The sequence below is a fragment of the Bradyrhizobium sp. NBAIM18 genome (assembly GCF_020193825.1).
Lineage (GTDB): Bacteria > Pseudomonadota > Alphaproteobacteria > Rhizobiales > Xanthobacteraceae > Bradyrhizobium > Bradyrhizobium yuanmingense.
The window spans coordinates 1-56,823 of sequence record NZ_JADYVO010000027.1 but is presented as its reverse complement, the minus strand read 5'-3'; the positions used below and the strand labels follow the sequence as shown (position 1 = coordinate 56,823).

The window sequence follows — 56,823 nt, the reverse complement described above, 5'->3', positions numbered from 1 at the left end:
TGCTGTTTCCGTTCCTGAAGGAGAAGCTCGGCGTCGGCTATGTCGAGCTCGGCTTCGCCCTCACCGTGTTCGCGGTGGTATCGGGGTTAACCCAGGCGCCGACCGGCTACCTCGTCGACCATTTTGGCGCGCGGCGCATTCTCTTGGCCGGGCTCGCGCTCGGCGGCGCCGCGCTGATCCTGCTCGGTCTGCATCTCAGCTACGCCTCGCTGATCGCCTGCGCAGTGCTGCTGGGTCTTGCCAACAGCGTCTATCATCCCGCCGATTACGCGATTCTTGCGGAGCACATGGACGAGGGGCGGATGGGCCGCGCCTTCTCGATCCATACCTTTGCCGGCTTTCTCGGCGGCGCCGTCGCACCGGCGATCGTGGCCGCGCTCGTAACGCTGTCCGGCGGCACCGGCGCGCTGATCGCCTCGGGCGCGATCGGTATTGCGGTGGCGCTGCTGCTGATCATCATGAACATACCCGATGCCGGTGCGCACAAGAAGAAGCCCGGCAGCGAGAGCGCGCCAAAGCAGGCCATCATCACGCCGGCGCTGATCACGCTGACTGCGCTGTTCATGCTGCTGAGCCTGTCGGTTGCCGGCATCAACAATTTCGGCGTGGTGGCGCTGATGAGCGGCTACGGCACGTCCTATTCGATCGCCAATGTCGCGCTGACTGCGTTTCTCGCCGCAAGCGCCGCGGGCGTACTCGCCGGCGGCTTCCTCGCCGACCGCACCGAGCGCCACGGCTATGTCGCGGCGGCCTGCTTCGCCGCGAATGCGGCCATCGTGCTGCTGATCGCGCTGGTGACGCTGCCGGGCTGGGCCTTGACGGCGACGATGGCGACCGCAGGTTTCCTCTCCGGCGTGATCGCGCCTTCGCGCGACATGCTGGTGCGCAATGCCGCGCCTCCGGGTGCCGCGGGGCGCGCTTTCGGCATCGCCTCTACCGGCTTCAACCTCGGTGGCATCGTCTCACCGCTGCTGTTCGGCTGGATCATGGATCAAAGCGCGCCGCACTGGGTGTTCGGCGCGTCCGTGATCTTCATGGTGGCGACGGTGGTGCTGTCGCCGTTCACGGAGCGCCGGCCGGCGAAAGCAAATTGAGCCGTCGGCATCGACACAAATTCAACTGTCGTTCCTGCGAAGGCTAACGAGGCAGCCGCTTACCCTCCCCTGGAGGGGTCCGGGACGAGCGAAGCTCGCCCGTGGTCGATCGCGCGCAGCGCGAGCGGGGTGGGGTGATCTCTCCTCTCGGGCACTGCCGGATGGGAAACACCGTCACCCCACCCCGCTACGCATTCCGCTTCGCTACATGCGCAGCGAGCCTCCCCCTCCAGGGGAGGGTAAGAGAGAGCCGCGACTTACGTCGGCGACACTGCGCCCTTCAGCGCCGTGCCCTGCGCCGCCGCACCACGTGTCAGCCTGGCTTTCTCCGTGTTCGGCCACAACAGCAGCAGGCCAATGACGCCGGAGCCGATCATGACCACCGCGTTGATGGTGAAGCCCGTCAGGTAGCCGTCGAGCATGCTGCTGGCGCGCTGGATCACGGTGCCCATCACGCTCGGCGCGATGATGCCTGAAAGCGTGTAGAGCGCGCCGTAGATCGCGAGCACTGCACCGCGCTGCGAGGCCGGCGTGAACTCGCCGAGCATCGGCGGGCAGACCACGTAGATCGCGCCGCAGAGTCCGGAGCCGACGACGAGCAGCGCGATCTGCAGGCCGGCGCCCTCGACATGCGCCATCGCGGTGAGGATCAGGCCGCCGACGATGAGCGGCACCGAGCCGAGCACGCCGCGCGAGACGCGCGTGGTGTAGCCGCGGGCCATCATCACCTGCGAGATCCAGCCGGTGAGGAGAACGATGGTGGCGCCGAACACCCAGGGCAGGATCGAGATGAAGCCGGCCTGGCTCTGCGAGAAGCCGAGCCCCTTGACGATGAACGGCGTGAACCAGGTGAGGCCGAGCGACAGCGCCCAATAAGCGCCGAAGGTCGCGATCACGCAGCCGAGGAAGGTGCGTGAGGTCAGCAGCTGCACGTACGCAATCTTCGGCTCGGTGACGGCTAGGACCTCGGTATCCTCCAGCGGGCCTTCCTTGCCGAGGGCGAGCCAGGCTGCGACCCAGATCAGGCCGACGACGCCGAGCGCGCCGAAGGCGTAGTGCCAGGAATGGTTGACGATGATCCAGTTCAGCGCCGGCACCGCTAGAATGACGCCGAAGGCCGAGCCCTGTGACAGGATTGCAGTCGGCAGCGTGCGCTTCTCGTCGGGGAACCATTTGTAGATGGCGTGCGCGGCGACCGAGAAGGCCGGCCCTTCGCCCGCCCCCAGCACGATGCGGCAGATCAAGAGCGTGGTGAAGGAGACTGTGCCGACCATCGGGAACTGCGACACCGCCCAGATCACCGCCAGCGTCAACAACACCCAGCGCGTCGGCACCTTGTTGACGATGAAGCCGACCACGATGGCCGAGATCGAGAACAGGAAGAAGAACGAGGACCCGAGCAGGCCGAACTGCTCGGCGCTGAGCTTCATGTCGGTCATGATCGGCACGCCGGCGAGACCGACCACGATCTTGTCCGCGAAGTTCACCACCATGAAAAGAAAGAGGAGAAATGTAACAGTCCAGGCGCCCTTTGGCGTTTTGGTCGTCTTGGCCGCCACATTCGGCGTTTCCTGAGCGCTCATCATTCTCCCCGTATGTCTCTTTCGGCACTTTCTTGATTTGGCCGTTTTGAAAGCTAACAGCGGCTTCAGGGCCAACGCAACCCCGGCATTTCCGCATCAGGTGTGCTAGGCAGCAATTCCGTTAATTCCGTCCGGCGCCGTCATCGTGCTGAGCATCCGAAACCTCTCAAAGACCTTCTCTTCGGCCGGCGAGCCCGTCCATGTTCTGCGCGGCGTCGACCTCGACCTCGGGGCTGGCGAGCGCGTCGCGCTGACCGGTGAATCCGGCAGCGGCAAGAGCACCCTGCTGCACCTGATCGCCGGCCTCGACGCCGCCGATGGCGGCTCGATCCGGCTGGGTGACGCCGAGGTCACCACGCTATCGGATGCCGGACGCGCCAGCTTGCGGCGGAATCGCGTTGGCCTGGTCTTTCAGCAGTTCAACCTGATCCCGAGCCTCTCCGTCGCGGACAATCTCGCCTTCCAGGCGCGGATCGCCGGCCGGCATGATGCGGCCTGGACGAAAGAGCTTGTCGAGCGCCTCGGACTCGGCAGCCTGCTCAAACGGTATCCAGAGCAGATATCAGGCGGCCAGCAGCAGCGGGTCGCGATCGGCCGGGCGCTGGCGACAAAGCCCGCGCTGCTGCTGGCGGACGAGCCGACCGGCAATCTCGACGAAGCTACCGCCGAGGAGGTGCTGGCGCTGGCGCGCGACCTCGTCGCGCGCACCGGCTGCGGCTTCCTGATGGTGACGCACAGCCTGCATCTCGCCGCCACGCTCGACCGTCATCTCACGTTGCATGCGGGGCGCATTTCATGAAGCGCGCGCTCTGGGTTCTCGCCGTGCTGCTCAGCCATTGGCGGCGCCACAAGATGCAGTTCGCGACGCTCCTGATTGGCCTGATTGCGGCGACCGCGCTGTGGAGCGGGGTGCAGGCCATCAATCAGCAGGCCCGCAATGCCTATGACCGCGCTGCAGCGACGTTCGGCGGCGTGCGCACCGCGATGCTGGTCGCTCCCAATGCGGCGACTTTCCCGCAGGAGCTGTTCATAAAGCTCCGCCGCGCCGGCTGGCCGGTGTCGCCGGTGCTGGAGGGACGCGTCCAGGTGGGCGGGCATTCGGTGCGGCTGCTCGGCATCGAGCCGGTCACGCTGCCGGTCGATGTCGGCAACGCGCCACGCCTGGGTACCACGGATCTCAGCAGCTTCGTTGCTCCGCCCGGCCAGACGTTGGTGGCCCGGGAGACGCTGAGGGGCTTGCAGCAAGCAGAGGGCACGGCCCCGGCGATCAGCAGCGGCGCAAGGCTGCCGCCGCTGCGGGTCCAGCCGCAGCTCGCACCCGATGTGCTCGTGGTCGATATCGGCGTGGCACAGCGGCTGCTGAGCAAGCCCGACCAGGTCTCGCGGCTGCTGATCGGCAAGCCGAGGGGCAAGCCCGCACCGCTCGCGAGCGTGGTCGGCGAGCAGTTAGAGCGAGTCGAGCCCAATGCGGAGACGGAGCTCGAGCGTCTCACCGACAGTTTTCATCTCAACCTCACCGCCTTCGGCCTACTGTCGTTCTTCGTCGGCCTGTTCATCGTCAATTCGGCCGTCGGCCTTGCGTTCGAGCAGCGGCTGCCAATGCTGCGCACTTTTCGGGCCTGTGGCGCCTCGGCGCGGCTAGTCAATACGGTGCTGGTGGTCGAGCTGGTGGCGCTGGCGCTGGTCGCAGGCCTGATCGGGCTCGCGTGCGGCTATTTCATCGCAGCCGCCCTGCTGCCCGATGTCGCGGCCTCGCTGCGCGGACTCTATGGCGCGCAGATCCCTGGGCAGCTCAGCCTGCGGCCCGAATGGTGGCTCGCCGGCATCGGGATCAGCGTGGCGGGTGCGCTTGTGGCGGCGGCGACCAGCCTGATCAAGGCGATCAGGATGCCGGTGCTGGCGACGGCGCAGCCGGGCGCCTGGCAGCAGCGGCAACGCCGCTGGCTGATCCTGCAGAGCTGTGCGGCCTGCGGCGCGTTCGCCGTCGCGCTGCTGCTGCTCCATTACGGGCAATCACTGATCGCAGGGTTCGGCGTGCTGGCCGCGCTGATGTTCGGTGCGGCACTGATCCTGCCGGCCTTCCTCGACATCATCCTGCTCGTAGGCCAGCGCTTCGCGCGAGGCCCGCTCGTGCTGTGGTTCTGGGCGGACAGCCGGCAGCAGCTCTCCGGATTGTCGCTGGCGCTAATGGCGCTTTTGCTCGCGCTTGCCGTCAACGTCGGGGTCTCCACCATGGTGGAGACCTTCAGCCGCACCTTCATCGGCTGGCTCAACGGGCGGCTCGCCGCCGACGTCTACGTCAGCGCGTCCGACAATGCGCAAGGCGTCGCGATCCGGAACTGGCTGAAGGATCGCAGCGATGTTCAGGCGATCCTCTCGGGCGGGCGCGCGGAGGCGCAGTTTCAGGGCCAGCCGGTCGAGTTGCTCGGCCTGCCCGATCACGCGCTCTATCGTGAGCGCTGGCCGCTGATCGAGACCGCGCCGCGCGCCTGGACCCGGCTGGTGCCGGGCAATGCCGCTTTCATCAGCGAGCAATTGAGCCGGCGGCTGAACGTGCAGATCGGCGACGTCGTCGAGGTGCCGGCGCCGGGCGGGACCTGGGAGCTCGACATCGTCGGCATCTATGCCGATTACGGCAACCCCAAGGGGCAGCTCACTGTGAACGTCGCCGCATTGATCCGGCAGTTTCCGCAGACGCCGCAGACGCGGATCGGCCTGATCGTCGCGAGAGAGAATATCCCCGGCCTGATTGCGGCTTTGCAGAAGCAGTTTGGGCTCGACGACCGCAGAATCGCCGACCAGGCGACGGTGAAGGCGGAATCGATCCGCATCTTCAACCGCACCTTCGCGGTGACGTCGGCGCTGAACGCCTTCACGCTCGGCGTCGCCGGAATCGCATTGCTCACGAGCCTGCTGACCCTGGCGAACTCCCGACTGCCGCAGCTTGCGCCGCTGTGGGCGATCGGCCTGACCCGGCCACGCCTTGCCACAATCGAGCTGACCAAGACGCTCTCGGTCGCGCTGTTCACGGCACTGCTGGCCGTGCCGCTCGGACTGCTGGTCGCGTGGTGCCTGATTGCAATCGTGAACGTGAAAGCTTTCGGATGGCGGCTGCCGTTCCACGTCTTTCCGTTGCATCTGGTGGAGCTGGTCGCGGTGGCGCTCTTCGCCTCGCTGCTTGCGGCGCTGCTCCCGATGGTGCGGCTGGCGCGGATGCAGCCGGCGAATCTCGTCAAGGTGTTTGCCAATGAGCGCTGAAGCCATCACGCGGCGCGCCTTCGCCGGTGGAATCGTCGCCCTCGCCCTCCCGCGCCGCGCCGGCGCGCAGGGCTATGCCGGACTCGCCGAGACCGCCGATGGGTTTACAAAGGTAACGCCGGGAAAGACATTCACCTTCCCCGAAGATCACGGACCGCATCCGCAGTTTCGTATCGAGTGGTGGTATCTCACGGCAAACCTCGTCGACGCGCGCGGCGCGGCGTGCGGCCTGCAATGGACGCTGTTCCGCCAGGCGGCGCAGCCAGGTCCGCAAGGCGAGGGCTGGGCCAATCAACAGGTATGGATGGCGCATGCCGCGGTGACGCGCGCCGACACTCACCGCTTCTCTGAAACGTTTTCACGGGGTGGCGTCGGGCAAGCCGGCGTGACGGCAAAACCGTTCGATGCCTGGATTGACGATTGGGAGATGAAGAGTTTTGACCGCACCGATGACCGCGCTTTGGCGCCGCTGTCGCTGAAGGCAGCTGGCGCCGATTTCAGCTACGCACTGACGCTCGAGGCCGACCGGCCGGTCGTGCTGCAGGGCGATCGCGGCTTCAGCCGCAAGTCGGAGCGTGGGCAGGCCTCGTACTACTACAGTCAGCCGTTCTACCGCGCGCGCGGTACGCTCAGCATCGACGACAAGCCGGTCGATGTCTCGGGCCAGGCCTGGATGGACCGGGAATGGAGCAGCCAGCCGCTCGACGCCGACCAGACCGGCTGGGACTGGCTGTCGCTGCATCTGTCATCCGGAGACAAGCTGATGCTGTACCGGCTGCGGCAGAAGGACGGCAGAAATTATCCGTTCGGCAATTGGATCAGCGCGGCCGGCGAGACGCAGATGATTGCAGGCAGCGACATCCAGATGATGCCGAGGGCGACGGCTGAGATTGCGGGACGCAAGTTGCCGGTGCAATGGCAGATCGCGATCCCCGCGCGATCATTCTCGATCCTCTGCAAGCCGCTCAATCCGAACGCCTGGATGGGGACCGGCTTCTCGTACTGGGAAGGGCCGATCAGCTTTGCCGGCACACATGACGGCATTGGCTATCTCGAGCTGACCGGCTATTGAGGCGCGATTTCTATGAAGGAACCGACGATGTATCATCTCACCGCCCTCGTCACGCTGCTGGCGATCGCGTTTTATTTCTTCACCTCCATCAACGTCTCGCGCTCGCGCACCAAGACCGGCGTCAAGGTACCTGCGATGTCGGGGCATCCGGATTTCGAACGGGCCTTCCGCATCCAGATGAACACGTTGGAATGGATGCCGATCGTCCTGCCAGCCCTTTGGCTGTTCGCGATCTATATCAGCGACGCCATCGCGGCGGCGATTGGCGTGATCTGGATCATCGGCCGGATCGTCTATTTCATCGGCTATTCGCAAGCCGTGGCCAAGCGCGGCACCGGCTTTGCGATCCAGGCGCTCGCCGCAATGGCGCTGTGGGTCGGGGCGCTCGGGGCGGTGGTGCTGCGGTTGGTGTGAGGCAATCCGTCGCCACACATTCCGCTGTCGTCCCGGACAAGCGTAAGCGCCGATCCGGGACCCATAACCACAGGAAGATGTCGTGATGCGAGCTGATCACTCCGAGTCCCCGTAACCACGCGTGCCTGTGGTTATGGGTCCATGATCGGCGCGCGCTTGAGGCGCGCTTGTCCGGGACGACAGCGAGGGTGTGGCGCTCGCTGTGCCACTTCCCTACTTCGTCAGCGGACAGCCGCTCTCCTTGGCGGTGAAGAAGGCCTTGTCGCCGGGGACGGTGGCGAGCAGCTTGTAATAATCCCAGGGCTTCTTCGATTCCGAGGGCTTCTTGACCTCGAACAGATACATGTCGTGGATCATGCGGCCATTATCGAGCACCTTGCCGCCTTGCGCGAAGTCGTCGTCGACCGGCAGCTCCTTCAGCTTCTTGGCGACGGCATCCGGATCCTTGGTGCCGGCAGCCTTGACGGCCTTGAGATAGCTCAGCGTCGCCGAATAGGTACCGGCGTGGATCATGCTCGGCATCCGCCCGGTGCGCTTGAGGAAGCGCTCGCCGAGATTGCGCGTCCTGTCGTTGAGATCCCAGTAATAACCTTCGGTCAGCACCAGGCCTTGCGCGGCCTGCAAGCCGAGGCCGTTCACCTCGGCAAGCGTCATCAGGAGGCCCGCGAGCTTCTGGCCACTCGCGACGATGCCGAACTCGGACGCCTGCTTGATCGAATTGGTGGTGTCGAGGCCGGCGTTGGCGAGGCCGACGATCTTCGCCTTCGAGCTCTGCGCCTGCAGCAGGAAGGAGGAGAAGTCCGACGAATTGAGCGGAACGCGCACCGAGCCGAGCACCTTGCCGCCATTGGCGGTGACGATCTCGCTGGTGTCCTTCTCCAGCGCGTAGCCGAAGGCGTAGTCCGCGGTGAGGAAGAACCAGGTGTCGCCGCCGGCTTTGGTCAGCGCGCCGCCGGTGCCGACGCCGAGCGCGCGGGTGTCGTAGGCCCAGTGGAAGCCGTAGGGCTGACAGGCATCGCCGGTGAGGCGCGATGTCGCGGCGCCGACGACGATGTCGATCTTCTTCTTTTCCTTGGAGAGCTCGTGGATCGCGAGCGCGACTGAGGAGGTCGTCAGCTCCGTGATCATGTCGACGTTCTCGACGTCATACCAGCGCCGCGCGATCGAGCTTGCGAGGTCAGGCTTGTTCTGGTGGTCTGCAGTGACGAGCTCGATCTTCTGGCCGAGTACTTCGCCGCCGAAATCCTCGATCGCCATCCTGGCCGCTTCGACCGACCATTTGCCGCCGTAATCGGCATAGACGCCGGACTGGTCGTTGAGGATGCCGATCTTGACGCCTTGCGCGGAGGCGGGAACCGCAATCAAAAGGGCCGAGGCCGCTGCGGCCCAAAGTGCTGATTTCATATGTTTAACTCCCGGCATTCTTCTGTGAAATCGCGCGGATAGTAGTGAAGAACCCCGCGCGCGCCCATCCATTTCATGTTGGTCGTTAGTATGGGATTCTGCGTGCCACATTCTCCACCGTCGTCCCGGGGCGTGCGCAGCGCGAGCCCGGGACCCATAACCACAGGATGGTGTTTGGCGAAGACTCGCCGCTGTCGCGCTAAACTCCTCCCTGTGGTTATGGATCCCCGCGTTCGCGAGGATGACAGCGGAGGATGTGGCGGAGTCTTTGGCCATCGAGACAGACGTCAGGCCATCGCCTCCGGCTTCTTGTCGCGCCGCCCTTCCGCCAGGTTCCGCACCACGACGTAGAAGATCGGCGTGAACAGAAGGCCGAACAGGGTGACGCCGATCATGCCGAAGAACACGGCGACGCCGACGGCCTGGCGCATCTCCGAGCCAGAGCCGGTCGAGATCACCAGCGGCAAGACGCCGAGGATGAACGCGAACGAGGTCATCAGGATCGGCCGCAAGCGCAGGCGGCAGGCATCGATGACGGCCTCCAGCCGCGGCTTGCCTTCGTTCTCGATATCGCGCGCGAATTCGACGATTAGGATCGCGTTCTTCGCCGCCAGTCCCACCAGCACGACGAAGCCAATCTGGGTCAGAATGTTGACGTCCTGGCCCATGACGCGAACGCCGATGGTGGCGGCGAGCAGGCACATCGGCACGATCAGAATCACCGCGAACGGCAGCGTCCAGCTGCCATATTGCGCGGCGAGGACGAGATAGACGAACAGCACGCAGATGGGAAATACGTAGAGACCGGCATTGCCGCCGGTGACCTGCTGATAGGACAGGTCGGTCCATTCGAAGGTGAAGCCGCTCGGTAAAGTATCGTTCGCGAGCTGCTTGATGGCGTTGAGCGCGGTGGTCGAGCTCGTGCCCGGCGCCGGCTCGCCCTGGAGTTCGGACGCCGCATAGAGATTGTAGCGCGCGACGCGGTCGGGTCCCGAGACGTCCTTGAACTCGACCACGCTGCCGAGCATCACCATGTCGCCGGAAGCGTTGCGCGTGCGCAGGCGCGCAAGGTCGCTCGGTTCTTTCCGGAACGGGAAGTCGGCCTGCGCGGTGACGTGGTAGGTGCGGCCGAACAGGTTGAAGTCGTTGACATAGGTCGACCCGAAATAGGTCTGGATCGTCTCGTTGATGTTGGAGATGGGCACGCCCAGCTTCTGCGCCTTGGTGCGGTCGATGTCGACGAAGAGCTGCGGCGTGTTGGCCGTGAACGGCGAGAACACCGAGGGGGCGAGCAGCGAGGGCGATTTGCGCGCGGCGGCGACAAGCTCGTCGGTGGCGGCTGCGAGCATTTCAGGCCCGCGGCCCTGGCGGTCCTGGATGCGGATGGCAAAGCCGCCGCCGGTGCCGATGCCGGGCACGGCCGGCGGCGGAATCACAATGATGAAAGCGCCCTGGATCGCGGACAGGCGCTTGCGCAGCTCGGCGGTGATGGCATTCGCGGACAGGCCCTTCTTCAGCCGCGCCTCGGGCTCGTCGAACACCGGGAACAGCGCCGCCGCATTGCCGGCCTGCGTGCGGGTGGCGCCGGAGAAACCGGCAAAGGCGGCGACTCGAACGATGCCCGGCGTTTCCAGCGAGATCCGCTCGATCTCGCGAACGACCTCGGTGGTACGCGCCAGCGACGCCGCGCCCGGCAATTGCACGGATATGATGACGTAGCCGCGATCCTGCGCCGGGATGAAGCCCTGCGGCGTGGTCACGATCAACCAGCCGGCGCCGCCGATCAGCACGACGTAGATCAGCAGCATCACCACCGAATGGCGAATCGCGAAATTGGCGAGGCCGGCATAGCCATGCGCCAGCCGGTCGAACACGCGATTGAACACGCCGGTGAACGCATTCCAGCCGCGCGCGATGATGTTCCAGGCGGCCGGCGGCCGCTTTTCTTCGTGTGGCGTGAGGATCTGCGAGGCCAGCGCGGGCGAGAGCGTCAGCGAGCAGAAGCAGGAGATCGCCGTCGCAACGGCGATGGTGACGGCGAATTGCTGGAAGAACTGCCCGGAGATGCCGCCGAGGAACGCGGTCGGGACGAACACCGCGCATAGCACCAGGGCGATCGAGACCAGTGCGCCGCCGACCTCCTCCATCGTCTTCAGCGCGGCATCGCCACGACTGAGGCCGTGTTCGAGATGGCGTTCGACATTCTCGACCACGACGATGGCGTCGTCGACCACGATGCCGACCGCGAGGACGAGCCCGAACAGGGTGAGATTGTTGATGGAGAAGCCGAGCGCCGCCATCACCGCGAACGTGCCGACCAGCGAGACCGGAATCGCGATGATCGGAATGATCGCGGGCCGCCATCCCTGCAGGAACACCAGCACGACGACGACCACGAGCAGCATGGCCTCGTAAATGGTCTTGATCAGCTCGTGGACCGACTGGGCGATGAACTCGGTCGGGTTGTAGCCGATATTGAAGTCGAGCCCCCTGGGAAAGCTCTCCTTGAGCCTCGTCATGGTGTCGGAGATGTTCTTTGCGGTCGCGAGCGCGTTCGAGCCCGGCCGCTGCGTCACCAGCATCGCGACCGCCGACTTGCGCAGCAGAAAGCTGTTGGTGCTGTAAGCCAGCGCCCCGAGCTCGATGCGGGCGACGTCGCGCAGCCGCACCGTGCGGCCGTCAGGGCCGGCCTTGATCAGGATATCCTCGAACTGCTTCTGGTCCTTCAAACGTCCGGTGAAGGTGAGGTTGGGCTGGAAGGCGCGATCGGCGATCGGCGGCTCGGCGATCTGACCGCCCGCGATCTGCACGTTCTGGGCGCGGATAGCCGCGAGCACCTCGGCCGAGGTCAGGCCGAGATTGGCGATTCTGTCAGGGTCGAGCCACAGCCGCATCGAATAGTCGCGGGCGCCGAAGATCTGGATGTCGCCGACGCCGTCGATGCGCAAGAGCTGGTCGCGGACCTGGAGCAGCGCATAATTGGAGATGTAAAGCTGGTCGAACGTGTCGTCCGGCGACAGCATGAACACGACCATTAGGATGTCGGGCGAGTTCTTGCGGGTGGTGACGCCGTTGCGCTGCACTTCCTCTGGCAGGCGCGGCTGCGCGATGGCGACGCGATTCTGCACGAGCACCTGGGCCTTGTCGAGATCGGTGCCGAGCTTGAAGGTGACGGTGATGGTGAGCTGGCCGTTCGAGGTTGCCTGGCTGTAGAGATACAGCATGTCCTCGACGCCGTTGATCTCCTGCTCGATGGGAGCAGCGACCGTGTCGGACACGGTCTGGGCGGAGGCGCCGGGATATTGCGTCGTGACGACGACGGTCGGCGGCACCACTTGCGGATATTCGGAGACCGGCAGCGTGGTGTAGGCGAGCGCACCGACGATCAGGAGCACGATCGACAGCACCATCGCCAAAATGGGCTGGTTGATGGAGAGGCGGCCAAGATTCATGACTTGCCACCGGCCGGCGCTTGCGCGGTCTGGGGAGCGACCTTGGCGCCGACGCGGGCGCGCTGGATGCCGTTGACGATGACGCGATCGTCCGGCTTCAGCCCTTCACGGATCACGCGCAGGCCGTCGTCGAGCGGACCGAGCACGACGGGGCGTGCCTCGACCGTATCATCAGGCTTGACCACGAACACGATCTTGCGGGACTGGTCGGTTGCGATCGCAGCGTCCGGAATCAGCAGCGCCTCGTAAGGCGCGCTGCCGATCAGGCGGACGCGGCCGAACTGGCCGGGCAGGATCGAAAGATCCGTGTTCTTCACCACCGCGCGGCTGCGCAGCGTGCCGGTCGAGACGTCCAGCCGATTGTCGAGGAAATTGACGGCGCCCTCGTGCGAGGGCTTGGTCTCGCCGGCCAGCGTCACCTGCACCGGGTTTGCGGTATCGCGCGAGCTCGGGCGCCGGCCTTCGAACCACAGCTTGCTGTATTTGATGAAGGTCGCTTCATCCATGTCGAAATAGATGTAGATCGGATCGAGCGCGACGATCGAGGTGAGCAGCGTCGAGGTGCCGGTGTCGCTGCCCTGCACGAGATTGCCGGGGCTGACGAGATGGCGGCTGATGCGGCCGGTCAGCGGCGCTATCACGTGGGTGAACTCGATGTTGAGCTTGGCAGCCTTCAGCGCGCCTTCGGCCTGCATCTCTGCGGCATGCGCGGCCTGCAGCGCCTGGCGGCGTTGATCGACGACCTGCTCGGAGACGGCGCTGGTCTGCACCAGATTGAGACCACGATCGAGCTCGCGCCTGGCAAGCTCCACTCGCGCCCGTGCGTCGGACAGCTGGCCCTCCGCCTGAGTGGCCACCGCCTCGAACGGGCGCGGATCGATCACGTAGAGCAGGTCACCCTGACGCACGATGGCGCCGTCCTGGAATTCGACCGAGTTGACGAAGCCGCCGACCCGCGGCCGCACCTGGACCTCCTCCACCGCCTCGAAGCGGCCGGTGAACTCGTCCCAATCGGTGACCGTGCGCTTGACCGGCTGGGCGACCGTCACCGGCGGCGCTGGCGGAGCCGCAGCCTGCGATGCCGGCTTGTCGCAGCCGGACAGGGCCAACGCGGCGGCGAGAAGCCCGGCGATTGCGCTGACCTGAACGAAATCGTGCTTTTTGATCAACTGCCTGCTTCCGTCCGGTCCGCTCATCCCCAGGTCCTCGCATCAAAGCCGCAGAAGATGCAGGGTACGCCTTTACCTGCGGGCGCCACAAGATGTGTTGCAAAGATGAACTCTTCAAGACCAATGCGCGCGCAATGCTCCGAACGGCGCCCTGACCGGATGACGGGTTGACAGAGAGAGAGACGGTGCCGGGCAAGGCAGTTGCGGCAAGCCGAACCCTGCCGTGAACGACGGGCACTCGGAATTGCGAGCTTTTCCCGGCGGCTGTCCTTCGAGATGCCCGCTTCAGGCGGGCCCATCCTGACAAAGAGAGCTACTTACGCAGCCTGGCCTTGGCGCCGGCGACGATCTGCATGGCGACGCCGGCCATCCAGCCGACCAAGACGAGCCAGGTCCAGGCCATGTGCGGATCGAGCCGGAGCACGATCACGGCGACCGAGGCGAAGGCGGTGAGCGTGGCGGAGAGCGTGCCGGCGGCGCTCATGAGCTCGGCGGCGTCAATTTGGCTGTGCGCATCGTCGAAAGGCATCTGCGGCGTGTCGATGCCGAGATAGAAGCCGATGCCGCCGAGCAGCATCATCAGCAGCAGGAAGCCCTGCGTGGTGAGGGTGGGGATCGCCGAGCCGACATAGGCGCCGACGAACAATCCGCACGCGGCCCCCGCCATGGCAAGGCCAACGCGCTCGAACACATGGGCAGTTTTACGAAAACGAAAGCGCATGGCCAGCCTCCGCGAGGCGTTGAGTATGGAGAGGTTAGGCCAGTTTTGGGGGGCATGGAAGGTGAGGAGGTTTACGGATGCGTGAGGGGTCGCAGCGCGCGCACCTCACTCGCTCTCACCTCGCCCCGAACGTGGTCTTGCCGAACAGCGCCTTTTGCGTGGACGGCTGCGAGCGCCAGTATTGCGGCGGCGCCTCGACCACGCCGCCGAGCTCGGCGGCAGCGTGCCAGCCCCAGCGCGGATCGTAGAGCAGGCCGCGGGCGAGCGCGACCATGTCGGCCTTGCCCGACGCGACGATCTCCTCCGCGTGCTTCGACTCGGTGATCAGGCCGACGGCGATGGTGGGCAGGCCGGTCTGGCGCTTGATCGCCTCTGCAAACTGCACCTGATAGCCGGGGCCGAGCGGAATTTTTTGCAGCGGCGAGACGCCGCCGGAGGATGCATCGATCCAGTCGACGCCGCGCGCCTTCAGTGCGTTTGCGAATTCGATGGTCTGTGCCAGATCCCAGCCGCCCTCGACCCAATCGGTCGACGACACCCGCATGCCGACCGGCTTGTCGGCGGGGAACGCGGCGCGCACCGCGTCGAACACCTCCAGCGGAAAGCGCATGCGGTTCGCGAGGCTACCGCCATATTCGTCGGTGCGCTTGTTGGAGATCGGCGACAGGAATTGATGCAAGAGATAACCATGCGCGCCATGCACCTCGATGGCGTCGATGCCGAGCCGCGCGGCGCGCTTTGTGCTGTCGACGAAGGCCTCGCGGATGCGCTTCAAGCCCGCGGCATCGAGCGCGAGCGGCGCGGCCTCGCCCTCCTTGTGCGGCACCGCCGACGGCCCGACCGTCTGCCAGCCGCCCTGCTCGACCGGGATCAGCTGGCCGCCGTCCCAGGGGCGGGCGCTGGAGGCCTTGCGGCCGGCATGGGCGAGCTGCATTGCGATCGCGGTGGAGGAATGCTTGCGCACCGAATGCAGGATCGGCTTCAGCGCGGCCTCGCAGGCGTCGCTGTAGAGCCCGAGGCAGCCCGGCGTGATACGGCCGATCGCCTCGACATGCGTCGCCTCGATGCAGAACATCGCCGCGCCCGACAGGCTAAGATTGTTGATGTGGGTGAAGTGCCAGTCGGTGGCAACGCCGTCATCGGCCGAATATTGGCACATCGGCGACACCACGAGGCGGTTCTTCAACGTCAGGCCGCGCAGCTTGATCGGGGAAAACAGGACGGACATGCGGGGAGTTCCGGGGGATGGAGGGAGATGGGATCAGTGTAGTGGGCGCGCGGCGGATTGCTAGCGGGGCGCGGGAATGGCGGGTCGCCTGTTCGTGCATTCCGGCAATGGCTTGATGGTCAGCTGCGCCACGGACTCCGCCGTCATCCCGGGGCGCGCCTCGCGCGAGCCGGGATGACGGCGGAGTTTGCCGCAGGGCAGTGCCGGCTACTCCGCCAGCGTGAATTGCAGCAGCAGGGTTCGCTGCAGCATCGAGAAATTGTCGTCGGAGATCAGGGTCAGCACCGTCTCGCCGTCGGCGGTGACGTGGGCGTCGATGCCTTCCATGTTGTCGATCTCGTGGCCGAGATCGGCGGCGAACAGCGTCAGGCCGTCGACGACGGCGCCCGGCGCGATTCCCTTCAGCGGGATCGCGCGGATGCGGATGTTGACGCCGGTGAACCAGGAAAATTTACGTTCGAGGATGAGCAGATCGCCCGATGGCAGCAGCACCGCGTCGCTGATGTCGAAATTCTCCGAGCGCCGCACGCTGAATTGGCCGGGCGTCGAGCCGCCGATCAGGAAAGCGAGGAGGTTGCCGTCGGCATCGAGCCCGCGCTCGGAAAAGGCGATCAGCGTGCCCGCGAGCGGCTGGGCCTGGCTCTTGCCCGGTCCCTGCGCTTTGGGCACGACGACCATCGCCTCCAGCCCCTTGTTGTAGGGCAGCTTGCGCAAGGCCGGCGGGACGGCGATCACTTCGCCGCGGGCGCCGGTAGCACCCTTGGCGAAATCATAGCGCAGGATCTGGTTGACGCGTTCGAGCCCGACATAGACGAGGTTGCCGTCGCGCGCGAGCGACTCGGTATCGTACCAGAGCCGCTTCTCGGTGATCGGCCGCCCGTCGGCGCCCAGCACCGGCGCGGCCTCGACGTCGGCGAGCCCAATCATCTCGCGGCCGGAATAGCGGATGCTGCCGGTGAACCAGCCGCCCTGATCGGAGATCGCGAGAAAGCGCTCGCCCTTGCCGTCGAGGAAGCGGAGGCCCGACAGCCCGCCGAAGCCGCGATAGGGCGAGGTCAGCACCAGGCCGCTGCGAAAATCCAGCGAGCCGAAGCGCGTGCGCGAGCGGTCGCGCGGCTCGAAATTGGCAATGCTACGCGCGTTGACCTCGACGCTGACCGGCGCGGTGACGGCATGCTCGAGCTGGAGGGCGCGCGGCGGCGGCTCGGTCTTGGGCTGCAGCTGCGCCTGCGCCAAGCGCGGCAGCGCGAGAGTGGAAAATCCCGCCGCCGCGAGGCTGACGAAGCTGCGGCGGGATGGATGCGTGCTCACGAATGCAATTTGCGTCGCGGGCGACCGGCCGCTTGCGTTGGCGCCGTGTTGGTCTCGCTGAAGAGCTCGGCAAGCTTTTCGGTGATCGCGCCGCCGAGTTCTTCCGCGTCCACGATCGTTACCGCGCGGCGATAATAGCGCGTCACGTCATGGCCGATGCCGATCGCGATCAGCTCGACCGGCGAGCGGGTCTCGATCTCCTCGATGATGTGGCGCAGATGCCGTTCGAGGTAGTTGCCGGGATTGACCGACAGCGTGGAATCGTCGACCGGCGCGCCGTCCGAGATCATCATCAGGATCTTGCGCTGCTCGGGCCGGCCGAGCAGGCGCTTGTGCGCCCAGTCCAGCGCCTCGCCGTCGATGTTCTCCTTCAAGAGGCCCTCGCGCATCATCAGGCCGAGATTTTTTCGCGCACGGCGCCAGGGGGCGTCGGCGGACTTGTAGATGATGTGGCGGAGATCGTTGAGGCGACCGGGATTGGCCGGCTTGCCGGCGGCAAGCCACGCCTCGCGCGATTGCCCGCCCTTCCAGGCGCGCGTGGTGAAGCCGAGAATCTCGACCTTGACGCCGCAACGCTCCAGCGTGCGCGCGAGGATGTCGGCACAGGTCGCCGCGACCGTGATCGGGCGTCCGCGCATCGATCCGGAATTGTCGAGCAGCAGCGTCACCACGGTGTCGCGGAACGTCGCCTCCTTCTCGTGCATGAAGGACAGCGGGTGATAGGGATCGGTGACGACGCGTGACAGGCGCGCCGGGTCGAGAATGCCCTCTTCGAGATCGAACTCCCAGGCGCGGTTCTGCTGTGCCATCAGGCGGCGCTGCAACCGGTTGGCGAGACGGGCGACGATGCCCTGCAGATGTGCGAGCTGCTTGTCGAGATAGGCGCGCAGCCGCTCCAGCTCGTCATGGTCGCAGAGGTCCTCGGCGGCGATGACCTCGTCGAACTTGGGCGCGAAGGCGTGATATTCCGGCCCACGCGGCTCGTTCCTGCCGTGCTGGTTCGGGCGCGTCGCCTCGCCCGGCGTCTCGTCGTCACCGAGCTCGCCGTCGTCGAAGGTGTCGGAGGTCGAGGCCTGCGCGCTTTCCATCGCGCTCTCGCTCATCTCCTCCGATGTTGCCTGCGCCTGGTCGGCGCTCATTTCCTGCGCGGCGTCGGAATCGGGCGAGCCTTCGGCGCCGGACTGGTCGTTGTCGCCGTCCTGGTTCTCCTCGTTCTCGTCATTGTCTTCGCTGTCGGCGTTGCGCTCGTCGCCGAGCTCGAGTGCCGACAGCAGGTCATGCACGGCATCGCCGAACTTGGTCTGATCCTCGAGCACGCCGTCGAGCCGGTCGAGCCGCTTGCCGATCTTGTCTTCGAGGATCGGTCGCCAGAGATCGACCATCTTCTTGGCCGCCGTCGGCGGCGCCATGCCGGTGAGGCGCTCGCGCACCAGCATCGCCAGCGCGTCCGCCAGCGGCGCGTCGGCGCGGTCGGTGATCTCGTCGAACTTGCCGCGGTGGAAATGGTCGTCGAGCATCGCGGTGAGGTTCTTGGCAACGCCCGCCATGCGGCGCGCGCCGATCGCCTCGACGCGGGCCTGCTCCACCGCCTCGAACACGCCGCGCGCCTGCGGATTGCCGGGCATCAGCTTGCGGTGAACCTTGGGATCGTGACAGGCGAGCTTGAGCGCGATGGAATCGGCGTGGCCCCGCACGATCGCGGCGTCACGCTTCGTCATCTTGCGCGCGGGCTCGGGCAGCCGCGCTTTGCCGGGCGCAAGGCCCGGGCGCTCGGCAGCGAAGGAGACGTCGAGCTCGGGCGCCTTCGCGATCGCCTTCAGACAGGAGGCGACCGAGCGCTTGAACGGCTCGGTCGGTGCTTCCTTGTTGCTGCGGAATTTGGAGTTGGAGGTGGTCATCTGACCCTATCTGTCGTCCCGGCGAAGGCCGGGACCCATAACCACCGGCCGCTCTTGTGTCAGGAAACTATCAGCGTCGCTTCAATCGAGACATCACGCGGTATGGGTCCCGGCCTTCGCCGGGACGACACACCGTGAGAGATCAGCTCAGCGCGACGTTGACTGCCGATTCCGGCAGCTCCGCATTGAAGCAGCGCTGGTAGAACTCGGCGACCAAGGGCCGTTCGAGCTCGTCGCATTTGTTGAGGAAGGTGACGCGGAACGCAAAGCCGATATCGCCGAAGATGTCGGAGTTTTCCGCCCAGGTGATCACCGTGCGCGGGCTCATCACCGTCGACAGATCGCCATTGGCGAAGGCGTTGCGGGTGAGATCGGCGAGGCGCACCATCTTGTTGACGATGTCGCGGCCCTCCTGCGTGCGATAGTGCTTGGCCTTGGCCAGCACGATCTCGACTTCCTCGTCGTGGCTGAGATAGTTCAGCGTGGTGACGATCGACCAGCGGTCCATCTGGCCCTGGTTGATCTGCTGGGTGCCGTGATAGAGGCCCGAGGTGTCGCCGAGGCCGACGGTGTTGGCGGTGGCGAACAGCCGGAACGCCGGATGCGGCTTGATCACCTTGTTCTGGTCCAAGAGCGTCAGGCGGCCCGAAACCTCCAGCACGCGCTGGATCACGAACATCACGTCCGGGCGGCCGGCATCGTATTCGTCGAACACCAGCGCGACGTTGTTCTGCAGCGCCCAAGGCAGGATGCCGTCGCGAAATTCAGTGACCTGCTTGCCGTCGCGGACCACGATCGAGTCCTTGCCGACGAGGTCGATACGGCTGATGTGGCTGTCGAGGTTGACGCGCACGCAGGGCCAGTTCAGACGTGCCGCGACCTGCTCGATATGGGTGGATTTGCCGGTGCCGTGATAGCCGGTCACCATCACGCGGCGGTTCCTGGCAAAGCCCGCGAGAATGGCCAGCGTGGTGGCGCGGTCGAAGCGGTAATCGGAATCCACTTCGGGCACATGAGGATCGACTTCGGAATAGGCCGGGACTTCGAGATCACTGTCGATCCCGAACACCTGGCGCACCGACACCTTCATGTCGGGCAGGCCGGAAACTTCCTCAACTTTGGACAGGGCGGCGGTCGTCATCAATCCTCCGAGGTCCCGGGCGGTCCCGAAACCGGTTATTCGCACGTTGGCTGCGGCTGGGTGCTGAAAATCAACCTATCAGAGACAACGAGCCGGCAGAAGCCCGCCCACCAATCAAAGTTCCGTTGTCTTTTCATTTAGATAGGCAAGGAACGCAGTTTTTGGAGGGCTGCCTTGCGAATCACGCCGAAATTCGGGCGGGTGGGCCCCAATCCGTGCGAATGGTACTTTGGCCGTATGCAGTTACTTATGTAGGGTCCGAAGCCCTCATGCTCCAGCCCTTCAAGAGACGACGTGACGTCCTTTCTCGATCCCCTCATCGCCTTCGTTTCCGCCCATGCGTGGCTGGCCTATCTGACCCTGTTCCTGGCGGCGCTGCTCGAAGCCGTTCCGGTTGTGGGATCGGTGATCCCCGGCTCGACCATCATCCTGGCGCTGAGCGCCCTGGTCCCCGGCGGCGAATTGCAGCTGCCATGGGTGCTCTTGGCGGCCGCAACTGGTGCCGTACTCGGCGACGGGTCGGCCTATTGGATCGGGCACAGGCGGCAGCGCGAGATCCTCAACACCTGGCCGCTGACCAATTATCCGCGCGTCGTCGCCGAGAGCGAGAATTTCTTTCACCGCTTCGGCACCTGGGCCGTGTTCTTCGCCCGCTTCGTGCCGCCGATCCGCGCCTTCGTCCCGGTGACCGCCGGCGCGCTGGGCATGGCGCCCGCGACATTCTATGCCGTGAACATCCCGGCGATCCTGGCCTGGGCGCCGGCTCATGTGCTGCCGGGTGTGCTGGCTGTGTCGGCCCTGCATGAATATGCCGGGCTGCATCATCATGCGCATGTCGGCAAGCACATCTGGATGCTGACCGTTGCAGGGGTTGCGATCGTGCTGGGCGTGGGGATGTGGATCTATCGCCGACGGTATGGCGGCGCGACGGCCAAGCCGCAGGTTTAGGCAGACGCCACATCACAACCGTCGTCCCTGCGTTCGCAGGCACCGAGTTTGTGCGAGAGCATCGCACCCATGACATCCGTGTGATTGACCTGCTCGACCGCTAGCGGCACGTTGGCCCGGATCCTCGCGCCCGCCACCCCATGTTCACCATCGCCAGCCTCTGGATTCCCTTCACCATCGTTGCCGCGCTCGGGCAGGTCGCGCGCAATGCGATGCAGCGGTCGTTGACGAAGCCGCTGGGGACCTGGGGCGCGACCAATATCCGCTTCCTGTTCGGCTTTCCGTTCTCGCTGCTGTTCCTGGGGCTGGTGCTGCTCGCGACCGGCGATCATCTGAGCCCGCCGCCAGCCGTGTTCTGGCCATGGCTGCTGTTGGGCGCGCTCAGCCAGATCGTCGCCACCGGGCTGATGCTGCTCGCGATGAACGACCGCTCGTTTGTCGTGACGACGGCCTACCTGAAGACCGAGGCGATCCAGACCGCGATATTCGGCTTCGTCTTCCTCGGCGATCACCTGACCTGGCTGAAGGTGCTCGCGATCATGATCGCCACCGTCGGCGTCGTCATCACCGCGCTCCGCCCCGGCGGCGACAAGAGCTTTGCCGAGCTGAAGCCGACCATCACCGGCCTCGTTGCCGCGGCGGCCTTCGCGCTGTCAGCGGTCGGCTTTCGCGGCGCCATCATCAATGTGCCCGATGTGTCCTTCGTGACCGCGGCGTCAATCACGCTGGTGCTCGGCCTGTTCGTGCAGACGCTGATCCTGACGATCTACCTGCTCTGGCGCACGCCGGACGTGCTACGAGGAATCCTCAGGTTATGGCGACCGTCGATGCTCGCGGGCTTCATCGGCGCCTTCGCTTCGCAATTCTGGTTCCTCGCCTTTGCACTAACGGCAGCCGCCAACGTCCGCACGCTCGCCTTGATCGAGGTGCTGTTCGCGCAAGCCGTGGCGTATTACTCGTTCAAGCAGCCGATCGCGCCGCGCGAGCTTGCAGGCATCGCGCTGATCGTCGTCGGGGTCGCTGTGCTGGTGGGAGCTTAATTCCGGTCTTCCGGCAGCGTCGGCAGCGGTGAGACCTCGATGCCTTCGTCGATCAGCGACTTCGCCTCTTCGGGCGAGGCTTCGCCATAGATTGGGCGGTGCTCCTTGTCGCCGTAATGCATGGCGCGGGCTTCGTTGGCGAAGCGCTCGCCGACATTGTCGGCGTTCTTGACGATGTGGTCGCGCAGCTCTTTCAGCTTGGCGCGCAGCTCGCGCTCCTGCGCCATCAGCAGCGAGGTCGGCCCTGACGGCGCAGCCTCGGGTGTGGTCGCGGCCACGGGCTCCGGCGGCGGCGTGGCGCGGCCGCGCCCCTTCTTGCCGACGATGCGCGGCGCCATGATCGCCTTGTCGACCTTGGCTGAGCCGCAGATCGGGCAGGTCACGAGCTTGCGCTTCACCTGCGAATCATAGGCCGACGAGCTCTGGAACCAACTTTCGAAGGCGTGATTGCGGTCGCAGTGGAGCGCGTAGCGGATCATGCCGAGCCCCGCACGAGGTGCAAATGGTCCGGCCCGGCCTTGGGATCGGAGACGCCGAAGCGGCGGCCGTGCTGGAGCGAGGGAATCGCCCGGCGCGCGGTCTCGACCTTGGCCGGGTCGATCCTAGCCATGATGATGCCCGGCTCGACATCGCCTTCGGCGAGGATCTCGCCCCAAGGATCGACGATCAGCGAATGCCCGTAGGTCTCGCGCTTGTTCTCGTGGGTGCCGGCCTGCGCCGCGGCGAAGACGAAGCAGCCGGTCTCGATTGCACGGGCTCGCAGCAGCACATGCCAATGCGCTTCACCGGTCTTGCGGGTAAAGGCGGACGGCACGGTGATGAAATAGGCGCCGCTTTCTGCGAGCGCGCGGTACAGCGCCGGGAAGCGCACATCGTAGCAGATCGTCAAGCCGATGCGGCCCCAGGGCAGATCCGAGATCACGGCGGTCTCGCCCGGCTGGTAATTGGCGGATTCGCGATAGCTCTCGCCGTCCGGCAGCTCGATGTCGAACATGTGGATCTTGTCGTAGCTCGCGAGCACATTGCCCTCGGGCCCGATCAGGAAGGAGCGGTTGACCGCCTTCTCCGGCGAGAAGCGCAGCGCCAGCGAGCCGACATGGAGGTGAATCTTCAGCTCCGCCGCGAGCGCCCGGTAGGCCTTCAGCGAGGCGTCGTCCTCTTCGCTCTGGAGATGCTCGAACAGCGCCTTGCGGTTCAGCTGCATCATGTTGCTGACTTCGGGTGTCTGCACGTAATCGGCGCCATCGGCCGCAGCCTGCCGGATCAGCTTCGTAGCCTGCTCGAGGCTCGGCCCGGGCATCAGGCCGGTGCGCATCTGCACCATGGCGGCCGTGAACGTGCGGTTCTCGCTCATGATACCGCCTTCACGCTTTCGAGCATGCCATCGAGCTTGCCTTCGCGATCGAGCGCATAGAGGTCGTCACAGCCGCCGACATGGGTGCCGCCGATCCAGATCTGCGGGAAGGTCGAGCCCTGGCCGGCGCGGCCGTACATTTCCTGGCGCCAGGACGGGTTCTTGGCGACGTCGAATTCGGTGAAGGTCGCCTTCTTGCGGGTCAGCAGTGACTTGGCGGCGGAACAATAGCCGCAGCCCGGCCGGGTGTAGATCTCGACAGCAGCAGTCATTCGTCTGGCGCTCTCATGTCATGAATTCATTGAATTATATGGGACGGGGCCCGCTCTCGACAACCCGGGCAAAGACCAGCACGTCGACCTGGGCCGCCTTGGCGCGGAGCAGGGCCCGCGCGCAGGTGTCGAGCGTAGCCCCTGACGTCAGGACATCGTCGATCAGGACAACGCGGCGGCCCTGGACCTCGGCCTGACGGTCGGGAGATACCTGAAATGCGCCCTGCACATTGGTGGCGCGCTGGGCCCGCGACAGGCCGATCTGCTGCTCGGTGGCGCGCACCCGCCGCAGCACGTCGCCCCGCACCTTGATCCCGCTCTGCCGCTCGATGACACGCGCGAGCGCGCCCGACTGGTTGTAACGGCGCCGCCAGGCCCGCCGCCAATGCAGGGGCACGGGCACCAGCATGTCGGCGCCGGTCAGCAACTCGCGGCCCGCGCGGGCCATCCAGCGGCCCATGGCCGGCGCCAGATCGGTACGGTCCTGATACTTCAGCGCATGCACCAGCGTGCGCGCGACGTCGTCATAGCGCACCGCCGCGCGGGCGCGCTGATAGGCCGGCGGGCTCGCGATCGCCTCCATCGACAGCATCTCCGGGCCGGGGTCATAAACGAAGGGAATGCCGAGCCGCGGGCAATAGGGCCGTTCGATGAACGACAGCCGCGCCCAGCAGGAAGCGCAAACGCCCTCGCCATGGACCGGCTCCTGGCAGGATACGCACTGTGTCGGTAGCGCGATGTCGAGCGCGAGCTGCGCCGCCCGCGCCAGCACGTGGCGGCCGGCCGTCCACGCGCTTCGCAGCGGTGCGGCGATGGAACGGATGGGGGGAGCGTCGGCTTCCATGTGGGGAGGCTAACGCTGCACGCAGCGGATTGCCAGAACTGTGGAGATCGGCGTAACCAGCGGCATGGTCCGGACCGCTCAAATCCCGCCCGCCTTGTTTGATCGTGCCTTGCTGCAGAGGCGGCAGCAGCGCGCCCAGGCACAAGGCGCGGTCACATTCCTGCTCGAGCGGGTCGCCGAGGACATGTCCGACCGCTTGGCAGCGGTGATGCGGGAGTTTCACGCTCCCGCCGACCTCTGGACGCCCGGCGCGGGGCTGGCGGCGTTGCGCACGCGGCTTCCCTCCATCGAACACATCGCGCTCGACGCGGCCGGCGCGGAGAAGTTGCCCCTCGCGCCTGAGAGCCTCGATCTCGTCGTCTCGGCGCTGGCGCTGCAATACGTCAACGACCTGCCGGGCGTGCTCGCGCAAATCCGCCGGGCGCTCAAGCCGGACGGGCTGCTGCTTGCTGCCATGATCGGCGGCGACAGCCTCACCGAGCTGCGGCAGGCGTTTGCCGCGGCGGAAGCCGAATGCGAGGGCGGTGTGTCGCCGCGCGTGGCGCCGTTCGCTGACCTTCGCGACATCGGTGCGCTATTGCAGCGGGCGGGCTTTGCGCTGCCGGTGACCGACGTCGACCGTGTCGTGGTGCGCTATGCCAATGCGTTCGCCTTGATGCAGGATCTCCGCCGCATGGGCGCGGCCAACGTGCTGATCGAGCGGCGGCGGACACCGACGCGCCGCGCGACGCTGCTGCGGATGGCCGAAATCTACGCCGAACGCTTTGCCGATGCCGACGGCCGCATCCGTGCGACCTTCGACATCGTCTGGCTCTCGGGCTGGGCCCCGCATGCGAGCCAGCAGCAGCCGCTGAAGCCGGGATCGGCGAAAGCGAGCCTGGCGGAGGCGGTGAAGAAGGCGGGGAAGGAGTGATCTCTCTCTTCCGTCATGGCCGGGCTTGTCCCGGCCATCCACGTCTTTCAGGCTGGCACGAAGGCCGTGATGCCCGGGACAAGCCCAGGCATGACGCCAGAGAGCGGTACCCTTCGACCTCACATCAACAAATCGATCAGATGCGGGATCAGCGGAATGTCCGCGGGCGGCATCGGGTAATCGCGCAGCTTGTTGGCGCGGACCCAGGCAAGGTTCTGGCCCTCGCGTGCGGTGACCAACCCCTCCCAGCGCCGGCAGATATAGAGCGGCATCAGCAGATGGAAGGTCTCGTAACCGTAGCTGGCGAAGGTCAGCGGCGCGAGGCACGGCTCGGCGACGTTGATGCCGAGCTCCTCATGAAGCTCCCGGATCAGGCTCTCCTCCGGCCGCTCGCCCGGCTCGAGCTTGCCGCCGGGGAATTCCCACAGGCCGGCCAGGGCCTTTCCTTCTGGGCGCTGCGCGATCAGGACGCGCTTGTCGGCATCGACGAGCGCGCAGGCCACCACCAGTGTCACTTTGAGATCGGCCATGCGTGTCTGTCGCTCGCTGAGATCGTTTGCAACGGTTTGTTAACCTCGTTGCAGTCTACGTTTCCAACGTCACCATAAGTCATATTTAATCCGCGGTTCCTAGAGTGGGAACTCTTTAAACCACTCCAGGCCACCTCATGCGCGCTGCGCCTTCGGTTCTCGTCCGCCGGTTCGTCCACGACCGGAGCGGCAATATCGCGGTGATTTTCGCGCTCGCCTGCGTTCCCCTGATCAGTGCGGTCGGCTGCGCCATCGACTATTCGCGCGCGACGATGATCCGGTCCAAGCTTCAGGCCGCGGCGGATGCCGCCAGTGTCGGTTCGATCGCCAAGGCTTCGCCCGCCTTCAAGGCCGCCGGCAACATGACTGCGGACGGCTCGATTTCGGTCGGCGTCACGGACGCCACGAACATATTCAATGCCAATCGCGCCAGTCAGTCCGGCTACACGCTGACCGGCCTCACACCGACCGTGGTCAAATCCGGCTCGACCGTCACCGCGACGGTTTCGTTCACCGCAACTTTGAACACCATGTTCCTCGGCGTGATCGGCAAGTCGGTGCTGACGTTGAGCGGCACGTCGAAGGCGACGGCCAGCATGCCGCTCTATATCGATTTCTACCTGCTGCTGGACAATTCGCCGTCGATGGGCGTCGGTGCGACCCCGGCCGACGTGCAGAAGATGGTCAACAACACGTCGGACAAGTGCGCTTTCGCCTGCCACGATCTCAAGGACAAGAACAACTATTACGACCTTGCCAAGAAGCTTGGCGTGACCACCCGGATCGACGTGCTTCGGAGCGCCACCGAGTCCTTGATGGATACGGCAAACGCCACCGAGACCTATTCAAACCAGTTCAGAATGGCGATCTATGATTTCGGCGGCTCTACAAGTTCGCTCGGCCTGCGCAGTCTGTTTTCGTTGTCGGCCTCTCTCTCCAGCGCCAAGTCGGCGGCCGGCAAGATCGACTTGATGTCGGTGAACGGCCAGAACGAGAATAACGATCAGGATACCCCATTCACCGCGGTCTTTCCCGCGATCAACGGCGAGATCAGCTCCCCCGGAAGCGGGACGTCGGCCAGTCCGCTCAAGTATCTGTTCTTCGTGTCCGACGGCGTGGCCGATGAGAGCAACACCGGATGCCTGAAACCGCTCTCGGGCAGCACGCGGTGCCAGTCGCCGCTCAACCCTGCGCTTTGCAAGACGATGAAGGATCGCGGCGTCAAGGTCGCGGTGTTGTACACGACGTATCTCGCGCTGCCGACCAACCCCTGGTACATGAAGTGGATCGATCCATTCAATGCCGGCCCCTATGGCCCGTCGCCGAACAGCCAGATCGCACAGAACATGCAGAGCTGCGCTTCGCCGGGCCTGTATTTCGAGGTCAGCCCGACGCAAGGCATCGCGGACGCCATGAACGCGCTGTTCAAGAAGGCGGTCGCGGACGCGCGGATCTCCGGATGAGAGCGCTCACCTCTCCCCGTAAGAACGGGGAGAGGGAGAAGACCTACGACCTGTAGTCCCCGTTGATCGCCACATATTCCTTGGTGAGGTCGCAGGTCATGACGCGGTCGCGGCCTTTGCCGAGGCCGAGCGAGACCAGAATCGCGATCTCCGGCGCCTTCATCGCTTCCGACACCTGCGCTTCGTCATAATCGGGATCGCGCGCGCCGCGCTTGGCGACGCGGATGCCGTTGAACGAGATCGACAGCTTGTCGCGATCAGCCGGCTCGCCGGCCTTGCCGACGGCCATCACCACGCGGCCCCAATTGGCATCCTCGCCGGCGATCGCGGTCTTCACCAGCGGCGAGTTCGCGATCGACATCGCGATCTTGCGAGCCGAGGCCTTGGTCTTGGCGCCCTCCACGGTGATCTCGACCAGCTTGCGCGCGCCTTCGCCGTCGCGGGCGACCTGCTCGGCGAGATTGGCGAGCACCTGGTTGAACGCCTTGACGAAGGCCTTCAGGCGCGGGTCGCTGGCGCGGCTGATCTTCGGCGCGCCGTGCTCAGCGGCGGCGCCGGTGGCGAAGGCCAGCAGCGTATCCGATGTCGAGGTATCGCCGTCGATGGTCACGGCGTTGAACGTGTCCTCGACGCCGCTCTTGAGCAGAGCCTGCAGCGCGGCGGGCGCGATCGGCGCGTCAGTGAAGATGAAGGACAGCATCGTCGCCATGTCGGGCGCGATCATGCCGGCGCCCTTGGCCATGCCGTTGATGGTGACCTTGGCCTTGCCGAGCTTGACGGTCGCGGTCGCCACTTTCGGGAAGGTGTCGGTGGTCATGATCGCCTTGGCCGCGGCCAGGTAATCACCGGGCTCGGCGGCTTCGGCGAGGCGGCCGAGCACGCCGTCGAACTTGGTGGCATCCAGCGGCTCGCCGATCACCCCGGTCGAGGCCAGGAAGACCTCGCTCTCGCTGCAGCCGACCGCCTTGGCTGCGATCTTCGCCGTCAGCGCGGTGGAGGCGCGGCCGGTCTTGCCGGTGAAGGCGTTAGCATTGCCGGAATTGACCACGAGCGCGCGCGCCTTGCCGCCCTTCAGCTTGGCGCGGCACCATTCCACCGGAGCCGAGGGGCACTTCGACCTGGTGAAGACGCCGGCGACCGCAGTGCCCTTGTCCATCACCGCGAGCAGCACGTCGGTGCGGTTCTTGTAGCGGATGCCGGCTTCGGCCGTCGCCAGACGGATGCCCGCGATCACAGGCATATCAGGGACGGTTTTGGGGGCGAGCGGGGAGACGGAGGAGGACATCGCGGGCGCCTTAATGCACAAATGGAATCGTCATGGCCGGGCTTGTCCCGGCCATCCACGTCTTCAGCACATGTTGATGAGGGTCTTAAGACGTGGATGCCCGGGACGTCTAGCGCGAAGACGCGCTTCGCGCTTTGCCCGGGCACGACGTCAAACTACTGAAGTCCGGGAACGAAGTCGATTTACTTCTTCGCCGGCGGCGCCATCTTGCTGTCGGACGGCTTCGCATCGGACTTGGCGTCCTTGGACGCATCCGCCGCCGGCTGGTCCAGCCGCTCGACCTTGGCTTCGGTGCGCAGCTTGGCGACATACTCGGCCTGGGCCTTGCGGGTCACGTACTGCTCGATCTGGGCCTTGACCTGCTCGAAATCGGGCGCCTTGCGGTTGCGCTTTTCCTCGACCTTGATGATGTGCCAGCCGAACTGCGACTTCACGGGGTCGGAGATCTTACCGGGCTCCAGCGAGAAGGCCACGGCCGAGAATTCCGGCACCATCTGCTCCTTGGTGAAGAAGCCGAGGTCGCCGCCGTCGGCGGAGCCGGGGTCCTTGGACTTCTTCTTGGCGAGCTCGGCGAAATCGGCCCCCTTCTCGAGCTCGGCCTTCACCGCCTTGGCCTCGTCCTCGGTCTCGACCAGGATGTGGCGGGCACGCACCTCCTGCTCGCCGGTGATCTGCTTGGCGGCCTCCTCATAGACCTTCTTCATGGCGTCCGGCGTGGTGGCGGCCTTGCCCTCGTTGGCGAGCAGGCTGTCCATCAGAAGCCGGTTGCGGGCGAAGGCCAGGCGCTTCTTGAACTCCTCGCTATCGGCGATTTTCCTGTCTTCGGCAGCCTTGCTGACGATCTTCATGTCGATCAGGAACGACAGGACGTTCTCGTCCTTGGTGGCCGGGTCCATCTGGGCGAGGCTCGGCCCGAGCTCCTCCTCGGCCATGGTAACGTCGCTCTTCTTGATTTCCGCGCCATTGACCTTCGCCAGCACCGGATCATCGGCGGCCCGGAGCGGGCCCGCGAACGCCAGGGACAGCGCCAGAGCGAGGCTGCCAGCCAGGGCGGACGCGGAGCGGAAGCGCTGGGTTGCCGGGAACGAGGTGGTCATGGAAAATCCTTATGTTGAAGCAGGGGGCTGCTCGAGCGGGGCGGACACTCGCCCAATCAGGGGGGCTTGGCAACGCGAAAAGTCTGTCAAAATGATGAATTAGCCGCACTGCGCCCGCCGTTGACAAGGCCCTGACCGGGCCATATCTCTGGCCGGTCGCGACCATGGCGATGGCGTTTATTTTGCTGCGTTTTTGGCCGTTGAACCCAGACTAGCCCAATTCCCACCCATATGGCGGATGACCCCCGCAGTCCGGGCTCTGACGCCGCGAAGCGTCACGGTGAGTTGATAGGCAGGCGGGTGACAACTTCTTAGGCCCAGCGCGGTTAAATCGCGAACACAGGAACCAGGCATGATCGGCGCGCTCGCCCGCAAGTTTTTCGGCTCCGCCAACGACAGGCGGGTGAAGGGATATCAGTCCCGCGTCAACGCGATCAACGCGCTGGAGCCCGAGGTCTCGAAGCTCTCCGACGAGGCGCTCAAGGCCCGCACTGCGGAATTCAAGCAGCAGCTCGCGAACGGCAAGACGCTCGACGACCTTTTGGTGCCCGCCTTCGCCACCGTGCGCGAGGCCGCCAAGCGCACGCTCGGCCAGCGCCATTTCGACGTCCAGCTGATCGGCGGCATGGTGCTGCACGAGGGCGACATCGCCGAGATGAAGACCGGCGAAGGCAAGACGCTGGTCGCGACACTGGCGGTCTATCTCAACGCGCTCGCCGGCAAGGGCGTCCACGTCGTCACGGTGAACGATTATCTCGCCCGCCGTGACTCCGGCTGGATGGGCCAGATCTACGGCTTCCTCGGCATGACCACCGGCGTGATCGTCCACGGCCTCGACGATGCCGAGCGCAAGGCGGCCTACGCCTGCGACATCACCTACGGCACCAACAACGAATACGGCTTCGACTATCTGCGCGACAACATGAAGTACCGGCTCGAGGACATGGTCCAGCGGCCGCACTTCTTCGCCATCGTCGACGAAGTCGATTCCATCCTGATCGACGAAGCGCGCACGCCGCTGATCATCTCCGGCCCGCTCGACGACCGCTCCGATTTCTACAACACCATCGATGGCTTCCTGCCCAAGCTCGACAAGACCGATTACGAGGTCGACGAGAAGCAGCGCACGGTGACGCTGACCGAAGGCGGCATGGAGAAGATCGAGACGCTGCTGCGCGACGCCGGCCAGCTCAAGGGCGAGTCGCTCTACGACGTCGAGAACGTCTCCGTCGTGCACCACATCAACCAGGCGCTGCGCGCCCACACGCTGTTCACGCGCGACAAGGACTACATCGTCCGCGACAACGAGGTCGTCATCATCGACGAGTTCACCGGCCGCATGATGCCGGGCCGCCGCTATTCGGAAGGCCTGCATCAGGCGCTGGAAGCCAAGGAGCACGTCCAGGTCCAGCCCGAGAACCAGACGCTGGCCTCGATCACCTTCCAGAACTACTTCCGCATGTACGAGAAGCTGGCGGGCATGACCGGCACTGCCGCGACCGAAGCGGACGAATTGTTCGACATCTACAAGCTCGAGGTCGTGGAGATCCCGACCAATCTGTCGATCGCGCGCCTCGACGAGGACGACGAGGTCTATCGGACCCAGAAGGAAAAATATCAGGCCATCCTCGCCGAGATCGAGCGCGCCAATGCGCGCCTGCAGCCGGTGCTGGTCGGTACCGCCTCGATCGAGAAGTCGGAAGTGCTCGCCGAATTCCTCAAGAAGAACGGCTACAAGCAGATCGATTTCGGCAAGGAGGGCGCGCTCGACAAGCTCTATGCCGCCGCCCGCGCCGGCAAGCCGGCAAAGCTGTTCGCGGTTCTGAACGCGCGCTTCCACGAGCAGGAAGCCTACATCGTCGCCGAAGCCGGCGTGCCGGGTGCGATCACGATCGCCACTAACATGGCCGGCCGCGGCACCGACATCAAGCTCGGCGGCTCGCTGGAGATGCGCATCCAGCAGGAGACTGCTGATATCACCGACGAGGCCGAGAAGGCCAAGAAGATCGAGCAGATCAAGGCCGATATCGAGCACTTCCGCGACATCGTGCTGAAGGCCGAGGAGACCGTCGAGGTCGAGCCGGCCAAGGGAAGCAAGCCTGCCAAGACCGTAAAGAAGCCCGGCGGCCTCTACATCATCGGCTCCGAGCGCCACGAATCCCGCCGCATCGACAACCAGCTGCGCGGCCGTTCCGGCCGTCAGGGCGATCCCGGCCGCTCGAAGTTCTTCCTGTCGCTCGAAGACGATCTGATGCGCATCTTCGGCTCGGACCGTCTCGACAGCATGCTGCAGCGTCTCGGCCTGCAAGAGGGCGAGGCCATCATCCATCCCTGGATCAACAAGGCGCTGGAGAAGGCGCAGCAGAAGGTCGAGGCGCGCAACTTCGACATCCGCAAGAACCTGCTCAAGTTCGACAACGTCCAGAACGACCAGCGCAAGGTGATCTTCGACCAGCGCGTCGAGCTGATGAAGGACGAGAGCGTCGCCGAGACCGTCGCCGACATGCGCCACGCCTTCATCGACGACCTCGTCGCCAAGCACGTGCCCGAGCATGCCTATGCCGAGCAGTGGGACGTCGCCGGGCTCAAGGACGAATTGAAGCGCGTGCTCGATCTCGACCTGCCGGTCGACGAATGGGCCAAGGAAGAGGGCATCGCCGACGAGGAGCTGCTGACTCGCATCGAGACCAAGGCCGACGAGCACATGGCGGCCAAGGTCGCGCAATGGGGTCCCGACGTGATGCGTTACGTCGAGAAGACCATCCTCTTGCAGACGCTCGACCATCTCTGGCGCGAGCACCTGATCATGCTCGACCATCTGCGCCAGGTCATCGGTCTGCGCGGCTACGGCCAGCGCGATCCCCTGCAGGAGTACAAGACCGAAGCCTTCAATCTCTTCCAGGAGATGAGCGCTCACCTGCGCGAGGCCGTCACGGCGCAGCTGATGCGCGTCGAGATCGTTCCGCCGGAGCAGGAAGCCCCGGTGCTGCCGCCGATGGAAGCGCACAAGTTCGATCCGAACACCGGCGAGGACGAGATGGCCCTCGCCAGCGTCACCCTGGGCGCCCAGGCCACGGATGCCTCGATGCGCGATCCGAAGAACCCGACCAGCTGGGGCAAGGTCGGCCGCAACGAGGACTGCCCGTGCGGCTCCGGCAAGAAGTACAAGCACTGCCACGGGCGGTATGCTTGATCGATGATCTCAAAACCCGGCGAACTCGCGGTGTTGTCTTGGCCCACGAGTTCGCCAGGCGTCGAATGTTTCCGATCCATATGATGCCTGCTGGTCTTCCGTTGCATCACGAATGGTAGGCGCACGCCATTGAGGATGGCTGGCGCACAATTGTCAGACGGTCCTTTATCCGTCACACGCGGCTGAGCACGCTTCAGTCATCTGGCAACCCGCCTCAGCGCCTGTTCCTGTGATCACTCCGGAGTGCTGCTGCTTCTGCAGATGGCCGGCGGCCACTCGCTCGCGCGGCTGCGTCGCTGAAGAACTCTTCGCCCGGAGAGCCAATGGTCAAAGCGCGGCATCGTGTCTCGGCGAACGCCCTCGGGTAGACCATCCAATTTTTTACCACTGCTCATTGTGATCTGGATCACCGCTACAGAGCTCAATCCGTGGTTTGATTGAATCACGAGACGTGGCCTGAAAATTGGGAGCCAGACAATGTCCAAACGCGCGCTGCCAACCGCCTTTTGTGTCCTTGCCCTGAGTCTTTACGCCTGCGGTTCCGCCCCTGCGAGCCAAGTGGGCGGATGGTGGGGCGGAACATGGTCGTGCAACATCGACGGCCGCCCGGCCCGGATGAAATGGGCCGCCGTCGATGACAGTCAGACAACCTGCAACGGCAACACTTGCACCAGCACTTCGGGAGCACGCTGGTCAGGCCGCTTCTCAGATAATGGCTCGCGATGGGTGAAGTTGACAAATCCACGCAGCGGAACCCAGGGCGGCGTGTACTTCAACCATGCCGACGGCAACAGATGGTATCTAGCCAAGCCGGTCAGCAACAAGGCTGTGGGCTGGACGACATGGAATGGCCAACGCTATCGCCTCTCGTGCTGGCGATGATGCGCGAATGCTTTCCTCTGGCCGTGCATTGAAACGGCAGATGTGTGTGTGCGCTTCGCAAGGCGCCACGCTCCACTTCACGAGGTCTAATTCGAGCTGTCGATCAAGCTCTCCAGCAGCCGCTTGAGCTCGCTCGTCGGCTTGTCGCCGTAGCTCTCCAGGATATGCTCCTCCTGATCGACCGCGAGCGAGTTGAGCTTCTTGCACAGCACCTTGCCGCGGTCGGAGATGAACATCAGCACCTTGCGGCGGTCGTTCGGGTCCTGCACGCGGTAGACCAGCGTGTCGGAGACCATGCGGTCGATCATCTTCGTGAGCGTCGGATGGTTGAGCAGCACGGCGTCCGCGAGCTCGCCCATCGAATGGCCGTTGCCGTCCGACAGCACTTTCAGGATGCGCCATTGCTCGACCGGCACGCCCTCCTTGCTCAACCTCAGTTCGAGCTGCCGGTTGATTTCCCGGTTGGCTTGCGCGAGCAGGTAAGCGAGGTGTTCGGTGATTGGGGAATTTTGTTTCGGCGGTTTTGCCACGGCTGAGACTTCGCCTTGACCCAAATGAGTGAATGTCTAGCAATCCATGCTGCATCTATATGCACTTCAATTCTTGAATATTCAATATTTTCAAAATAAGATCATTGCCCAACAAAAGGGCGGAAGCCGCGGCCGCCTGCTCAATGTGCTTTCAGGTCTGGTCTCAGACAGGAGTTGGCGTGCGCGCGACGGTGAACTTCCCGGCTCACGGCGGCTCGGCGTTACCGCCGTCCTTGCTGTTCAGGAATCTGTCGTCTTCGGCAGCTGGCGGTGCCTTGTCGCCGCACGATCACGTCTTGTTCAAGCGCCGCGGCGTCAACAAGCTGCGCGTCGGCGGCTTCATCTGCTGCACCGGCTCGCCTGGCGTGTGGGGCCCGTGTGCCACGAACAGCGCGCAGCTTGCCGTCGCCGAGATCAACAAGCGCGGCGGCATTCTCGGCCGCGAGCTCGAACTGTCGATCTACGATGCCGGCGGGCCGCTGGATGAGGTTCTGGACCGCGCCGAGCAGGCAATCGTATTCGACGAGGTCGATCTGATCGTCGGATTGCACACCAGCGCGGTTCGCGTGGGCCTCCGCGACGTCACCACACGCCACCGCATTCCCTATATCTACACGCCGGTCTACGAGGGCGGCGAGCGCACGCCCGGCGTGATGGCGATCGGCGAGACGCCGCGCTGGCAGAGCCGCCCCGCCATCCATTGGCTCGCGGACGTCAAGAAGGCCAAACGCTGGTACCTGATCGGCAGCGACTACGTTTGGCCCTGGCAATCGCATCGCGCGGTGAAGAACTACATCAAGGAAACCGGCGGCCGCGTCGTCGGCGAAGAGTTCGTCCCGCTCGGCGAAGACAATCACGGGCCGCATCTGGCGCGGATCCGCGCCGCCAAGCCCGATGTCGTGCTGATCTCGCTGATCGGTACCGACAGCATCACCTTCAACCGGGCCTTCGGCGAATGTGGGCTAGGCGCCACGACGCTGCGGCTCGCGGGCGCGATGGACGATACCGTGCTACTCGGCATCGGCGCCGACAACAGCGAGAACATGTTCTGCGCTTCCGGCTACTTCACCGGCACCGGCGCGCGCGCCAATGACGACTTCCAGAGCCGTTATCACGCGATGTTCGGGCCGAATGCGCCGCCGATCGGCTCGGTGGGGCAATCGAGTTACGAAGGCCTGCGCTTCCTCGAAGCCGTTGCGAACAAGGCTGGTTCGCTGGCGATGCGGCCGCTGCTCGCGGCCGGCCGCAACATCGTCTACAGCGGCGCCCGCGGTCGGGTTACCGTCTGCAACGGGCACGTGCGGATGCCGATGCATCTCGCCGAGGCCGACGGTCTCGATTTCAAGCTGATCAAGCCGCTCTGACCGCCTCGCGGCTAGATCGGCCAGCGCATTTGCAAAATAATACTTGAAAAGGAAAATATTTCCGTTTTGAATGTTTCGGCGAGGCCGCGGGAGCGTGCGTCGCGCCGGGGCGGCCACGCCCAACGTTGCAAAGAACTTCAAGGAGAGCGCCGTGACAGTTGCCCTTCCCACGCCAGCCCAACTTCGCAGTGTCGCCGAGCAATGCGGCCTTTCGCTCACCGATGACGACGTCGCCTCGTTCCGCGGTCTCATGCAGGGCTCGATCGAAGCCTACAATCTCGTTGCCGCGATGCCGGACGAATTGCCCGAAGTGAAATATCCGCGCACGCCGGGCTACCGGCCCTCGGCGGAGGAGAACCCGCGCAATGCCTGGTATCGCAAGTCGACCGTGAAGGGCGCCGCCAGTGGCAAGCTCAAGGGCAAGACCGTCGCGCTGAAGGACAACATCATGCTGGCCGGCGTGCCCATGACCAACGGCTCGTCGACCTTGGAAGGCTATGTGCCCGATTTCGACGCCACCATCGTCACGCGCATGCTGGATGCCGGCGCCGAGATCAAGGGCAAGGTGCATTGCGAGCATTTCTGCCTGTCCGGCGGCAGCCACACCGGCTCCTACGGCCCGGTGCATAATCCGCACAAGATGGGCTACTCGGCCGGCGGCTCGTCGTCGGGATCGGGCGTCGTGGTCGCGCTCGGCGAGGTCGACATGGCCATTGGCGGCGACCAGGGCGGCTCGATCCGCATGCCGTCGTCGTTCTGCGGCATCTACGGCATGAAGCCGACCTGGGGCCTCGTCCCCTACACCGGCATCATGCCGATAGAAATCTATGTCGACCACACCGGCCCGATGACCGCGACGGTCGCCGACAACGCCCTGCTGCTCGAAGTGCTCGCCGGCGACGACGGCTACGATCCCAGGATCAAGGCGCCGAAGGTCGAGGAATACACCAAGGCGCTCGGCCAGGGCGTCAAGGGCATGAAGATCGGCATCGTCAAGGAAGGCTTCGAGCAGCCGACAGCGGAAGCCGCCGTGAACGAAAGCGTGCGCGAAGCCGCAAAGCGCTTTAGGGACCTCGGCGCCACCGTCGAGACCGTGTCGATCCCGATGCACCTCATGGGCGGCGCGATCTGGACGCCGATCGGCACCGAAGGCCTGACCCAGACCATGATGTTCGGCGACGGTTACGGCCTGTCCCGCGGCGATCTCTATTCGACCTCGCTGATGGATTTCCATCGCGGCTGGCGTCGGCAGGCCGACTCGCTGTCCGAGACCACGAAGCTATTCATGATGCTCGGCACCTACATCAACAACAATTTCGGCCCGCGCTTCTACGGCAAGGCGCTCAACATCTCGCGCCGGCTGACCGCGGCCTACGACAAGGCCTTTGCGGATTACGATCTGCTCCTGCTGCCGACCACGCCAATGAAGGCGACCAAGCTGCCGGAGCCCAATGCCAGCCGCGAGGAATATGTCGCCCGCGCGCTCGAGATGATCTCCAACACCGCGCCGTTCGACATCACGCACCATCCCGCGATGTCGCTGCCCTGCGGCATGGTCGACGGCCTGCCGGTCGGGCTGATGCTGGTCGGCCGCATGTTCGAGGAATCTACCATCTACCGGGCCGCGCACGCCTTCGAGCAGATCGGCGACTGGAAGAAGATGTGAGCCAGAGAAGATGTGAGCCAGGTGTCGATGCAGGCTGACGGAACACAGAAGCGTTTTCAAGCGAAGTGGATACCGGTTCGCGCGAAGAAAACGCGTCAAAACAAGAATCCAACGCATGACTAACGCGTTCGTCGCGGCGTTCGAGATCCTGAGCTTCGGCGCGATCATCGTCCTGATCGTGCTGGGGCTCGGGATCATCGCCAGCATGATGGGCATCTTCAACTTCGCGCAGGGCGAGTTCGTCCTGCTCGGCGCCTACATCACCTATCTCGCTTATGCCAAGGGCCTGCCGATCTGGGCCGGCATGGTTGCGGCGCCTTTCGTGGTCGGTGCGCTCGGCTTCGTGCTGGAGGCGCTGATCATACGACGATTCTACGCCGCGCCGATCGTTGCCATGCTCGGCACCTATGCGCTCGGCCTGATCATCCGCGAGGCCGTTCGCGGGCTGATCGGCGGCTTCTACCTCACCGTGCCGGAGCCGATCGGCGGCTCGATCGACATCGGCGCCATGCATATCTCGGCGTGGCGCTTCACCATCATCATCATCACGCTGCTGGTGATGGGCCTCTGCTATCTCTTGCTGTCGCGGACCAGCTTCGGCCTGCGCGTGCGGGCGACGCTGGAGAACCCGTCGCTGGCGCGTGCGTCGGGCATTTCGACGCCGCTGATCTACGGCGCGACGTTCGCCTTCGGTGCGGCGCTCGCGGGCCTTGCCGGCGCGCTGATCGTGCCGGTGTTCAGCCTGTTTGCCGATCTCGGCCTGCGCTTCCTGATCCAGGGTTTTGTCGCGGTCATGGTCGGCGGGGTCGGCTCCTTCATCGGCCCGGTCGCGGGCGCCGGCGTCATCGGCACGCTGAGCGCGGCGCTGCCCTGGGTAATGGCACCCGTCGTCGCCGACGTGCTCGTCTTCGTGCTCGCCATCGTCTTCATCAAATTCCGTCCGCAAGGTCTCATCGCTGGAAAAGGGGTTTAATCACATGCTCGATCGTACTCAGCTCACGCGACGTCGTTTCCTGTCCAATTTCGCCTTTGCATCCGGCGCGGTCGCAACCGGCGTCGGCAGCTGGGTGATCCCTGCGCCCTGGGCCAATGCGGCCGAGGCGCCGATCAAGGTCGGCATCGCCACCGATCTCACCGGCCCGATTGCGTACGCCGGCAACGCCGACGCCAACGTCGCGAAAATGGTGATCAAGGAGATCAACGCGGCCGGCGGCCTGCTCGGCCGTCCGCTCGAGCTCTACATCGAAGACACCGCATCCAACGAATCCGTCGCCGTCGGCAACGTGCGCAAGCTGATCCAGCGCGACAAGGTCGACATGGTGCTCGGCGGTATCACCTCGTCGATGCGCAACGCGATCAAGGACCCGATCGTCGCGCGCGGCAAGACCCTCTACATCTATCCGCAGCTCTACGAGGGCAAGGAGTGCACGCCATACCTGTTCTGCACCGGCCCGACCCCGGCGCAGCAATGCGACGAGTTCATCCCCTGGCTGATCAAGAACGGCGGCAAGAAGTTCGCGCTGCCGAGCGCCAACTATGTCTGGCCGCACACGCTCAACGTCTACGCGCGCAAGGTGATTGAATCCAACGGCGGCGAGGTCGTGTTCGAGGAATATTACCCGCTCGACCAGGTCGACTTCTCCGCAACCGTCAACCGCATCATCTCCAACAAGGTCGACGTCGTCTTCAACACCGTGATCCCGCCCGGCGTCGGTCCGTTCTTCAAGCAGCTCTATGAAGCCGGCTTCCTCAAGAACGGCGGGCGTCTGGCCTGCGTCTACTATGACGAGAACACGCTCAACATCAACCAGGCCGCCGAGATCGAAGGCCTCGCCAGCTGCCTCGACTATTTCAAGGTGCTGACCAAGGAGAACCCGTTCGACGCCAAGATCCAGGCGGCCTATGAAAGGGATTTCCCGGGCAACTTCCTGTTCGCCGCCGGCAGCGCTGCCACCGGCACCTATCGCGGCCTCAAGCTGTGGGAAGCCGCGGTCAAGGAAGCCGGCAAGATCGACCGCGAATCGGTGGCTGCCGCGCTCGACCATGCCAAGATCGCCGAAGGTCCGGGCGGACCCGCCGAGATGGTGCCGGGCAAGCGGCACTGCAAGATGAAGATGTACACCGCCGTCGCCAAGAGCGGAAACTACGAGATCGTCGGGCGAAGCAACGGCCTCGTCGATCCCAAGGAATGCTGATTTTTCGCCTCTCCTCTCTTGGGGAGAGGTGAATCCCGCCGTGATTGACACGACTGCCTCTGACGATGTTGAACTCGGAATGCTGAAGCCGATGAGTGTGGTAAGAGAGGCCATCGTCGCCGACGTGGACGACGAAATGGACGGTGCGATGGCTGAGGGCGCAGCGGCGGAACGGGCCACTGACCGGGCCAAGGCAGGACGAAAAATCCTGCCCATCATCGAGGGCCTCGTGCTCCTCGCGGCGCTACTCGCGCCGCTGGTGCTGCAGGACTATCTCACGGTGTTCGCGACACGCGTGATCATCCTGGCGCTGTTTGCGCTGTCGTTCGACCTGGTCTGGGGCTATGCCGGCATCATGAGCTTCGGCCAGGCTCTGTTCTTCGGCTCGGCCGGCTACGGCGTCGCCCTGCTCGCGCGCGACCTCAACGTCACCAACATCTTTCTGGTGCTGCCCGCGGGAACGCTGATCGGCCTCACCTTCGCGCTGCTGCTCGGCGGCTTCCTGCTGCTGGGACGGCATCCATCCAGCGTGATCTTCGTCTCGCTCGGCACGCTGACCGGCTCCTACGCCGCCGATCGGCTCGCGCGCGGCTGGTATTATCTCGGCGGCCAGAACGGAATCCCCTCGATCGCACCGATGTCGCTCGGGTCTTACGACTTCACGGAAGGACCGGCCTTCTACTACCTCGTGCTCGGCATCCTCGTCGTGGTCTACCTGCTTTGCCGCTTCCTGGTGCGCTCGCAATTCGGCCTTGCGCTGGCGGGCCTGCGTGAGAACGAGCAGCGCATCGCCTTCTTCGGCTACAAGGCGCAGCACCTGAAAGCGATCATTTTCACCATCGGCGGCGCCGTCGCAGGCCTCGCCGGCAGCCTCTATGCTTTCCACGAGGGTTTCGTCTGGCCCAACATGGTCGGCGTCGTGGTTTCGACCCAGGTCGTGCTCTACGTCCTGTTCGGCGGCTCCGGCACCCTGATCGGCGCCGTCATCGGCGCTGTGATCGTCGAGGGCGTCAGCTTCTGGCTCTCGGACAATTACCGCGAGATCTGGCCGATCATCCTCGGCCTGCTGCTCCTGCTCGTGATCCTGTTCCGGCCGCTCGGCCTGATCAGTTTTGTACTCGGCGAGCGCGAACGCGTCGGCAGCTTTGGTGCCAAGCAAAAGGAGACGCGCAATGCTCCTTGAAGCGGCCGGCATCAAGAAGGTCTTCGGCAAGCTCACCGCGCTCGACGGCGCAGCCCTCAACGTCGGAGAGAACGAGTTTCACGGCCTGATCGGCCCGAACGGCTCGGGCAAGAGCACGCTGATGAAGTGCATCGCCGGCGCCGAGGTGCCGACGCAAGGCAAGGTCTCCTTCGTCAACACCGACATCACCGCGTTCACGCCGACCGAACGTGCGCGCGCCGGCATGAGCCTGAAATTCCAGATCACATCCGTGCTGCCGTCGCTGACGCTCTACGACAACATCCTGCTCGCGCTGCAGGCGCAGTCCTCGCTGTTTGACCTCGTGTTCTCACGCACGCGCGGTGCGTTGCACGACCAGGTTATGACCATGCTGACGCAGTTCCGCCTCGCCGACCGCGCCTTCGATGCGGCCGCAGCGCTGTCGCACGGCCAGCAGCAATGGCTGGAGATCGCGATGGCGCTCGCGGGCAAGCCGAAGCTGTTGCTGCTCGACGAGCCCACCGGCGGCATGAGCCTGGAGGAGCGCCGCGTCACCGGCGAGCTGCTGCAGCCGATCAAGCGGCATTGCTCGCTCGTCATCGTCGAGCACGACCTCGATTTCATCCGCGACATCTGCGATCGCCTCACCGTGCTCGACCAGGGCAAGGTGCTGGCGTCTGGCACGGTGTCCGAAATCCAGGCCAACACATCCGTCCAGGAGATCTATCTGCGCCGTGCCTGAATTTTTGGACATCAAGCATCTCGACGCCGGCTATGGCCGCAGCCAGGTCCTGTTCGACGTCAGCCTCGGCATTCCCTGGCGCGGCGGCGTCGCCGTGCTCGGTCGCAACGGCGCGGGCAAGACCACGCTGATGAAGACCATCGTCGGCGAGCTGCCGGCATGGAAGGGCGAGGTCGCCTTCGACGGCCGCGACATCAGCCGCCGCGCCACCCAGGAGCGCGTCCGCGCCGGCATCGGCTACGTGCCGCAGGAGCATTCGGTGTTCGCGCGGCTGTCGGTGCGCGACAATCTCGCCGTCGGCTCGCTCGCGAGCAAGGACACATCCGCAATCGACCGCGTGCTGGCGATCTTCCCGAAGCTCGGCCAGCGCCTCGACCAGCCCGCCGGCACGCTCTCCGGCGGCGAACGCAAGATGCTCGCGATCGGCCGCGCCATGCTGGGCGATCCAAAACTGCTGCTGCTGGACGAGCCCACCGAAGGCGTCTGGATCGGCGTCATCGAGGAGATCACCGAGCGCCTGATCGAGCTCGCGAAGAGCATCGCCGTGATCATCGTCGAGCAGCACCTCGACCTCGCTTTGCGAGTCGCCGACTATGCCTATGTGCTCGACCGCGGCCGCGTGGCGCTGCAGGGAGAGGCGGGCGAGGTGCGGGGCAATCCGGAGCTGATGCGATATCTGGCGCCGTAGGGCGCGGCGCGCCTCGCACTGCGAAATAATCGGGTTGTTCAAGAGCTTCGCGGCATTCCATCGATTTTATTTCAGATCGGAACGAATCTGTCGGGCCGCGTTGAATCCCGCATGTGTGCCGTTGCGTTGCGTCAGTCAGGACTATCGCGCCTAGCCGGCGCGCGGAAGATTCCGATTCCATCATACATCGTGCCATGCGATCCCACGCTACGCGAGAACCCGCCGCAAGGCAGCGGCTGGGTGTTCGAGATAAAAGCCGACGGCTATCGCGCGCAACTTCACCTGCAGGCGGGCGCGGCGACGGTCTATTCGCGCGCCGGATACGATTGGACCGAGCAGTTCTCGTCAATTGCAGCCGGCGCGCGAAAGCTCAGAGCCGAGAGTGCGATCATTGATGGCGAGGCCGTTGTCTACGGCAGTAATGGCCTGCCGGACTTCCAGCAGCTGCGGCGCGAGCTCGGCGCCAAGCAGAGCCGCCGCATTCGCTATCACGCGTTCGATCTATTGTATCTTGACGGATACGATTTGCGCGGCGTCGGCTTTGTCGAGCGCAAGCAGCTGCTGCAGCGGCTCCTGAAAGAAGCGCCCGAGACTTTCATCTATGTCGAGCACGTCGAAGCCGACGGCGAGCAAATCCTTCGCCATGCTTGCAGGCTTGGCCTCGAAGGACTGCTCGCGAAGCGCGCCGACGCACCTTATCGCTCCGGACGGCAGGAAGCCTGGCTCAAGCTTAAATGCAAGAAGAGCGAGACGTTTCCGATCGTCGCATTCGTCGAAAAGCTGGGCGCGTACCCGCGCAAGGTGGCTTCGCTTTACGTCGGGCATCACGAGGATGGGCGCCTGGTTTATGCCGGCAAGGTCCGCACCGGATACACCGAGGCGACCGCGCGTGAATTGCGTGAACGGCTTGACCCACTGATCCGGCGCGATTCTCCGCTCGATCTGCCGGTAAAGAAGCCTAAGGCTACGTGGGTTGAGCCCGTGGTGAATGCGGAGGTGGAATATGGCGCCCTGACCGAGGATGGCCTGCTGCGTGAAGCCGTATTCAAGGGCCTGCGCGACGATCTTGCGCCGCGGAAGGTCAGGGCGCCCCGGTTGGTGCCTTCATCGGTCGGACGGCCGAAGCTCGGCGTTCCCAAAGAGAATATCCTGCAGCTGCTGCCCGATGCGATCGCGCCGTCCAAGGAAGAGCTCGCGCGTTACTGGACGCGCGTCTGGAAGGAGGCGCTGCTGCATCTAGGACATCGACCGCTCAAGCTGGTGCGGCACGTGCACGGCACGACGTTCTATCACAAGGGGCCGCTGCCGAAGGACATTCCGCAAGCGGTGCACCAGCTACGCATCCGAAAGCGCGAAGGCGGCGAAGGCACGCGGCTTTGGGTGGACAGCCTCGAGGGTCTCCTCGGACTCGTCGAGATCGGCGCAGTCGAATTGCATCCCTGGAATTCGACTGTTGAGGATTTTGAGCACGCCGATCGCATCGTGATCGACCTTGATCCCGGCGAGGGCGTCGAATGGGATGCTGTGATCGAGACCGCTCTGGAACTTCGCGCGCTGATGAGCCGTGAGGGGTTTGCGACCTGGCCCAAGCTGACTGGCGGCAAGGGCATCCATCTGACGGCGCCGCTTGAAGTGCCGATGCTGCACGATCAGGCGCATCGGGTGGCCCGCAACCTCATGGCCGATTTCGCATTGCGTCGGCCGGACCGCTACGTCCTCTCGGCCCAGGCCAGCCGCAGCGGCCGCATTTTTCTCGACTATTTGCGCAACGGCCGCGGCACCACCGCGATCGGCACCTTCTCGCCGCGGGCGCGCGAGAACTTTCCCATTGCTGCGCAGGTGACATGGAAGCGGATCGAAAGCGGCATCCCGCCCGACGCGTTCACGATCCACAGTCCCCACCGTGCGGCGCGGAAGAAAGAGCGATAGCGGCGCGCTTGGCGCTAGCTGCCCGCGCCCTACTTCACCGCCGAGAACCGGCTGTCGAACGAGTTCGACTGCACCACCGGCGCGGCGCCTGATATCATCGGGGTGCTGTCGCCCGCGCCTTCGCTCACAGACGGCTTCAGCGCCGGCCGCGTCGCGGCGAGGCGGGTGTCGGGCTTCGGCGGCTCGGCCGGCTTGGCGGCTGCTACGGCCGGCTTCGGCGTATCCTTCGCCGCCTCCTTGACTGAATCCTTGGACTTGTCATGTCCCGGCACGAAGCGGGTCACGGCGGCCTTGAGTCGCGAGGCGGCCGTGGCCGGCGTCGTGGACGTCTGGGCGGCCGGGGCCACGGACGCGGTGGCTTGCGGCGCAGGCGTCGCGGTCGCGGTGGTGTCGGCGGTACCGAGCCCCATCTTGCGGCCGAGATTGGAGAAGAAGCCGCCGCTTTCAGACTTTGCAGCGGGCGCCGTCGCGGCAACGCGGGTGCTCGCGGCAGGCGCGCTGACGGCGACCACCGGCTCTTCCCGCGGCGCCGGCGCACTTGCCACCGCATCAAGGTTCGGCTTGGGCGGGTTGACGTGGCCGGGGATCGTGCCCGGTGCCTTCGCCATGGCCAGCATCTGCAGCGTGGTGCCTTCGGCACTCTCGGACAGGCCGGTCGAGCCTTCCGGAATTTTGGCGGCGAACACCTTGTGCATGCCGCCGTCAATGCCGGTGTTCATCCGCGCCACCGGCGTGCCCTTGGCGACGAGCCTTGCATATTCCGTCTCGTCCTTGGCCTGCTTCTCGCGGACCGCGCTGGCGATCTCTTCGGGGATCACATAGGCCGGACATCTGGCGGAGGCGTCGAACACCAGATCGCGCTTGGCGTCCGCCGGCTTGGCGGCGTCGAACACGTATCTCTTCTCGCAGAAATCGACCTTCGGCTCCTGCCGCGTCACCTCGAAATGATCATAGCCTTCTTTGATCATCTTCCAGAACGGCATGTTCGGATTGTTCCGGTGCCTGGCCATGTTCACCGGCGTCATCTTGAACGGATAGGCCTGCAGCTGGAACGCCTTCTGACCGCCGAAGAAGGATTCGCGGCCGAGCGAATAGATCTCCGCGATCTGCTCGTCCGTCATCGCGTAGCAGCCGCGCGACGAACAGTCGCCGTGCACCATCAGCTGCGAGCCGGTGCGGCCCAGCGCCTTGTCGAACGCGTTCGGGTAGCCGGTGTTGAACGAGAGGTAATAGGACGATTGCGGATTCATCTGGCTCGGATTGATCGAGTAGAATCCCTCCGGCGCCTGGCGGTCGCCTTCGCGCACCTTGGGGCCGAGATCGCCCGACCAGCGGCAGATCGGATAGGTCTTGAGCAGCGCGAACTGGCCCGAGCGGGTCTGCTTCCAGACCTCGAGCTCGGCCTCCTGCTTGAACAGGCGGACCAGGATCGGCGATTGCAGGTCCATGTCCTTCTCGGCCATCGCGGCGATCAGCTTCGGCGGCACCGGCTGATTGGCCTTGGCGTTGGTCGCGAGCGAGACCTGATCGGTGTTGCAGCCGGCGAGCAGGCCGCCGGCCGTCATCAGCGCAACCGAAACCAAGAGCGCGCGAGCAAGCGAACGAGAAATCAAGATGGACCCCACACCGTGCCAGGCATTGAAGCGCGAACCCCAATTCTTCCGAAGCGCAACCCGACCGGAAAACCGACCCGCCGAGACGGGCCCGGTCGGACCCCGCTCCAGCGCTTATGCCCTGAAGCCATTGATTAAAATTCTAACCTCTGGGTCATGTGGTCGCAACCCAAGCGGGGATCACGAGGGCGTTGGCCCAGTGGCATGGTCAACGAAGACTAAATGGACGCGACTTGGGACGGAACTTGGGCTTTCGGGCCGAGGGGACTCAGATCGCCGATTTGGGCAAAAAAAGGGTTAAGGCGGGGTTACCGGGGGTTGTTGTGCCTCAGGCGGTCTCGTGCCCCGGACGCGGCGCAGCGCCCCTTGACGGTGCGCTGCTGAGCCGGGCCCATGCTGACGCGAACTGGGCCCTCTGGGTCCCGGCACTGCGCAGCAGCGCTTAGGGCGCTGCAGCGCGTCCGGGACACGAAGAAGGCTGCATCAGCCCAGTTTGCGGCCGATATCGAGGAATTTCTGCCGCCGCTGCTTGCGGATGGCATCCCCATCAAAGTTCCGGAGCTCGTCGAAGGCCTTGGCGATGGCCTCGCCCGTGGTGGCGATCATGGCGGCGGGGTCGCGGTGGGCGCCGCCGACCGGCTCCTTCAGGATGGCGTCGATGACGCCGAAGCGGAGCATGTCCTGGGCGGTGATCTTCATGTTGTTGGCGGCTTCCTGCGCCTTGGTGCCGTCGCGCCAGAGGATGGAGGACGCCGCCTCCGGCGAGATCACGCTGTAGATCGCGTGCTCGAGCATCAGGACCTTGTTGGCGGTGGTGATGGCGATGGCGCCGCCCGACATGCCCTCGCCGGTGATGATCGCGACGTTGGGCACGGTCAGCGCCAGGCACGCATCGGTCGAGCGCGCGATGGCTTCCGCCTGGCCGCGCTCCTCGGCGCCGATGCCGGGATAGGCGCCGGCGGAATCGGCGAGCGACAGCACCGGCAGGCCGAACCGCTCGGCCATCTCCATCAGCCGCACGCATTTGCGATACCCTTCCGGCCGCGCCATGCCGAAATTGTGCCGGATGCGGCTCTCGGTGGAATCGCCCTTTTCCTGACCCATCACGCAGATCGGCTCACCGCGAAAGCGGCCGAAGCCGGCGACCAGCGCCTCGTCCTCGCCGAACTTGCGGTCGCCGGCGAGCGGGGTGAATTCGGTGATCAGGCCCTTGATGAAGTCGTTGAAATGCGGCCGCTGCGGATGCCGCGCCACAAGCGTCTTTTGCCACGGCGTCAGGTTCGCATAGAGGTCGGCCAGCGCCTGCGCCGCCTTGTCCTCGATCCGCCCGACCTCGTCGCTGATGTCGGTGCCGGTGGCGGCGAGCGCACGCAATTCGTCGACCTTGGAGTCGAGCTCGGCGACGGGCTTTTCGAAGTCGAGATAGCTGCGCATCTGGTCTTGCATCAACTCAATATAGGGGGACGGGGCGCGAGAAGCGAAGCACGTTGGGGCGGCGGAAAGAAGTTTAGCTTCTTCAATGGCTTGGCTTGTGTGCTCGTGACAGTCGGCCAAATCAGTCGAAAGGCCCCGGCTCTTTCTGCGGAGATGTGGCCGAAGTCAAGGCGGTTTCACCCTTTACCCGTAGCCCGGATGGAGCGAAGCGCAATCCGGGAAGGTCTGGCGGCGAGGAGGCGGCCCCGGATTACGCGTCGCTCCATCCGGGCTACCAGCAGCAACTACTTCTCCGCCAGCGGGTGCAGGTCGCGCACCAGGCTCTTCAGCCGCTCCTCGACCACATGGGTATAGATCTGGGTCGTCGAGATGTCGGTGTGACCGAGCAGGGTCTGCACAATGCGCAGGTCCGCGCCGTTGTGCAGCAGATGGCTGGCAAAGGCGTGGCGCAGCACGTGCGGGGAGACCAGGCGGGCCTGCAAGCCGGACGCAACCGCGAGCTCCTTGAGGTCGCGGGCAAAATGCTGGCGCGTCAGATGTCCGCTCTCGCCGAACGAGGGGAACAGCCATTTCGACGCGGCCACGCTGTTCTTCCTGTCGGCCTTTGCCGCTTCCGTGGCGGCGAGATAGTCCGCCATCGCCTGCCGCGAGGCGTCGTTGAGCGGTACCAGCCGTTCCTTGTTGCCCTTGCCGCGCACCACGATCATGCGGGCGTCGCGCTTGGCCGCCGAGCGCGGCAGCGCCACCAGCTCGGAGACGCGCAGGCCCGTGGCGTAGAGCACCTCGAGCAGGCAATAGAGCCGCAAGGCACGCAGCCGTTTCGACGGCGAGGCATCTTCCGCCTCGCTCAATTCCCTGGCGCGGCGGAGCATGCGGTCGACGTCGGCGATCGACAACACTTTCGGCAGGCCGCGGCCGCGCTTCGGACCTGACAGGATCGCGGCGGGATCGTCACCGCGGATGCGCTCGTTCAGCAGGAAACGGTAGAGGTGCCGCATCGCGGACAGCCGGCGGGCCACACTGGTGGATTTAAAGCCGCGGGTGTCGAGATCGGCGAGATAGTCGCGCAGCGTCTGGGTCTCGGCATCCACGAATGTATGACCGACCCGGCCCAGAAATTCCGAGAAATCGCTGAGGTCGCGGCGGTAGGCATCGAGCGTGTTGGGGCCGGCGCCCTGTTCCGCGGCGAGCATGTCGAGGAACAGGCCGATGAACTTGGCGTCTGAGGGTTTGGCGGGCATGCCCGGGAGGCTAGCTCCTATTTCTTGAGAAACTTGTCCGGCGGGATCGTCACCGTCATTTCCCGCGGCTTCGGGTTGACGAAGTTCGCCAGCGCGAAGACCACGCCATAGACGATGCCGCCGATCACGGCGACGACCGTCAGGAAGCGGAACAGGCTCGGCATCGTTCTGGGGTCTCGGGTCGGGGCGCGCAGCCAAATTAACCAATGGAATCATCCAACATGTTCGCCGTTTCGTGGCAAGAGTCCTCTGGCGAGGGCCCCCATGGGGTCGTATAGGTGGCCAAAGCCATGCCGCATCTGGCGGCAGTTCGAGCGAGATCCAGTCGAGCGAGACGATGTCCGACGCCGCGTTGCCGCTTCCTGCTTCGCCCGAGGCCGACATCCTGTCGGCGCTCGGGGCGCGCTCGATCGTGCTCGTCGGCATGATGGGGGTGGGCAAATCCACCATCGGCCGGCGCCTCGCGGCCCGGCTCAGGCTGCCCTTCATCGATGCCGACACCGAAATCGAGGTGGCCCACGCCGGCATGACCATCCCGGAGATCTTTGCGGCCCATGGCGAGCCCTATTTCCGCGACGGCGAGGCCCGTGTGATCGCGCGGCTGCTCGAGGGCGGGCCGATCGTCCTGGCGACCGGTGGCGGCGCTTTCATGCGCGAGGAGACGCGCGCGCGCATCGCGGCGAAGGCCATCTCGATCTGGCTGAGGGCGGACCATGACGTCATCATGCGCCGCGTGCGGCGCCGTGCCGACCGTCCGCTGCTTCAGACCGCCGATCCCGAAGGAACCGTGACGCGCCTTCTCGCCCAGCGCGAGCCGATCTATGCCAATGCCGACCTCACCATCGCCTCGCGCGACGTGCCGCACGACAGAATCGTCGAGGAATGCATCGAGGCGCTGCACGCCCGTCTCTGCGGCGGAGAGCCAGCCCAACCGCCTGCCGACATTGCGAGTGCGTCAAGATGACTGCGCCGTTGAAGCATTCTGATCCCATCAAGGTCGACGTCGCACTCGGTGACCGCGCCTATGACATCGTCATCGGCCGCGGCGTGCTGGCCTCGCTCGGCGAGCGTGTCGCCGCTCTGCGTCCCGGCGTGCGCACGGCCATCGTGACCGACCGCACCGTCGCGAAATACTGGCTCGAGCCCGCTGAGGCGTCGCTCGCAGCCAGCGGTATTCCGACCTCGCGCATCGTCGTCGAGGAAGGCGAGATCTCGAAAACCTATGCCGGGCTCGAAAAGGTCAGCGAGGCCCTGATCGCAGCGAAGATCGAGCGCAACGATCTCGTCATCGCGCTCGGCGGCGGCGTGGTCGGCGATCTCGCCGGCTTTGCCGCGGCGATCCTGCGCCGCGGCGTCGATTTCGTGCAGGTACCGACCTCGCTTCTCGCGCAGGTCGATTCCAGCGTCGGCGGCAAGACCGGCATCAACTCGCCGCAGGGCAAGAATTTGCTTGGGGCCTTCCACCAGCCGGTGCTCGTCATCGCCGACACCGCCGTGCTCGACACGCTGTCGCCCCGCCAGTTCCGGGCCGGCTATGCCGAGGTCGCCAAATACGGCGCGCTGGGCGACGAGGCCTTCTTCAGCTGGCTGGAGAAGAACCATGCCGACATCGTCAAGGGCGGATCGGCCCGCGAGCATGCGATCGCGACCTCCTGCCGGGCCAAGGCCGCAATCGTCGCGCGCGACGAGCGCGAGACCGGCGAGCGCGCGCTGCTCAATCTCGGCCACACCTTCGGCCACGCGCTGGAGGCTGTGACCGGCTTCTCCGACCGCCTGTTCCACGGCGAGGGCGTCGCCATCGGCATGACGCTGGCGGCGCAGTTCTCCGCGAAGCTCGGCATGATCGGCGAGCGTGAGGCGGCGCGCATCGAGCGCCACCTGATCGAGGCAGGCCTGCCGACGCGCCTGCAGGACATCGCCGGCTTTGCGCAGGAAGGGCTCGCCGATGCCGACGCGCTGATGGCGCTGATGGCGCAGGACAAGAAGGTCAAGCGCGGCAAGCTCACCTTCATCCTACTGGAGGCCGTGGGCCGCGCGGTGATCGCAAAGGACGTCGAGCCGGCGCCGGTGCGCGACTTCCTGAAAGAGAAGCTCGCGCAGTGATAACGGGACCGTTCAGATCGGCCGCCCGCGAAACGGCGGGGAACGCCGGGGCGGTCGCGAGGCAAACATGAGTTCGATCTCGATCAATCTGCTGCTTGCGGCCCTCCTGCTCGCCGCCAACGCGTTTTACGTGGCGGCGGAATTTGCGCTGGTGAAGAGCCGCGGCTTCCGCGTCAAGGCCATGGTCGAGCAGAACCGCTTCGGCGCTCGCCTGCTGCAGACGATGATGGGGAACATCGAATCCTATCTCGCCTGCTGCCAGCTCGGCATCACCATGGCCTCGCTCGGTCTCGGCTGGATCGGTGAGCCGACGGTGTCTGCGCTGCTGAGCCCCGTCCTCAGCCCGCTCGGAATGTCGGAGGCCACGCTGCACTTCACCTCGTTCGTGGCGGGTTTTCTGGTCTTCTCTTCGCTGCACATCGTCATCGGCGAGCAGGTGCCGAAGACGCTTGCGATCAGGGAGCCGATGCCAGTGTCGCAGTGGATTGCCTATCCGCTGCATTTTTCCTACCTCCTGTTCTACCCGCTGAGCTGGTGCCTCAACACGGCGTCGAGCGCGATCCTCCGTCTGATGGGGGTGCAGGAGTTCTCGCAACACGAAATCCTGACGGATTCGGAGATCGAGGGCCTGGTCGAGGAATCGGCCGTGCACGGCAAGATCGAGAGCGGCGAGGCCGAGTACATTCACAACGTCTTCCGTCTCGGCGAGCTGACGGTGTCTGACGTGATGGTCCACCGCACGGCCATGGTGATGATCAACGCCGACCTGCCGCCGGAGGAGCTGGTGCGGGAGGTGCTGGCCACCGAATACACCCGCATTCCGCTGTGGCGGGACAAGTCGGAGAACATCATCGGCATTCTGCACGCCAAGGATCTGTTGCGCGCGATCCGCGCATCGGAGGGCGACACGTCGCGCATCGACGTCACCACCATCATGCTGCCGCCCTGGTTCGTGCCGGAGATGCGGCCGATATCCCAGCAGCTCAAGGCGTTCCGCCGCCGGAAGACCCATTTCGCACTCGTCGTCGACGAGTATGGTGAGGTCGAAGGCCTCGTGACGCTGGAAGACATTCTGGAGGAGATCGTCGGCGACATCTCCGATGAGCATGACGTGGTGGTCGCCGGCGTGCGCCGTCAGCCGGACGGCTCCGTCGTGGTCGACGGGTCGGTGCCGATCCGCGACCTCAACCGCGCCATGGACTGGCATCTGCCCGATGAAGAGGCAACCACGGTCGCCGGTCTCGTCATTCACGAGGCGCGCTCGATCCCCGACCGCGGCCAGAGCTTCACCTTCCACGGTTTCCGCTTCCGCGTCCTCCGCCGCGAGCGCAACCGCATCACCGCGCTCCGTATTTCACCGGTGACGCGCGAGGCCGAGCTCGAAGAGGCAAAGCCGAGACGGGCCGGGACGTCGTTCTAATTTTTCCCTTACCCTCCCCTGGAGGGGTCCGGGACGAGCGTAGCTCGCCCGTGGGTCGCTACGCATGAAGAGCAGCGCAATGCGTAGCGGGGTGGGGTGGGGTGACGGTCTTCCCACATCCAACAGTACCCGAGTGGAGAGATCACCCCACCCCGCTCGCGCTGCGCGCGATCGACCCCCTCCAGGGGAGGGGTCAGAGAATTCAACCTTCCCCCGGCGCCTGCGCATTGATCGCCAGCGCGTGCACGTTGCCGGCGAGTTCCGCGGCGAGCGCTGAATTTATCATGCGATGACGGTCGATCCGGCTCTTCCCTTTGAAGGCGGCAGACACGATATACACACGGAAGTGCGTCTCGCCGCCTGCTCGATGGCCGGCGTGGCCCTCATGCAAATGTGACTCGTCGACGACTTGCAGGCTTTCCGGCGTGAAAGCTTCCTGCAACTTGTTGCTGATAGTGTCTTTCATAGCCATGTGTGCCATTAAGGTGCGCGCTCGCATCCCGTCAATACCCGGACGTCCAAGCTCGTCGCGACCGGGTGCTCAGCGAATTGCAATGTCAAGACTTGAAGGTTTTTGCATTGCGTAGTCAAAGTCAGCCATGCCGATCGATTCATCAAAATTCTTCGACTCCATCCGCGTGAAGCCGCGGGGCAAGCAGCCGGAAGTGAAGCCGCGCGACACCGCGGTCAATTGCGAATGGGCGGGCTGCGCCAACAAGGGCTCGCACCGGGCGCCGAAGGGCCGCGAAAACCAGCGCGAGTACTGGCACTTCTGCCTCGACCACGTGCGCGAGTACAACCAGAACTACAATTTCTTTTCCGGCATGAATGCCGAAGCCGTCGCGCGCTATCAGAAGGATGCGCTGACCGGTCACCGCCCGACCTGGAAGATGGGCGCCAACGGCGGCAAGAAGGGTGCGGAAGAGATCGACATGGCAGCCGATCCTTTCAGCATGTTCAGCGAGATCAACGGCCGCGCCAGCTGGCGCAAGGGCCCCGAAGCGGAGCCCAAGGCCGAGACGCGCAAGGTGATGAACGCCGAGCGCAAGGCGCTTCAGGTCATGGGCCTCGGCCCCAGCGCGACGCTTGCCGACGTCAAGACCAAGTACAAGGCGCTGGTGAAGCAGCACCACCCCGACGCCAATGGCGGCGACCGCTCGACCGAGGACCGCCTGATCGAGATCATCAAGGCGTATAATTATCTGAAGACGGTCGTGCGCGAGGCGTAGGGGCCCGCGGTCTACTCCGCTGTTGTCCGCGCTCTTGCGGCGACGACAGTGTCGTAGGGTGGTCAAAGCAAAGCGTGCCCACCTTTTTTTGATCGAGAGAGATGGTGGGCACGGCGCAAGTGCGCCTTTGGCCACCCTACGATTCCGGTCTCGCGGAGGCATCCGCTCTCAAACTTCCGGCATCGCCCCGACATATGACGAGCTCGGCCTGATCAACCGCCCCGTCCGCTGCTGCTCGCGGGCATGCGCGGTCCAGCCCGCGCTGCGCGCGATCGCGAAGATCGGCGTGAACGCCTGCCGCGGAATCGCCAGCGCATCGAGCAGGATCGCGGTGAAGAACTCGACGTTCGTCTCCAGCGGCCGCTCCGGATTCTTCTTGCGCAAGGCGCTGCGGATATAAGCCTCGACCTCGCCGGCAAACGGCAAATCGGTGCCATTGGACGCAAGCGCCTCGACCGCGGTCTTGAGCACGTCGGCGCGCGGATCGCGGACGCGATAGACGCGGTGACCGAAACCCATCATGCGCTCGCCGCGCGCCAGCGCCGCGTCGACCCAGGACTGAATGCGCTCGCGCGAGCCGATCGCGTCCAGCATTTCCAGCACTGGCTCCGGCGCGCCGCCATGCAGCGGACCGGTCAGCGCGCAATAGCCGGCGGTGACCGCCGCGAACAGGTCAGCCTGCGTCGAGGCCACCACGCGCGCTGCGAAGGTGGAGGCGTTCATGCCGTGGTCGCTGGCGGTGACGAGATAGGCGTCCAATGCCGTGATCTCGCGCGTTGCAGGCGAACGCCCGTGCAACATGCGCAGCGTGTCGGCGGCATGGCTCACGTCGGGATCGGGCGCGACCGGCTCCAGCCCCTTGGCGCGCCGGACCAGCGCGCCCGCGATCACCGGAAACGCGCCGACGATCGTCGCCTCGTGCTCCAGCCCGTGCTCGGCGCGAAGTCCGGCGACGGCGGCACGAAACCCGTCGATGATGCCCATGCCGCGCGTCGCCGGCAGCAGGTCCGGCAGCCGCGCGAAGGCGCGCTCGCGCGCCACGCCCAGGTGTGAGCGCACATTGGCCTCGGTGAGCGTGGTCTTGCTGGCGCCGTTCCAGAGCCGGGCGGTAACGCCCTCGAAGCTCGAGATGGCGGCGAGCCGCCCGACGTGCTCCCCGGCGATGATGAGCTCGCCGCGCTCGCCGTCGACATGGCTCAGCACGGTCTCGGCCGCGGGAACGCCGTCCAGCCCGATCTGGCTTTTGGTGAGGTGGATGTTCATGACCCAAATCTCCTGTTCAGGGAGAATAAAGGTCAGGCCTCTCGACACATTGATCAATCTTGATTACATAAATCAATATGAAAAATTCTGATGGGCTGTACCTCTCCGCCCGGGAAGCCGCCGCCGAGCTCGCGATCTCTCCGGCCACCCTCTACGCCTATGTCAGCCGCGGCCTGATCCGCTCCGAGCCAACGCCGGACTCGCGAAAGAACCGCTATCGCGCCGAGGATGTTCGGGCGCTGAAGGAGCGCCGTGTGCCGTCGCCGGAGCCACGCGGCCTGCGCAGCTTCGATGCCGACCTGCCGGTGATGGACACGGAGATCTCGACCATCACCGAGGCGGGCGCCATCTATCGCGGCGTCAATTGCGTCGATCTGTCCGAGAACGACACGCTGGAGCACACCGCGACGCTGCTGTGGGATGTCGCCGACGTCGATCCGTTTGCCCCCGACAATCAACCGGAACTCTCCGAGGAAATGCGCGTGATCGCGGAGGCCGCGCGCCGGGCCGCACCGATCGACCGCGCCATCGCCGTGCTCGCACTGGCCGCGAGCGTCGATCCCCGCGCCTTCACCCGGGCACCCGATGGCCGCGCTATGGTCGGCGCGCGCATCGTCCGCCTGCTGGTTGCGACCATGCTCAATGCGGAAGCCTCGGCCGAGCCGCTGCATCAGCAGGTCGCGCGCGCCTGGACGGCGGACAACAAGCACGCGCCCGACCTGATCCGCCGCGCGCTGGTACTGCTCGCCGATCACGAGCTGAACGCGTCGACCTTCACCGCGCGCTGCGCGGCCTCGACCGGCCTCAACCTTTATGACTCCGTCATCGCCGGGCTCGCCGCATTGAAAGGGCCGAAGCATGGCGGCGCCGGCGTCCTGGCCTCACAGCTCGTCAAGACGCTGGTCGACCGCGACGTCGAGCCTGTCGTGCGCGAGCGTGTCGCCCTCGGTGAACGCTTTGCCGGCTTTGGCCACGGCGTCTACAAGCACGGCGACCCCCGCGCGCAGTCGCTGCTGAACGCGCTGTCGCGCTCCGGCGCGCCGCGCAAATTCACCAGGGAAGTGCCAGAGCGGATCGCGGAAGCCACCGGCGAGTTCGTCAATATCGACTACGCGCTCGCCGTGCTGGTCCACGCACTGCGCCTGCCCGCCGGCAGCGAGCTGGCGCTGTTCGCGATGGCCCGCAGCGTCGGCTGGATCGCGCATGCCAGCGAGCAATTGCAGTTCGGCAAGCTGATCAGACCGAGGGCAAGATATGTGGGGCCTGCGCCGGGACGCAGGGCGGGGGCTGCCGGTTAGAACCTCTGTCAGTGCGGCAATCTCCGCTGTCGTCGCTGCGAACGCAGGAGGACAGCGTTCCTGGAATGACGGCTCGCACTCACCCCGGGCAGTTCACACCATCGCTTCCGCGACCACCATATAGTTCACGTCCATATCCGACGACAGAGACCATTTGTCGGCGAAGGGCGAGTAGACGACGCCGGTCTGCTCGGTGATGACAAGACGGTTGTCGAGCAGGTATTTCGTCAGTTCGTCGGGCGTGACGAACTTGTTCCACTCATGCGTGCCGCGCGGTAGCCAGCGCAGGACGTATTCGGCACCGACGATGGCGAGGGCAAAGCTCTTCCAGTTGCGGTTCAGCGTCGAGACCACCATCAGGCCGTTCGGCTTCAGCATCGCGGCGCAGCGCTTCAGGAACATGCCGACGTCGGTGACGTGCTCGACCACCTCCATCGCCAGCACGATGTCGAAGCGCTCGCGCGGGTCGATCTCCTCCACCGTGGTGCAGCGATAGTCGATCGCCAGATGGCTCTTGTCGGCGTGCAGCTTCGCCGCCGCGATGTTGCTCGCGGAGGGATCGATGCCGATGACCTGCGCTCCGAGGCGCGACAGCGGCTCGCAGAGCAGGCCGGCGCCGCAGCCGATGTCGAGCACGCGCAAGGACCCAAGACAATTGAGGCTGCGCACGTTGCGCTCGAACTTGCGGCAGGCGGCGTCGCGGATATAGCCGAGCCGCAACGGGTTGATCCGGTGCAGCGGCGCCATCTTGCCCTTGGGATCCCACCATTCCGCCGAGAGTTTCGAGAATTTCGCGATCTCGGCGGCGTCGACGCTCGAGCCGGGCTGGGCGGAACGAGAAGTATTTTGCTGCATGCTCATGCTTGGGCGCGGTCCTACCGCGTGGTGATCGAACTACGGAAGGCGAGCGGCGAGGCGATGGTCTTGATCGTCTCGATACCCTCGCCGACGCCGCGAATCGTCACGTCGCCGTAGTTGAGAATACGTCCAAGAATGGTCTGGTCGACGTCGACGCTCTCGACCTTGTCGAGCGCCATCTCGAAGGTTCGGCGCTTGATGAAGCCGGTCTTGTGCACGACCCTGAGGTTGGTGACGTCGGTCTCGGTGGTGAAACGATGGAACCAGCCCCTCACGGTCCAATACAGGGCCGCCAGAGCCGCGAGACCCGCGGCCCCGAGGCAAAGCAGAAAGAGCCAATCGACAGTCACCTGCCGCGACAGGATGAGCAGAGCCAACGCCACGATCCAGGCTAGGATGGCCGGAAAGTAGAAGATCCAGTGCGCATTGGTCGAATATAGCACTCGCTCGCCGGGCTGCAGGATCTCGTCGATGTAACGCGCCATGATCTAGCTTAACCCACTACCCCACCCTGCCCCCGCA

Annotated in this window: 49 protein-coding genes (1 of these 49 only partly in view); 24 read left to right on the top strand and 25 right to left on the bottom strand. The window is 65.1% G+C overall.

Annotated elements, in window-relative coordinates; translation table 11 throughout:
* On the top strand, positions 1–1,094 hold the 3' portion of the coding sequence (locus tag I6F17_RS33795; protein WP_036026276.1) for an MFS transporter. 115 nt of this gene lie to the left of the window's left edge; the window shows 1,094 of its 1,209 coding nt (coding positions 116–1,209); its start codon lies off the left edge, out of view; the stop codon is at positions 1,092–1,094.
* Positions 1,095–1,351: 257 nt separating this feature from the next.
* Here the strand turns inward: I6F17_RS33795 and I6F17_RS33790 are convergent, their stop codons facing one another.
* Positions 1,352–2,677 (bottom strand): MFS transporter, encoded by a 1,326-nt coding sequence (locus I6F17_RS33790; protein WP_036026296.1) that lies wholly within the window; start codon positions 2,675–2,677, stop codon positions 1,352–1,354.
* 145 nt (positions 2,678–2,822) lie between these two features.
* Between I6F17_RS33790 and I6F17_RS33785 the strand changes: the two genes are divergently transcribed.
* From I6F17_RS33785 to I6F17_RS33770, 4 genes are read left to right on the top strand one after another with little or no spacing between them, the layout of a single operon-like run.
* On the top strand, positions 2,823–3,476 hold the full coding sequence (locus I6F17_RS33785) for an ABC transporter ATP-binding protein (protein ID WP_036014611.1): 654 nt from the start codon (positions 2,823–2,825) through the stop codon (positions 3,474–3,476).
* On the top strand, positions 3,473–5,935 hold the full coding sequence (locus tag I6F17_RS33780) for an ABC transporter permease (RefSeq protein WP_225130284.1): 2,463 nt from the start codon (positions 3,473–3,475) through the stop codon (positions 5,933–5,935). Before I6F17_RS33785 ends, I6F17_RS33780 begins: the two co-directional genes overlap by 4 nt.
* On the top strand, positions 5,925–7,007 hold the full coding sequence (locus I6F17_RS33775; RefSeq protein ID WP_225130283.1) for a lipocalin-like domain-containing protein: 1,083 nt from the start codon (positions 5,925–5,927) through the stop codon (positions 7,005–7,007). Before I6F17_RS33780 ends, I6F17_RS33775 begins: the two co-directional genes overlap by 11 nt.
* A 27-nt stretch (positions 7,008–7,034) precedes the next feature.
* On the top strand, positions 7,035–7,421 hold the full coding sequence (locus tag I6F17_RS33770; RefSeq protein ID WP_057027794.1) for an MAPEG family protein: 387 nt from the start codon (positions 7,035–7,037) through the stop codon (positions 7,419–7,421).
* A 213-nt stretch (positions 7,422–7,634) separates the two neighbouring features.
* Here the strand turns inward: I6F17_RS33770 and I6F17_RS33765 are convergent, their stop codons facing one another.
* The 8 genes from I6F17_RS33765 to cobS all read right to left on the bottom strand — a co-directional run bounded on the left by I6F17_RS33765 (position 7,635) and on the right by cobS (position 19,745).
* Positions 7,635–8,825, bottom strand: a complete 1,191-nt coding sequence (locus I6F17_RS33765) for an ABC transporter substrate-binding protein (protein ID WP_225130282.1) — start codon at positions 8,823–8,825, stop codon at positions 7,635–7,637.
* 287 nt (positions 8,826–9,112) lie between these two features.
* Positions 9,113–12,277, bottom strand: a complete 3,165-nt coding sequence (locus I6F17_RS33760) for a multidrug efflux RND transporter permease subunit (RefSeq protein ID WP_225130281.1) — start codon at positions 12,275–12,277, stop codon at positions 9,113–9,115.
* Positions 12,274–13,473, bottom strand: coding sequence for an efflux RND transporter periplasmic adaptor subunit (locus I6F17_RS33755; RefSeq protein ID WP_225130279.1), 1,200 nt, complete (start codon positions 13,471–13,473; stop codon positions 12,274–12,276). The genes I6F17_RS33760 and I6F17_RS33755 overlap by 4 nt, the downstream gene beginning before the upstream one ends.
* A gap of 286 nt (positions 13,474–13,759) precedes the next feature.
* Positions 13,760–14,167 carry a hypothetical protein gene (locus I6F17_RS33750; protein WP_036014633.1) on the bottom strand — a complete coding sequence of 136 codons (408 nt, stop codon included), beginning with the start codon at positions 14,165–14,167 and terminating at the stop codon, positions 13,760–13,762.
* Between the two features lie 115 nt (positions 14,168–14,282).
* On the bottom strand, positions 14,283–15,395 hold the full coding sequence (locus tag I6F17_RS33745; RefSeq protein ID WP_225130277.1) for an NADH:flavin oxidoreductase/NADH oxidase: 1,113 nt from the start codon (positions 15,393–15,395) through the stop codon (positions 14,283–14,285).
* A gap of 207 nt (positions 15,396–15,602) precedes the next feature.
* Positions 15,603–16,706 (bottom strand): esterase-like activity of phytase family protein, encoded by a 1,104-nt coding sequence (locus I6F17_RS33740; RefSeq protein WP_036014638.1) that lies wholly within the window; start codon positions 16,704–16,706, stop codon positions 15,603–15,605.
* Entirely contained in the window at positions 16,703–18,604 is a 1,902-nt protein-coding gene (cobT, locus tag I6F17_RS33735; protein WP_128265522.1) for a cobaltochelatase subunit CobT, read from the bottom strand. Before cobT ends, I6F17_RS33740 begins: the two co-directional genes overlap by 4 nt.
* Positions 18,605–18,746: 142 nt before the next feature.
* Positions 18,747–19,745, bottom strand: a complete 999-nt coding sequence (gene cobS, locus I6F17_RS33730; RefSeq protein WP_025032652.1) for a cobaltochelatase subunit CobS — start codon at positions 19,743–19,745, stop codon at positions 18,747–18,749.
* A 294-nt stretch (positions 19,746–20,039) separates the two neighbouring features.
* Here cobS and I6F17_RS33725 point away from each other — a divergent pair, with 294 nt between their 5' ends.
* Complete coding sequence (locus tag I6F17_RS33725; RefSeq protein ID WP_036042549.1) at positions 20,040–20,693, top strand: DedA family protein; 654 nt, start codon at positions 20,040–20,042, stop codon at positions 20,691–20,693.
* A 140-nt stretch (positions 20,694–20,833) separates the two neighbouring features.
* On the top strand, positions 20,834–21,733 hold the full coding sequence (locus I6F17_RS33720; RefSeq protein WP_036014647.1) for an EamA family transporter: 900 nt from the start codon (positions 20,834–20,836) through the stop codon (positions 21,731–21,733).
* Here the strand turns inward: I6F17_RS33720 and I6F17_RS33715 are convergent.
* From I6F17_RS33715 to I6F17_RS33700, 4 genes are read right to left on the bottom strand one after another with little or no spacing between them, the layout of a single operon-like run.
* On the bottom strand, positions 21,730–22,212 hold the full coding sequence (locus tag I6F17_RS33715; RefSeq protein WP_036014648.1) for a DUF1178 family protein: 483 nt from the start codon (positions 22,210–22,212) through the stop codon (positions 21,730–21,732). The genes I6F17_RS33720 and I6F17_RS33715 overlap by 4 nt on opposite strands.
* Positions 22,209–23,087, bottom strand: coding sequence for a carbon-nitrogen hydrolase family protein (locus I6F17_RS33710; RefSeq protein WP_036014649.1), 879 nt, complete (start codon positions 23,085–23,087; stop codon positions 22,209–22,211). Before I6F17_RS33710 ends, I6F17_RS33715 begins: the two co-directional genes overlap by 4 nt.
* The gene (grxC, locus tag I6F17_RS33705) at positions 23,084–23,359 is read right to left on the bottom strand and encodes a glutaredoxin 3 (protein WP_036026245.1); all 276 of its coding nucleotides are present in this window, start codon (positions 23,357–23,359) and stop codon (positions 23,084–23,086) included. Before grxC ends, I6F17_RS33710 begins: the two co-directional genes overlap by 4 nt.
* A gap of 34 nt (positions 23,360–23,393) precedes the next feature.
* Entirely contained in the window at positions 23,394–24,203 is an 810-nt protein-coding gene (locus I6F17_RS33700) for a ComF family protein (protein ID WP_225130276.1), read from the bottom strand.
* A 64-nt stretch (positions 24,204–24,267) separates the two neighbouring features.
* Between I6F17_RS33700 and I6F17_RS33695 the strand changes: the two genes are divergently transcribed.
* Positions 24,268–25,116: a methyltransferase domain-containing protein gene (locus I6F17_RS33695; RefSeq protein ID WP_109141735.1), complete on the top strand. Its 849-nt coding sequence runs from the start codon at positions 24,268–24,270 to the stop codon at positions 25,114–25,116.
* 119 nt (positions 25,117–25,235) lie between these two features.
* Here I6F17_RS33695 and I6F17_RS33690 read toward each other — a convergent pair whose 3' ends face one another.
* Positions 25,236–25,646 (bottom strand): (deoxy)nucleoside triphosphate pyrophosphohydrolase, encoded by a 411-nt coding sequence (locus I6F17_RS33690; RefSeq protein WP_225130275.1) that lies wholly within the window; start codon positions 25,644–25,646, stop codon positions 25,236–25,238.
* Between the two features lie 137 nt (positions 25,647–25,783).
* On the opposite strand from I6F17_RS33690, the gene I6F17_RS33685 reads away from it, so the two are divergent.
* Positions 25,784–27,109, top strand: coding sequence for a TadE/TadG family type IV pilus assembly protein (locus tag I6F17_RS33685; RefSeq protein WP_225130274.1), 1,326 nt, complete (start codon positions 25,784–25,786; stop codon positions 27,107–27,109).
* 43 nt (positions 27,110–27,152) lie between these two features.
* On the opposite strand, the gene argJ is transcribed toward I6F17_RS33685, so the two are convergent.
* A complete protein-coding gene (argJ, locus tag I6F17_RS33680; protein ID WP_225130273.1) occupies positions 27,153–28,394 on the bottom strand; it encodes a bifunctional glutamate N-acetyltransferase/amino-acid acetyltransferase ArgJ in 1,242 nt (413 codons plus the stop codon).
* Positions 28,395–28,576: 182 nt separating this feature from the next.
* Positions 28,577–29,491 carry a peptidylprolyl isomerase gene (locus I6F17_RS33675; protein WP_036042584.1) on the bottom strand — a complete coding sequence of 305 codons (915 nt, stop codon included), beginning with the start codon at positions 29,489–29,491 and terminating at the stop codon, positions 28,577–28,579.
* A 352-nt stretch (positions 29,492–29,843) separates the two neighbouring features.
* Here I6F17_RS33675 and secA point away from each other — a divergent pair, with 352 nt between their 5' ends.
* Both secA and I6F17_RS33665 read left to right on the top strand, forming a co-directional pair.
* The gene (secA, locus tag I6F17_RS33670; protein WP_225130272.1) at positions 29,844–32,684 is read left to right on the top strand and encodes a preprotein translocase subunit SecA; all 2,841 of its coding nucleotides are present in this window, start codon (positions 29,844–29,846) and stop codon (positions 32,682–32,684) included.
* Positions 32,685–33,161: 477 nt separating this feature from the next.
* Entirely contained in the window at positions 33,162–33,566 is a 405-nt protein-coding gene (locus I6F17_RS33665; RefSeq protein WP_157785187.1) for a DUF6006 family protein, read from the top strand.
* 86 nt (positions 33,567–33,652) lie between these two features.
* Here I6F17_RS33665 and I6F17_RS33660 read toward each other — a convergent pair whose 3' ends face one another.
* Positions 33,653–34,096, bottom strand: coding sequence for a MarR family transcriptional regulator (locus I6F17_RS33660; RefSeq protein WP_036042586.1), 444 nt, complete (start codon positions 34,094–34,096; stop codon positions 33,653–33,655).
* Positions 34,097–34,275: 179 nt separating this feature from the next.
* Here I6F17_RS33660 and I6F17_RS33655 point away from each other — a divergent pair, with 179 nt between their 5' ends.
* The 8 genes from I6F17_RS33655 to ligD all read left to right on the top strand — a co-directional run bounded on the left by I6F17_RS33655 (position 34,276) and on the right by ligD (position 43,842).
* Positions 34,276–35,460, top strand: coding sequence for a substrate-binding domain-containing protein (locus I6F17_RS33655; RefSeq protein WP_225130271.1), 1,185 nt, complete (start codon positions 34,276–34,278; stop codon positions 35,458–35,460).
* A gap of 151 nt (positions 35,461–35,611) precedes the next feature.
* Entirely contained in the window at positions 35,612–37,126 is a 1,515-nt protein-coding gene (locus I6F17_RS33650; protein ID WP_225130270.1) for an amidase, read from the top strand.
* A gap of 115 nt (positions 37,127–37,241) precedes the next feature.
* Positions 37,242–38,099, top strand: a complete 858-nt coding sequence (locus tag I6F17_RS33645; protein ID WP_225130269.1) for a branched-chain amino acid ABC transporter permease — start codon at positions 37,242–37,244, stop codon at positions 38,097–38,099.
* A gap of 4 nt (positions 38,100–38,103) precedes the next feature.
* A complete protein-coding gene (locus I6F17_RS33640; RefSeq protein ID WP_036042600.1) occupies positions 38,104–39,321 on the top strand; it encodes a substrate-binding protein in 1,218 nt (405 codons plus the stop codon).
* A gap of 79 nt (positions 39,322–39,400) precedes the next feature.
* Positions 39,401–40,504 carry a branched-chain amino acid ABC transporter permease gene (locus I6F17_RS33635; protein ID WP_225130267.1) on the top strand — a complete coding sequence of 368 codons (1,104 nt, stop codon included), beginning with the start codon at positions 39,401–39,403 and terminating at the stop codon, positions 40,502–40,504.
* Positions 40,494–41,225 carry an ABC transporter ATP-binding protein gene (locus tag I6F17_RS33630; protein ID WP_036042603.1) on the top strand — a complete coding sequence of 244 codons (732 nt, stop codon included), beginning with the start codon at positions 40,494–40,496 and terminating at the stop codon, positions 41,223–41,225. The genes I6F17_RS33635 and I6F17_RS33630 overlap by 11 nt, the downstream gene beginning before the upstream one ends.
* Entirely contained in the window at positions 41,218–41,913 is a 696-nt protein-coding gene (locus I6F17_RS33625) for an ABC transporter ATP-binding protein (RefSeq protein WP_225130266.1), read from the top strand. Before I6F17_RS33630 ends, I6F17_RS33625 begins: the two co-directional genes overlap by 8 nt.
* Before the next feature lie 111 nt (positions 41,914–42,024).
* Positions 42,025–43,842 (top strand): DNA ligase D, encoded by a 1,818-nt coding sequence (gene ligD, locus I6F17_RS33620; protein ID WP_225130265.1) that lies wholly within the window; start codon positions 42,025–42,027, stop codon positions 43,840–43,842.
* Between the two features lie 29 nt (positions 43,843–43,871).
* On the opposite strand, the gene I6F17_RS33615 is transcribed toward ligD, so the two are convergent.
* The 4 genes from I6F17_RS33615 to I6F17_RS33600 form a co-directional block, all read right to left on the bottom strand.
* A complete protein-coding gene (locus tag I6F17_RS33615; protein WP_249782745.1) occupies positions 43,872–45,455 on the bottom strand; it encodes a murein L,D-transpeptidase family protein in 1,584 nt (527 codons plus the stop codon).
* Between the two features lie 483 nt (positions 45,456–45,938).
* Entirely contained in the window at positions 45,939–46,901 is a 963-nt protein-coding gene (locus tag I6F17_RS33610; RefSeq protein ID WP_036042616.1) for an acetyl-CoA carboxylase carboxyltransferase subunit alpha, read from the bottom strand.
* Between the two features lie 272 nt (positions 46,902–47,173).
* Positions 47,174–48,130: a site-specific tyrosine recombinase XerD gene (gene xerD / locus I6F17_RS33605; protein WP_225130263.1), complete on the bottom strand. Its 957-nt coding sequence runs from the start codon at positions 48,128–48,130 to the stop codon at positions 47,174–47,176.
* Positions 48,131–48,147: 17 nt separating this feature from the next.
* Positions 48,148–48,294: a hypothetical protein gene (locus I6F17_RS33600; RefSeq protein ID WP_036026218.1), complete on the bottom strand. Its 147-nt coding sequence runs from the start codon at positions 48,292–48,294 to the stop codon at positions 48,148–48,150.
* Between the two features lie 173 nt (positions 48,295–48,467).
* On the opposite strand from I6F17_RS33600, the gene I6F17_RS33595 reads away from it, so the two are divergent.
* From I6F17_RS33595 to I6F17_RS33585, 3 genes are all read left to right on the top strand, one after another.
* Entirely contained in the window at positions 48,468–49,094 is a 627-nt protein-coding gene (locus I6F17_RS33595) for a shikimate kinase (protein WP_036042618.1), read from the top strand.
* A complete protein-coding gene (aroB, locus tag I6F17_RS33590; protein ID WP_225130262.1) occupies positions 49,091–50,233 on the top strand; it encodes a 3-dehydroquinate synthase in 1,143 nt (380 codons plus the stop codon). Before I6F17_RS33595 ends, aroB begins: the two co-directional genes overlap by 4 nt.
* 67 nt (positions 50,234–50,300) lie before the next feature.
* Positions 50,301–51,653: a hemolysin family protein gene (locus tag I6F17_RS33585; RefSeq protein WP_036014704.1), complete on the top strand. Its 1,353-nt coding sequence runs from the start codon at positions 50,301–50,303 to the stop codon at positions 51,651–51,653.
* 202 nt (positions 51,654–51,855) lie between these two features.
* Here I6F17_RS33585 and I6F17_RS33580 read toward each other — a convergent pair whose 3' ends face one another.
* A complete protein-coding gene (locus I6F17_RS33580; RefSeq protein WP_225190469.1) occupies positions 51,856–52,134 on the bottom strand; it encodes a BolA family protein in 279 nt (92 codons plus the stop codon).
* A 118-nt stretch (positions 52,135–52,252) separates the two neighbouring features.
* On the opposite strand from I6F17_RS33580, the gene I6F17_RS33575 reads away from it, so the two are divergent.
* Positions 52,253–52,882: a DnaJ domain-containing protein gene (locus I6F17_RS33575; RefSeq protein WP_036014711.1), complete on the top strand. Its 630-nt coding sequence runs from the start codon at positions 52,253–52,255 to the stop codon at positions 52,880–52,882.
* Between the two features lie 168 nt (positions 52,883–53,050).
* On the opposite strand, the gene I6F17_RS33570 is transcribed toward I6F17_RS33575, so the two are convergent.
* A complete protein-coding gene (locus tag I6F17_RS33570; RefSeq protein WP_225130260.1) occupies positions 53,051–54,145 on the bottom strand; it encodes a citrate synthase/methylcitrate synthase in 1,095 nt (364 codons plus the stop codon).
* A 77-nt stretch (positions 54,146–54,222) separates the two neighbouring features.
* On the opposite strand from I6F17_RS33570, the gene I6F17_RS33565 reads away from it, so the two are divergent.
* A complete protein-coding gene (locus tag I6F17_RS33565; RefSeq protein ID WP_225130259.1) occupies positions 54,223–55,443 on the top strand; it encodes a citrate synthase family protein in 1,221 nt (406 codons plus the stop codon).
* A gap of 93 nt (positions 55,444–55,536) precedes the next feature.
* Here I6F17_RS33565 and ubiG read toward each other — a convergent pair whose 3' ends face one another.
* Entirely contained in the window at positions 55,537–56,304 is a 768-nt protein-coding gene (gene ubiG / locus I6F17_RS33560) for a bifunctional 2-polyprenyl-6-hydroxyphenol methylase/3-demethylubiquinol 3-O-methyltransferase UbiG (protein WP_225130258.1), read from the bottom strand.
* A 14-nt stretch (positions 56,305–56,318) separates the two neighbouring features.
* Entirely contained in the window at positions 56,319–56,786 is a 468-nt protein-coding gene (locus I6F17_RS33555) for a PH domain-containing protein (RefSeq protein ID WP_225190468.1), read from the bottom strand.
* Positions 56,787–56,823: the final 37 nt, after the last annotated feature.

What these genes read in the sequence shown, in the direction of transcription:
- ligD (WP_225130265.1), top strand. Translation starts at nt 42,025, where the DNA reads ATGTGTGCCGTTGCGTTGCGTCAGTCAGGACTATCGCGCCTAGCCGGC.
- I6F17_RS33595 (WP_036042618.1), top strand. Translation starts at nt 48,468, where the DNA reads ATGTCCGACGCCGCGTTGCCGCTTCCTGCTTCGCCCGAGGCCGACATC.
- I6F17_RS33555 (WP_225190468.1), bottom strand. Translation starts at nt 56,786, where the DNA reads ATGGCGCGTTACATCGACGAGATCCTGCAGCCCGGCGAGCGAGTGCTA.
- I6F17_RS33610 (WP_036042616.1), bottom strand. Translation starts at nt 46,901, where the DNA reads ATGCAAGACCAGATGCGCAGCTATCTCGACTTCGAAAAGCCCGTCGCC.
- I6F17_RS33775 (WP_225130283.1), top strand. Translation starts at nt 5,925, where the DNA reads ATGAGCGCTGAAGCCATCACGCGGCGCGCCTTCGCCGGTGGAATCGTC.
- I6F17_RS33585 (WP_036014704.1), top strand. Translation starts at nt 50,301, where the DNA reads ATGAGTTCGATCTCGATCAATCTGCTGCTTGCGGCCCTCCTGCTCGCC.
- I6F17_RS33580 (WP_225190469.1), bottom strand. Translation starts at nt 52,134, where the DNA reads ATGGCACACATGGCTATGAAAGACACTATCAGCAACAAGTTGCAGGAA.
- cobS (WP_025032652.1), bottom strand. Translation starts at nt 19,745, where the DNA reads ATGACGACCGCCGCCCTGTCCAAAGTTGAGGAAGTTTCCGGCCTGCCC.
- I6F17_RS33790 (WP_036026296.1), bottom strand. Translation starts at nt 2,677, where the DNA reads ATGAGCGCTCAGGAAACGCCGAATGTGGCGGCCAAGACGACCAAAACG.
- I6F17_RS33780 (WP_225130284.1), top strand. Translation starts at nt 3,473, where the DNA reads ATGAAGCGCGCGCTCTGGGTTCTCGCCGTGCTGCTCAGCCATTGGCGG.
- I6F17_RS33760 (WP_225130281.1), bottom strand. Translation starts at nt 12,277, where the DNA reads ATGAATCTTGGCCGCCTCTCCATCAACCAGCCCATTTTGGCGATGGTG.
- I6F17_RS33755 (WP_225130279.1), bottom strand. Translation starts at nt 13,473, where the DNA reads ATGAGCGGACCGGACGGAAGCAGGCAGTTGATCAAAAAGCACGATTTC.
- I6F17_RS33635 (WP_225130267.1), top strand. Translation starts at nt 39,401, where the DNA reads ATGCTGAAGCCGATGAGTGTGGTAAGAGAGGCCATCGTCGCCGACGTG.
- I6F17_RS33685 (WP_225130274.1), top strand. Translation starts at nt 25,784, where the DNA reads ATGCGCGCTGCGCCTTCGGTTCTCGTCCGCCGGTTCGTCCACGACCGG.
- cobT (WP_128265522.1), bottom strand. Translation starts at nt 18,604, where the DNA reads ATGACCACCTCCAACTCCAAATTCCGCAGCAACAAGGAAGCACCGACC.
- I6F17_RS33715 (WP_036014648.1), bottom strand. Translation starts at nt 22,212, where the DNA reads ATGATCCGCTACGCGCTCCACTGCGACCGCAATCACGCCTTCGAAAGT.
- I6F17_RS33630 (WP_036042603.1), top strand. Translation starts at nt 40,494, where the DNA reads ATGCTCCTTGAAGCGGCCGGCATCAAGAAGGTCTTCGGCAAGCTCACC.
- I6F17_RS33640 (WP_036042600.1), top strand. Translation starts at nt 38,104, where the DNA reads ATGCTCGATCGTACTCAGCTCACGCGACGTCGTTTCCTGTCCAATTTC.
- aroB (WP_225130262.1), top strand. Translation starts at nt 49,091, where the DNA reads ATGACTGCGCCGTTGAAGCATTCTGATCCCATCAAGGTCGACGTCGCA.
- I6F17_RS33565 (WP_225130259.1), top strand. Translation starts at nt 54,223, where the DNA reads ATGAAAAATTCTGATGGGCTGTACCTCTCCGCCCGGGAAGCCGCCGCC.
- I6F17_RS33575 (WP_036014711.1), top strand. Translation starts at nt 52,253, where the DNA reads ATGCCGATCGATTCATCAAAATTCTTCGACTCCATCCGCGTGAAGCCG.
- I6F17_RS33720 (WP_036014647.1), top strand. Translation starts at nt 20,834, where the DNA reads ATGTTCACCATCGCCAGCCTCTGGATTCCCTTCACCATCGTTGCCGCG.
- I6F17_RS33765 (WP_225130282.1), bottom strand. Translation starts at nt 8,825, where the DNA reads ATGAAATCAGCACTTTGGGCCGCAGCGGCCTCGGCCCTTTTGATTGCG.
- xerD (WP_225130263.1), bottom strand. Translation starts at nt 48,130, where the DNA reads ATGCCCGCCAAACCCTCAGACGCCAAGTTCATCGGCCTGTTCCTCGAC.
- I6F17_RS33710 (WP_036014649.1), bottom strand. Translation starts at nt 23,087, where the DNA reads ATGAGCGAGAACCGCACGTTCACGGCCGCCATGGTGCAGATGCGCACC.
- I6F17_RS33665 (WP_157785187.1), top strand. Translation starts at nt 33,162, where the DNA reads ATGTCCAAACGCGCGCTGCCAACCGCCTTTTGTGTCCTTGCCCTGAGT.
- secA (WP_225130272.1), top strand. Translation starts at nt 29,844, where the DNA reads ATGATCGGCGCGCTCGCCCGCAAGTTTTTCGGCTCCGCCAACGACAGG.
- I6F17_RS33700 (WP_225130276.1), bottom strand. Translation starts at nt 24,203, where the DNA reads ATGGAAGCCGACGCTCCCCCCATCCGTTCCATCGCCGCACCGCTGCGA.
- I6F17_RS33770 (WP_057027794.1), top strand. Translation starts at nt 7,035, where the DNA reads ATGTATCATCTCACCGCCCTCGTCACGCTGCTGGCGATCGCGTTTTAT.
- argJ (WP_225130273.1), bottom strand. Translation starts at nt 28,394, where the DNA reads ATGTCCTCCTCCGTCTCCCCGCTCGCCCCCAAAACCGTCCCTGATATG.
- grxC (WP_036026245.1), bottom strand. Translation starts at nt 23,359, where the DNA reads ATGACTGCTGCTGTCGAGATCTACACCCGGCCGGGCTGCGGCTATTGT.
- I6F17_RS33570 (WP_225130260.1), bottom strand. Translation starts at nt 54,145, where the DNA reads ATGAACATCCACCTCACCAAAAGCCAGATCGGGCTGGACGGCGTTCCC.
- I6F17_RS33745 (WP_225130277.1), bottom strand. Translation starts at nt 15,395, where the DNA reads ATGTCCGTCCTGTTTTCCCCGATCAAGCTGCGCGGCCTGACGTTGAAG.
- I6F17_RS33645 (WP_225130269.1), top strand. Translation starts at nt 37,242, where the DNA reads ATGACTAACGCGTTCGTCGCGGCGTTCGAGATCCTGAGCTTCGGCGCG.
- I6F17_RS33750 (WP_036014633.1), bottom strand. Translation starts at nt 14,167, where the DNA reads ATGCGCTTTCGTTTTCGTAAAACTGCCCATGTGTTCGAGCGCGTTGGC.
- I6F17_RS33675 (WP_036042584.1), bottom strand. Translation starts at nt 29,491, where the DNA reads ATGACCACCTCGTTCCCGGCAACCCAGCGCTTCCGCTCCGCGTCCGCC.
- ubiG (WP_225130258.1), bottom strand. Translation starts at nt 56,304, where the DNA reads ATGAGCATGCAGCAAAATACTTCTCGTTCCGCCCAGCCCGGCTCGAGC.
- I6F17_RS33695 (WP_109141735.1), top strand. Translation starts at nt 24,268, where the DNA reads ATGGTCCGGACCGCTCAAATCCCGCCCGCCTTGTTTGATCGTGCCTTG.
- I6F17_RS33690 (WP_225130275.1), bottom strand. Translation starts at nt 25,646, where the DNA reads ATGGCCGATCTCAAAGTGACACTGGTGGTGGCCTGCGCGCTCGTCGAT.
- I6F17_RS33600 (WP_036026218.1), bottom strand. Translation starts at nt 48,294, where the DNA reads ATGCCGAGCCTGTTCCGCTTCCTGACGGTCGTCGCCGTGATCGGCGGC.